Annotated in this window: 55 protein-coding genes and 1 pseudogene (1 of these 56 cut by a window edge); 23 read left to right on the top strand and 33 right to left on the bottom strand. The window is 62.3% G+C overall.

The window, feature by feature from the left end:
• Positions 1–459: the 3' portion of an IclR family transcriptional regulator gene (locus tag QN413_RS19640; RefSeq protein WP_323498261.1), read on the top strand. 399 nt of this gene lie to the left of the window's left edge; 459 of the gene's 858 nt are visible here — the last part of the coding sequence; its start codon lies beyond the left edge, outside the window; the stop codon is at positions 457–459.
• Positions 460–502: 43 nt separating this feature from the next.
• Here the strand turns inward: QN413_RS19640 and QN413_RS19635 are convergent, their stop codons facing one another.
• Both QN413_RS19635 and QN413_RS19630 read right to left on the bottom strand, forming a co-directional pair.
• The gene (locus QN413_RS19635; protein ID WP_323498260.1) at positions 503–1378 is read right to left on the bottom strand and encodes an isocitrate lyase/PEP mutase family protein; all 876 of its coding nucleotides are present in this window, start codon (positions 1376–1378) and stop codon (positions 503–505) included.
• Between the two features lie 198 nt (positions 1379–1576).
• A complete protein-coding gene (locus QN413_RS19630) occupies positions 1577–2650 on the bottom strand; it encodes an SDR family oxidoreductase (RefSeq protein WP_323498259.1) in 1074 nt (357 codons plus the stop codon).
• Between the two features lie 83 nt (positions 2651–2733).
• On the opposite strand from QN413_RS19630, the gene QN413_RS19625 reads away from it, so the two are divergent.
• From QN413_RS19625 to QN413_RS19615, 3 genes are all read left to right on the top strand, one after another.
• A complete protein-coding gene (locus QN413_RS19625; protein WP_323498282.1) occupies positions 2734–3087 on the top strand; it encodes a DOPA 4,5-dioxygenase family protein in 354 nt (117 codons plus the stop codon).
• Between the two features lie 157 nt (positions 3088–3244).
• Positions 3245–3412 carry a DUF2256 domain-containing protein gene (locus QN413_RS19620; RefSeq protein WP_323498258.1) on the top strand — a complete coding sequence of 56 codons (168 nt, stop codon included), beginning with the start codon at positions 3245–3247 and terminating at the stop codon, positions 3410–3412.
• A gap of 59 nt (positions 3413–3471) precedes the next feature.
• Complete coding sequence (locus QN413_RS19615; protein ID WP_323498257.1) at positions 3472–4203, top strand: SDR family NAD(P)-dependent oxidoreductase; 732 nt, start codon at positions 3472–3474, stop codon at positions 4201–4203.
• A 73-nt stretch (positions 4204–4276) separates the two neighbouring features.
• Here the strand turns inward: QN413_RS19615 and cadR are convergent, their stop codons facing one another.
• Positions 4277–4723 carry a Cd(II)/Pb(II)-responsive transcriptional regulator gene (gene cadR, locus QN413_RS19610; protein ID WP_323498256.1) on the bottom strand — a complete coding sequence of 149 codons (447 nt, stop codon included), beginning with the start codon at positions 4721–4723 and terminating at the stop codon, positions 4277–4279.
• A gap of 98 nt (positions 4724–4821) precedes the next feature.
• Here cadR and QN413_RS19605 point away from each other — a divergent pair, with 98 nt between their 5' ends.
• The gene (locus QN413_RS19605; protein ID WP_323498280.1) at positions 4822–7092 is read left to right on the top strand and encodes a heavy metal translocating P-type ATPase; all 2271 of its coding nucleotides are present in this window, start codon (positions 4822–4824) and stop codon (positions 7090–7092) included.
• A gap of 15 nt (positions 7093–7107) precedes the next feature.
• On the opposite strand, the gene QN413_RS19600 is transcribed toward QN413_RS19605, so the two are convergent.
• Together QN413_RS19600 and QN413_RS19595 are read right to left on the bottom strand one after the other, a co-directional pair.
• A complete protein-coding gene (locus tag QN413_RS19600; protein ID WP_323498255.1) occupies positions 7108–8022 on the bottom strand; it encodes a hypothetical protein in 915 nt (304 codons plus the stop codon).
• Positions 8019–8330: a high-potential iron-sulfur protein gene (locus QN413_RS19595; protein ID WP_323498254.1), complete on the bottom strand. Its 312-nt coding sequence runs from the start codon at positions 8328–8330 to the stop codon at positions 8019–8021. The genes QN413_RS19600 and QN413_RS19595 overlap by 4 nt, the downstream gene beginning before the upstream one ends.
• A 274-nt stretch (positions 8331–8604) precedes the next feature.
• On the opposite strand from QN413_RS19595, the gene QN413_RS19590 reads away from it, so the two are divergent.
• On the top strand, positions 8605–9909 hold the full coding sequence (locus tag QN413_RS19590) for an ArgE/DapE family deacylase (RefSeq protein ID WP_323498253.1): 1305 nt from the start codon (positions 8605–8607) through the stop codon (positions 9907–9909).
• Positions 9910–9975: 66 nt separating this feature from the next.
• Here QN413_RS19590 and QN413_RS19585 read toward each other — a convergent pair whose 3' ends face one another.
• The 3 genes from QN413_RS19585 to QN413_RS19575 form a co-directional block, all read right to left on the bottom strand.
• Entirely contained in the window at positions 9976–10617 is a 642-nt protein-coding gene (locus QN413_RS19585) for a phosphatase PAP2 family protein (protein ID WP_323498252.1), read from the bottom strand.
• 125 nt (positions 10618–10742) lie between these two features.
• The gene (locus QN413_RS19580) at positions 10743–11945 is read right to left on the bottom strand and encodes an MFS transporter (RefSeq protein WP_323498251.1); all 1203 of its coding nucleotides are present in this window, start codon (positions 11943–11945) and stop codon (positions 10743–10745) included.
• 334 nt (positions 11946–12279) lie between these two features.
• Entirely contained in the window at positions 12280–13053 is a 774-nt protein-coding gene (locus QN413_RS19575; RefSeq protein WP_323498249.1) for a tRNA-uridine aminocarboxypropyltransferase, read from the bottom strand.
• A gap of 133 nt (positions 13054–13186) precedes the next feature.
• On the opposite strand from QN413_RS19575, the gene QN413_RS19570 reads away from it, so the two are divergent.
• The 6 genes from QN413_RS19570 to QN413_RS19540 all read left to right on the top strand — a co-directional run bounded on the left by QN413_RS19570 (position 13187) and on the right by QN413_RS19540 (position 17329).
• A complete protein-coding gene (locus QN413_RS19570) occupies positions 13187–13687 on the top strand; it encodes a peptidoglycan DD-metalloendopeptidase family protein (RefSeq protein WP_323498248.1) in 501 nt (166 codons plus the stop codon).
• A gap of 204 nt (positions 13688–13891) precedes the next feature.
• Entirely contained in the window at positions 13892–14230 is a 339-nt protein-coding gene (locus tag QN413_RS19560; RefSeq protein WP_323498247.1) for a hypothetical protein, read from the top strand.
• 480 nt (positions 14231–14710) lie between these two features.
• Positions 14711–15352: a glutathione S-transferase family protein gene (locus QN413_RS19555; RefSeq protein ID WP_323498246.1), complete on the top strand. Its 642-nt coding sequence runs from the start codon at positions 14711–14713 to the stop codon at positions 15350–15352.
• Between the two features lie 270 nt (positions 15353–15622).
• Positions 15623–15814 carry a hypothetical protein gene (locus QN413_RS19550; RefSeq protein WP_323498245.1) on the top strand — a complete coding sequence of 64 codons (192 nt, stop codon included), beginning with the start codon at positions 15623–15625 and terminating at the stop codon, positions 15812–15814.
• Between the two features lie 123 nt (positions 15815–15937).
• Positions 15938–16876, top strand: a complete 939-nt coding sequence (locus QN413_RS19545; protein WP_323498244.1) for a hypothetical protein — start codon at positions 15938–15940, stop codon at positions 16874–16876.
• 111 nt (positions 16877–16987) lie between these two features.
• Positions 16988–17329 carry a hypothetical protein gene (locus QN413_RS19540; RefSeq protein WP_323498243.1) on the top strand — a complete coding sequence of 114 codons (342 nt, stop codon included), beginning with the start codon at positions 16988–16990 and terminating at the stop codon, positions 17327–17329.
• Positions 17330–17428: 99 nt separating this feature from the next.
• On the opposite strand, the gene QN413_RS19535 is transcribed toward QN413_RS19540, so the two are convergent.
• Positions 17429–17704, bottom strand: coding sequence for a metal/formaldehyde-sensitive transcriptional repressor (locus QN413_RS19535; protein ID WP_323498242.1), 276 nt, complete (start codon positions 17702–17704; stop codon positions 17429–17431).
• 47 nt (positions 17705–17751) lie between these two features.
• Here QN413_RS19535 and dmeF point away from each other — a divergent pair, with 47 nt between their 5' ends.
• On the top strand, positions 17752–18738 hold the full coding sequence (gene dmeF, locus QN413_RS19530) for a CDF family Co(II)/Ni(II) efflux transporter DmeF (protein WP_323498241.1): 987 nt from the start codon (positions 17752–17754) through the stop codon (positions 18736–18738).
• Between the two features lie 21 nt (positions 18739–18759).
• On the opposite strand, the pseudogene QN413_RS19525 reads toward dmeF, so the two are convergent.
• Both QN413_RS19525 and QN413_RS19520 read right to left on the bottom strand, forming a co-directional pair.
• Positions 18760–19008, bottom strand: a pseudogene (locus QN413_RS19525) (ABC transporter substrate-binding protein); the annotation flags it as partial.
• A gap of 42 nt (positions 19009–19050) precedes the next feature.
• A complete protein-coding gene (locus tag QN413_RS19520; protein WP_323498279.1) occupies positions 19051–19950 on the bottom strand; it encodes a TauD/TfdA family dioxygenase in 900 nt (299 codons plus the stop codon).
• A 354-nt stretch (positions 19951–20304) separates the two neighbouring features.
• On the opposite strand from QN413_RS19520, the gene QN413_RS19515 reads away from it, so the two are divergent.
• On the top strand, positions 20305–20880 hold the full coding sequence (locus tag QN413_RS19515; RefSeq protein WP_323498240.1) for a lipocalin family protein: 576 nt from the start codon (positions 20305–20307) through the stop codon (positions 20878–20880).
• Between the two features lie 34 nt (positions 20881–20914).
• Here the strand turns inward: QN413_RS19515 and QN413_RS19510 are convergent, their stop codons facing one another.
• Positions 20915–21112 (bottom strand): hypothetical protein, encoded by a 198-nt coding sequence (locus QN413_RS19510; RefSeq protein WP_323498239.1) that lies wholly within the window; start codon positions 21110–21112, stop codon positions 20915–20917.
• A gap of 236 nt (positions 21113–21348) precedes the next feature.
• Here QN413_RS19510 and QN413_RS19505 point away from each other — a divergent pair, with 236 nt between their 5' ends.
• Complete coding sequence (locus QN413_RS19505) at positions 21349–21801, top strand: hypothetical protein (protein ID WP_323498238.1); 453 nt, start codon at positions 21349–21351, stop codon at positions 21799–21801.
• A gap of 238 nt (positions 21802–22039) precedes the next feature.
• Complete coding sequence (gene mdlC, locus QN413_RS19500; RefSeq protein WP_323498237.1) at positions 22040–23719, top strand: benzoylformate decarboxylase; 1680 nt, start codon at positions 22040–22042, stop codon at positions 23717–23719.
• Between the two features lie 28 nt (positions 23720–23747).
• Here mdlC and QN413_RS19495 read toward each other — a convergent pair whose 3' ends face one another.
• The 4 genes from QN413_RS19495 to QN413_RS19480 all read right to left on the bottom strand — a co-directional run bounded on the left by QN413_RS19495 (position 23748) and on the right by QN413_RS19480 (position 27627).
• Positions 23748–25925 carry an ATP-binding protein gene (locus QN413_RS19495; protein WP_323498236.1) on the bottom strand — a complete coding sequence of 726 codons (2178 nt, stop codon included), beginning with the start codon at positions 25923–25925 and terminating at the stop codon, positions 23748–23750.
• Between the two features lie 197 nt (positions 25926–26122).
• Positions 26123–26503, bottom strand: coding sequence for a response regulator (locus QN413_RS19490; protein ID WP_323498235.1), 381 nt, complete (start codon positions 26501–26503; stop codon positions 26123–26125).
• Between the two features lie 355 nt (positions 26504–26858).
• Positions 26859–27149 (bottom strand): DUF1330 domain-containing protein, encoded by a 291-nt coding sequence (locus tag QN413_RS19485; protein WP_187052019.1) that lies wholly within the window; start codon positions 27147–27149, stop codon positions 26859–26861.
• A 91-nt stretch (positions 27150–27240) separates the two neighbouring features.
• Positions 27241–27627, bottom strand: a complete 387-nt coding sequence (locus QN413_RS19480; RefSeq protein WP_323498234.1) for a DUF1161 domain-containing protein — start codon at positions 27625–27627, stop codon at positions 27241–27243.
• A gap of 202 nt (positions 27628–27829) precedes the next feature.
• On the opposite strand from QN413_RS19480, the gene QN413_RS19475 reads away from it, so the two are divergent.
• From QN413_RS19475 to QN413_RS19465, 3 genes are all read left to right on the top strand, one after another.
• Positions 27830–28774, top strand: a complete 945-nt coding sequence (locus tag QN413_RS19475; protein WP_323498233.1) for an ornithine cyclodeaminase family protein — start codon at positions 27830–27832, stop codon at positions 28772–28774.
• 102 nt (positions 28775–28876) lie between these two features.
• Entirely contained in the window at positions 28877–29968 is a 1092-nt protein-coding gene (locus tag QN413_RS19470) for an ornithine cyclodeaminase (protein WP_323498232.1), read from the top strand.
• Positions 29968–30138, top strand: coding sequence for a hypothetical protein (locus tag QN413_RS19465; protein ID WP_323498231.1), 171 nt, complete (start codon positions 29968–29970; stop codon positions 30136–30138). The genes QN413_RS19470 and QN413_RS19465 overlap by 1 nt, the downstream gene beginning before the upstream one ends.
• A gap of 46 nt (positions 30139–30184) precedes the next feature.
• Here QN413_RS19465 and QN413_RS19460 read toward each other — a convergent pair whose 3' ends face one another.
• The 6 genes from QN413_RS19460 to QN413_RS19435 all read right to left on the bottom strand — a co-directional run bounded on the left by QN413_RS19460 (position 30185) and on the right by QN413_RS19435 (position 36190).
• On the bottom strand, positions 30185–30610 hold the full coding sequence (locus QN413_RS19460; RefSeq protein WP_323498230.1) for a GlcG/HbpS family heme-binding protein: 426 nt from the start codon (positions 30608–30610) through the stop codon (positions 30185–30187).
• A gap of 194 nt (positions 30611–30804) precedes the next feature.
• Positions 30805–31791 (bottom strand): tripartite tricarboxylate transporter substrate binding protein, encoded by a 987-nt coding sequence (locus QN413_RS19455; protein WP_323498229.1) that lies wholly within the window; start codon positions 31789–31791, stop codon positions 30805–30807.
• A complete protein-coding gene (locus tag QN413_RS19450) occupies positions 31788–33386 on the bottom strand; it encodes a bifunctional 3-(3-hydroxy-phenyl)propionate/3-hydroxycinnamic acid hydroxylase (protein ID WP_323498228.1) in 1599 nt (532 codons plus the stop codon). The genes QN413_RS19455 and QN413_RS19450 overlap by 4 nt, the downstream gene beginning before the upstream one ends.
• A gap of 4 nt (positions 33387–33390) precedes the next feature.
• Complete coding sequence (locus tag QN413_RS19445) at positions 33391–34254, bottom strand: fumarylacetoacetate hydrolase family protein (RefSeq protein WP_323498278.1); 864 nt, start codon at positions 34252–34254, stop codon at positions 33391–33393.
• A gap of 14 nt (positions 34255–34268) precedes the next feature.
• On the bottom strand, positions 34269–35168 hold the full coding sequence (locus QN413_RS19440; RefSeq protein WP_323498227.1) for a VOC family protein: 900 nt from the start codon (positions 35166–35168) through the stop codon (positions 34269–34271).
• The gene (locus QN413_RS19435; protein ID WP_323498277.1) at positions 35165–36190 is read right to left on the bottom strand and encodes an amidohydrolase family protein; all 1026 of its coding nucleotides are present in this window, start codon (positions 36188–36190) and stop codon (positions 35165–35167) included. Before QN413_RS19435 ends, QN413_RS19440 begins: the two co-directional genes overlap by 4 nt.
• Before the next feature lie 184 nt (positions 36191–36374).
• Here QN413_RS19435 and QN413_RS19430 point away from each other — a divergent pair, with 184 nt between their 5' ends.
• The gene (locus QN413_RS19430) at positions 36375–37277 is read left to right on the top strand and encodes a LysR family transcriptional regulator (RefSeq protein WP_323498226.1); all 903 of its coding nucleotides are present in this window, start codon (positions 36375–36377) and stop codon (positions 37275–37277) included.
• Positions 37278–37669: 392 nt separating this feature from the next.
• Here QN413_RS19430 and QN413_RS19425 read toward each other — a convergent pair whose 3' ends face one another.
• Together QN413_RS19425 and QN413_RS19420 are read right to left on the bottom strand one after the other, a co-directional pair.
• Complete coding sequence (locus QN413_RS19425; protein ID WP_323498224.1) at positions 37670–39691, bottom strand: diguanylate cyclase domain-containing protein; 2022 nt, start codon at positions 39689–39691, stop codon at positions 37670–37672.
• A 267-nt stretch (positions 39692–39958) separates the two neighbouring features.
• Positions 39959–40447 (bottom strand): MarR family transcriptional regulator, encoded by a 489-nt coding sequence (locus tag QN413_RS19420; protein WP_323498223.1) that lies wholly within the window; start codon positions 40445–40447, stop codon positions 39959–39961.
• Between the two features lie 133 nt (positions 40448–40580).
• Here QN413_RS19420 and QN413_RS19415 point away from each other — a divergent pair, with 133 nt between their 5' ends.
• The gene (locus QN413_RS19415) at positions 40581–42479 is read left to right on the top strand and encodes an FAD-binding monooxygenase (protein ID WP_323498222.1); all 1899 of its coding nucleotides are present in this window, start codon (positions 40581–40583) and stop codon (positions 42477–42479) included.
• A gap of 89 nt (positions 42480–42568) precedes the next feature.
• Complete coding sequence (locus QN413_RS19410; protein WP_323498221.1) at positions 42569–43873, top strand: MFS transporter; 1305 nt, start codon at positions 42569–42571, stop codon at positions 43871–43873.
• Positions 43874–44107: 234 nt separating this feature from the next.
• On the opposite strand, the gene QN413_RS19405 is transcribed toward QN413_RS19410, so the two are convergent.
• Positions 44108–44728 (bottom strand): carboxymuconolactone decarboxylase family protein, encoded by a 621-nt coding sequence (locus tag QN413_RS19405; RefSeq protein ID WP_323498220.1) that lies wholly within the window; start codon positions 44726–44728, stop codon positions 44108–44110.
• A 163-nt stretch (positions 44729–44891) separates the two neighbouring features.
• Positions 44892–45761, bottom strand: a complete 870-nt coding sequence (locus QN413_RS19400) for a LysR substrate-binding domain-containing protein (protein ID WP_323498219.1) — start codon at positions 45759–45761, stop codon at positions 44892–44894.
• Positions 45762–45857: 96 nt separating this feature from the next.
• Between QN413_RS19400 and QN413_RS19395 the strand changes: the two genes are divergently transcribed.
• Positions 45858–47159 carry an aspartate aminotransferase family protein gene (locus tag QN413_RS19395; RefSeq protein WP_323498218.1) on the top strand — a complete coding sequence of 434 codons (1302 nt, stop codon included), beginning with the start codon at positions 45858–45860 and terminating at the stop codon, positions 47157–47159.
• A gap of 94 nt (positions 47160–47253) precedes the next feature.
• Here the strand turns inward: QN413_RS19395 and QN413_RS19390 are convergent, their stop codons facing one another.
• From QN413_RS19390 to QN413_RS19360, 7 genes are all read right to left on the bottom strand, one after another.
• Entirely contained in the window at positions 47254–47625 is a 372-nt protein-coding gene (locus QN413_RS19390) for a (2Fe-2S) ferredoxin domain-containing protein (RefSeq protein WP_323498217.1), read from the bottom strand.
• 13 nt (positions 47626–47638) lie between these two features.
• On the bottom strand, positions 47639–49720 hold the full coding sequence (locus QN413_RS19385) for a TonB-dependent receptor (protein ID WP_323498216.1): 2082 nt from the start codon (positions 49718–49720) through the stop codon (positions 47639–47641).
• A gap of 46 nt (positions 49721–49766) precedes the next feature.
• Positions 49767–50606, bottom strand: a complete 840-nt coding sequence (locus tag QN413_RS19380) for a hypothetical protein (protein WP_323498215.1) — start codon at positions 50604–50606, stop codon at positions 49767–49769.
• A 45-nt stretch (positions 50607–50651) separates the two neighbouring features.
• Positions 50652–51635 carry a GTP-binding protein gene (locus tag QN413_RS19375; RefSeq protein WP_323498214.1) on the bottom strand — a complete coding sequence of 328 codons (984 nt, stop codon included), beginning with the start codon at positions 51633–51635 and terminating at the stop codon, positions 50652–50654.
• A gap of 129 nt (positions 51636–51764) precedes the next feature.
• Positions 51765–53483, bottom strand: a complete 1719-nt coding sequence (locus tag QN413_RS19370; RefSeq protein ID WP_323498213.1) for a hypothetical protein — start codon at positions 53481–53483, stop codon at positions 51765–51767.
• 123 nt (positions 53484–53606) lie between these two features.
• The gene (locus tag QN413_RS19365) at positions 53607–53933 is read right to left on the bottom strand and encodes a hypothetical protein (protein ID WP_323498212.1); all 327 of its coding nucleotides are present in this window, start codon (positions 53931–53933) and stop codon (positions 53607–53609) included.
• On the bottom strand, positions 53923–55512 hold the full coding sequence (locus QN413_RS19360) for a tubulin-like doman-containing protein (RefSeq protein WP_323498211.1): 1590 nt from the start codon (positions 55510–55512) through the stop codon (positions 53923–53925). Before QN413_RS19360 ends, QN413_RS19365 begins: the two co-directional genes overlap by 11 nt.
• Between the last annotated feature and the right edge of the window lie 838 nt (positions 55513–56350).

Raw genomic sequence — 56350 nt, 5'->3', positions numbered from 1 at the left:
TGCGCCAACCGTGCACTCGGCGACTTCCCGATCAAGTCGCTGTCGCTGGACATCGGGGTGAGAAGACCGTTGGGCGTCGGTGCCGGCGGACTGGCGATCCTCTGTGCATTGCCCGCGTCCGAAGCCCACGCACTGGTCGAGGCGAACGCCCATCGCTATGAAAAGTTCGCGTCGTTCACAGCCGATTTTCTGTATGGCGCCATCGCGGAAGGCCGAAAGCGCGGCTACTCTTTTCTGGAGGGCGCCGTCACGCCCGGCACTGCATCGATCGGCGTGGCATTTCCGCCCGACAACCCGGTCGCGGCCATCAGCGTGGCAGCGATCGCTGGGCGCCTGCTGCCGGAACGCAGGCAGGAGATTGCGCGGCAGATGCACCGGGAGGTCGAGAAGCTTGTGGTTGCCTTGGCGGCTGCCAAGGTATCCGGCGACATGGCAGCAACGGACGCTACGCAGAAGTGACAGCGCTACCTTGCGCTTGACCTCGACTTTTTCGTATCCGTCTTCAGGTCATCATTTCGTAGTGCGTCTGCCGTTCCTCGATGGCCTTCCAGCCGATGACATCCTTGAATGCCGGCATGGACGTCTGACCGCAGGGAAGACTGCCGATGTCTCCGCCCCGGCGACTCGCCATCACCCGCAGGTTTTCCTGCAGCGCATGGACCGTGCTCATCAGCGTGATCAGCGGATAGCTCGCGAAGGCCGCGACGGACTCGATCTGTTCCCGCGTGAGATCGGCCATCCATAGGCCCTGCATCAACTGCAATGACAGCCGACGCCCCGTCACCTCTTTCAGCTTGACCAGATCCTCGTAGCGACTGAAGGTGCGCGAGATCGGCTGGATCAGATCGGCGCCCGCCTCCGCATACTGTGCGCATCGGTCGATGGCCTCGGACGGATCGAGCACGTCGGTGCGCGCAACGATCAAAAAGTCGGGGTCGGTTCGCGCGTCGACTGCTGCCTTGATCTTTGCGACAGCATCGCGCACCGGAATCACCGGCATGTTCGATGCCGCTGCGGGACAGCGCTTGGGACTGAACTGGTCTTCGAGTTGAATGGCGACCGCCCCCGTCTTCTCGAACTCGCGCACCGTGCGAGCCATGTTTATCACGTTGCCATAGCCGGTATCGGCATCGGCGAACACGGGCTTGTTCACCAGATTGACGATGCGATCCACGACAGCCACGTTCTCCGTGAGCGTGTAGATCTCCACGTCGGGCTGGCCCAACAGCGCCGCTGAGATTCCGAATCCGGTGGTGAAGATGCCGTCGAAATCCGACTGGTCGACGAGCAGTGCAGACAGTGCGTCTTGCGCTCCCGCCATCCAGAGAGTGGGTCCTGACTGGATGCGCTGGCGCACCGCCTTGCGATGGTTTTTCATGGGGGCTCCTTGCGAATTGAATGGACATCGGCACGTCAGCTTGTCCCCACAATGTGGCGACAACCGGGATGCCATCGAGGCATTAATTACATTGCCCGCACGACCGGTGCTCTACAAGGTTTACCCTCAAGTCTCCACATCGTGAACAAGATCTACAGGCAGTTCCGTCGAAGAGCTACGGTGTTCATCTAGCACCCGTCAAGGAATCACGCGCTCAGCCCTCAGCTTGTCGAACAAATCCGTGAACGCATCCGGCGTGCTCTGGAAATCCAGGAACCCCGCCTTGCGACTCTTGGTCATGTCGGCCAGCACCTCCATCGGCCGGCCGAGGTCTGCGTCGGTGTGCCACCACGACACGAGGTTGTCGACATTCGCCTCTTTCAAGGCATGACGTTCGGCGATCTCCTTCCATTGCCCTGCGCAGCCTTGCATCCGCTCGGCCAACGGGCGCATGGTGCCGTCGAAGTCAGCTGCTTCGATGCCGAAGTATTCGGCCAGCCGGGGCCACAACCATTTCCAGCGAAACACATCGCCATCGACGACGTTGAAGTCCTGATTGCGTGCTGCCGCGGTGTCTGAGGCCCACGTGAGATGACGGGCGAGCAGCCGCGCATCGGTCATGTCGGTGAGACCTTCCCACTGCGCCGCAGACCCCGGGAATACGAACAGTTGGCCCGTCTGCTTGCAGAGCGTGGCATAGACGGCGAGCGTCACACCCATGTTCATCGCGTTGCCGATGGCGAACCCGATGATGGTGTGCGGCCGATGCACGCTCCAGCTGAAGCCATGGCGCTCGGCGGCCGCGAAGAGCCTGTCTTCTTGTTCGTAATAGAAGTTGTCGACCGGCTGCCGCCCTTGCTCTTCGCGGAACGGCGTCATGGGCACGTTGCCGGTGCCGTACGCCTCGAAGGGGCCGAGGTAATGCTTGAGCCCGGTGACCAGTGCCGCATGGCCGCCGCGCAAGCCGGGGCCGACGGCATCGAGCACGTTGCTCACCATGGCGCCGTTGACGCGGATGTTCTCTTTCTCGTTCGCCTGTCGCGCCCAGGCAGTAAAGAACACTTTGGAAAACTCGATGCCATCGAGTGAGCCTAGAACTTCAGCCAGCGCGACAGGATCGGTCAGGTCTGCCGTGAGGGGCTTCACGCCGGCAGCGACGGGCGTTCTGCCGCGGGAGAGACCATAGACCGATGCGCCATCGGCGAGCAAATGCACTGCAAGTGCACTTCCAATGACACCGCTGACCCCGACGATGAGCGCGTTTTTCTTCATTCCGACAATCCTGTTCATAGTTCGCCATGGACAATAGACGACTGGCCTCGCAATGGCGACCTCAAGGTCTTCCGGCAATGAACATGACCCTGTTGAATCCTTCGACCATCGGCAGCTGGCACGCCCACGTGTACTTCGACGCCGCGACAGGAGCGGCGGCCTGGACGCTGCGCGAAACCATCGAGATCGAATTGGCCGGCCGCATCGCCATGGGCCGCTTCCACGAGAAGCCGGTGGGACCACACCCGATGTGGAGCTACCAGCTGGCCATCTCGCCTGACGACTTTCCGCACGTACTGGGGTGGCTCGCACTCAACCACGGCACGCTCGACGTGTTCGTTCATCCGAACACCGGCGATGCGCTGCGCGATCACCGGGACTGTGCTGTCTGGCTGGGCAAGTCCCATGTCTTGAATCTGGCGGGGTTCACTGGCTGAGTTCACTGGCTGAATATTTTTCAGCCCGAGTGCATCCAACCGCACATGGGCTAAGTCTGAAGGTTTGACCCGGATTTGACTCGCCTAAAGTGCGACAGCCACCGAGTTTGCCTCGATGTTGACCTCAAATCGACCCGGAAACTCGTAGCATTGCGACATGGCAAAGAGCAAAGAAAGCTTTAAAGGCAACAAGGCAGCGCTGCCCAGCAAACCCTGCGTGAGTTGTGGCCTGACCATGACCTGGCGGCGTCGATGGGCGAAGAACTGGGCCGAGGTGAAGTACTGCTCGGATGCCTGCCGCCAAAAGCCACGTCCGGCCCAATAAATCCGGCAGCACACAGCCCGCTGATCTCACCCAACTCAATCACCGTCGCAATACATCCCATGACTTCGATCGTTCTCATCACGGGCGCCAGCGGTGGCATCGGCCGCGCCTTGGCACACCAACTGCACGCACAGGGCTTCCGCGTCGCCGCGGCAGGGCGCGACCTCGACCGCCTGGCCGATGTGGAAGCCGCCGTGCGGATCGCCGCCGACACCACCACGCCCGAAGGCGCAGCCCAGGCCATTGCCGCCTGCCAGGAGGCGCTCGGCGCCGCGCCCACCTTGCTGGCGCACTGCGTGGGCAGCACCCTGATCGCACCGCTGCACCGCACCCGAGAGGATGCCTACCGCGAGGTGATGCGCGTCAACCTCGACAGCGCCGTATTCATGCTGCAGGCCTGGATTGGCGCTTTGCAGGGCGGGCCCGGTGCGGCAGTATTCGCGAGCTCGGTGGTGGCGCGAATCGGCGTTGCCAATCACGAGGCGATCGCTGCGGCCAAAGGTGGCATCGAAGCCCTGGTGCGCAGCGCCGCAGCCACCTACGCCGCGCAGCGTCTACGCATCAACGCCGTGGCACCGGGCATGACCGAAACGCCGATGACGGCCAGCATGCTGAAGCTGCCCGCCATGCGTGACGGCGCCGCGCGCCAGTACCCTTTGGGCGGCGTGCAGACTGCAGAACAGGTGGCTGACGTCATGGCCTGGCTGCTCAGTGACGGCGCAGCCCGCCTCACGGGGCAGGTGATTGCGGTGGACGGCGGCTTCACTACCGTGCGGCCTCTCGTAAGGTAGCAGTCGGGCACTCCGGAGCGACATCCGTCACCGAGTCGTCGACCGGACCGACGCCGCTCACGCGCACTGAGCTTCAGTGCGTGCCGTGCACGTGCTTCGTGACTGCGCGCTTGAAAGCCCGGGCCGGCCCCTCGCTCGACAGCTCTTTCAGAATGCCGCAATCGCCCGAAGCGGCGGTCGTCGAACACTGCTCCAGAAGGCCCTTCAGCTGCTTCTCCAAAGCACGCAATTCGCGGATGCGCTGGGCGACGTGCCCGAGATGGTCTTCCAGCAGCTCGCCGACCCCGCCACAGTTTTCCTGCGGCGATTCCTTGAAGCGAAGCAGCGCACGAATCTCGTCCAGCGCCATATCCAGCGAGCGGCACCGACGGATGAACATCAGCCGTTCGACGTGCTCCAAGCCGTAGATGCGGTAGTTGCTCTCGGTCCGCGCCGGGGTCGGCAACAGCCCTTCCTTTTCGTAGAAGCGGATGGTCTCTACGGGTGTGTCCGTGGCTTGCGCCAGTTCACCGATCTTCATCGAAATCCCTCCAAAAAACCGTTTGGAAATTTGCGCTTGACTCTAAACCCGCTACAGGGTTTCCAATCGAGCCAATGACAAAAACCGCAATGCCTGAAATGAAAGAGAAGCCGCCCGCCATCGCGGCCAAGACAACCGTTCCCGCCGGCGCAACGGTGTTCCGCATTCCGGCTATGGACTGTGCGGTGGAAGAAAGCGACATCCGCCGCGCGCTCGACAAGGTCGTCGGCATCAAGAGCCTCAACTTCCAGCTGGGCGCACGAACGGTGGCCATCAACGCGCCTGCCGAGGTGATTCCGCTGGCTGTCAAGGCTATTCAAAGCGCAGGTTACGAACCAATGCCGGTGAGCGCGTCTCGAAGCGACGCAGGCCAAGCCGCGACCCACACAGCCGAGGACGGCCACCACGGCCACGACCATGCGGGGCATGACCACGACCACGACCACGATCACGGCCACGCTCATGTCGAGCAATCGTCCAGTGTGATTCGCCTCGGCGCCGCGCTCGCACTGGCCATCGGCGCCGAGACGCTGCATTTCTTCGCCAGCGATGTCCCCGCGATGAAGTACGTCGGCCTCGGCATGGCCGCAATCGCAATCTGGCTGTCGGGCGTCGAGACCTATTCGAAGGGCATCAAGGCGCTGAGCCGCGGCCGGCTGAACATCAACGCGCTGATGAGCGTGGCCGTCACCGGCGCCTTTGTCATTGGCCAGTGGCCGGAAGCCGCGATGGTCATGGCGCTCTACGCCATCGCCGAGTTGATCGAAGCGCGTGCCGCCGATCGCGCCCGCAACGCGATCAAAGGCCTTGTCGCTCTTGCGCCGGAAGGAGCCGACGTACAGCAGGCGGACCGCAGCTGGAAGACGGTGCCATCGGCCGGCGTGGTGCTCGATGCCATCGTGCGCATCCGTCCTGGCGAGCGCGTGCCGCTCGACGGCGTGGTCACCGAAGGCCGCAGCGCGGTGAACCAGGCGCCGGTCACGGGCGAGAGCCTGCCGGTCGATCGCAGCGTCGGAGACACGGTCTACGCCGGCACCATCAACGAGACGGGCGAACTCCAGTTTCGCGTGACCGGCATTGCGTCCAACACGACGCTGGCCCGCATCATTCACGCGGTCGAGGAAGCGCAGGGAACGCGCGCACCGACTCAGCGCTTCGTCGACCGCTTCGCGGCCATCTACACGCCATCGGTCTTCGTGCTGGCGCTGGCCGTGGCCCTGCTCATGCCGTGGCTGACGGACGCCACCTGGCTCGAAGCCATCTACAAGGCACTGGTGCTGCTGGTGGTTGCCTGCCCGTGCGCGCTGGTGATCTCGACGCCCGTGACGATCGTCAGCGCGCTGGCGGCGGGCGCGCGGCGTGGCATCCTGATCAAGGGCGGCACCTATCTGGAAGAGGCACGCAACCTCAAGGCCATCGCGCTCGACAAGACCGGCACCATCACAGAGGGCAAGCCGAAGCTGGTCGACTGGATGGTGCTTCGCCCTGACGCGGACAAAGAGCAGGTCGGCCGCATCGCGACGAGCCTGGCGGAGCGCTCCGACCACCCTGTGTCGAAAGCCATCGCGCAAGGGCTCGGCTCGCCTGCCGCGCGTGCAGAGGCCGACACGGTTGAAGGCTTCATCGCCCTCCCCGGCCGCGGCACGCAGGGCACGGTAGGCGGACGCGACCACGCGCTCGGCAACCATCGCCTGATGCAAGAGCGCAACCACAGCAATGCAGAGATCGCGGCCCAGCTTGCCGCGCACGAGCAGCAGGGCCGTACGGTCACGCTGCTGGCAGACGATCGCGGCGTTATCGCCCTCTTCGCCGTGGCGGACACCATCAAGGAATCATCGCGCCAGGCCATCGCCGAGCTCAAGGCACTCGGCGTGACGCCCGTCATGCTGACCGGCGACAACACCGCGACCGCGAAGACCATCGCGGCCGAGGCCGGCATCGACGAGTCTCAAGGCAACCTGTTGCCCGAAGACAAACTTGCCGAGATCAAGGCGTTGCAAAAGCGCTTCGGCGCCACCGCGATGACTGGCGACGGCATCAACGACGCACCGGCGCTGGCGCAGGCCGACATCGGCTTTGCGATGGGCGCCATGGGCACCGACATCGCCATGGAAGCCGCAGACGTGGTGGTCATGAACGACGACCTGCGCCGCATTCCGGAAACCATCCGACTGTCGCGCAAGACGCACGCGGTGCTGGTGCAGAACATCTCGCTGGCGCTCGGCATCAAGGCCGTTTTCATGGTGCTCGCTCTGGTCGGCACGGCCACCATGTGGATGGCGGTGTTCGCCGATATGGGTGCGACGCTGCTGGTCGTCGCCAACGGGTTGCGGCTGATGCGGGCCCGGACGACTGCGGATCGGGCTTGAGGCGCGGCTTTGCAACTACACCGGCGTTGCAGCCGCCGCGGCCGCGCCTGTGAACGCGGGCCCGCTCACCTCCCTGGCCTCGTATCCCCGGTTCACATCGAGCCCGGTGATGCGCCAATCGTGAGCCGGCAATGCGATGGGATGCACGATCCGCTCGAACGACCGCATCGGCCACGTCACGCCAAAGCGGCGCTCATGCTCGAAGGTGTCGACCTCTGCCACCGCCCCTTGCGTGTTGGCGAAGCCTTCCAGCGTGAAGCGCATTCGATGTACGAGCCCGTCGCCGCGGTCGATGCACAGGGCGACGCGGTCGGTGGCGACTCGGCCCAAGCCTGGCGATAACCAAACGTCGACGACATCGCAGACGCGGCCATCGACGCGCTCGGTGCCGCCCGACTGCATGCGCAGCCCGCGGTCGTTCAACCAGAGCGGTCCGAGCAGAAAGAGCCCATAGCCTTCGGCCACGAGAGCCGCCGCCTGCTGCGCAGCGTCATCGGCGCTGCGCACGCCGTTGAACCACACCGCAACCTCGCCTGCGTCGTCCGGCGCCGTGCCACCCCTGCGCCACCAGACGTGCTTGTTGCCCTTCGCCCCGGTGTAGGCCTGTGCCACGACAGCGGTCGAAGGCAGCAGCCTTTCCTGCGAACTGCCGCGATAGCCTTCGTCGACGACTTCGGGCTGGATGCGACCCACCAGCGGCCGCCACTTGCCGCTGTAGCTGACATTGATATCGGTCATCTGCCGGTATGCGGCAAGGCCGTGCGCCTCTGCGCTGTCACGCAGCCGCGATACGGCACCTGCATCGTTCGCTGGTGGTTGCACGAGCGGCAGCGGCGTGGTGCAACCGCCCACGAGCCATGGCAGTGTCAGCGCGCCGAGCAACGTCCTGCGGCTGATCGCGCGCGAGGCCATTGCGTGCGAGTTCGTCATCCCTTTTTCGCCCAGGCGCTGCACCATCCCTTGGCGCTCACCTGTTTGCCGGCGAAGAGCGGGCAAGCACCGTTCGCGTCGGCGGGCTTGCCCTGGTACAACGCGCAACTGCTGCACATCTGGCCGGCGGCGTACTTCGGAAATTTCTTCGCGTCGACTCGGCTGGCGTCTGCCACATAGCCAAGCGCTGCAGCCTGCGGATCTTTTTCATCGACGGCGGCTTGCGCCATGGCGTCGAGCCCGAAGCCAGTGGCTCCAGCGGAAATGGTCAGCAGAAAGATGCGGCGTGTGGTCTCGGTCTTGTTCATCGTGGTCTTTCATGGTTGTGGGGAACTGGCACTGGCGGCTAGTAGCGCGCTCTCTGCTTTATTATTCATTTTCGTGAAACGATAATGAAGCGTTAAATGCGATTTTTCATATCGAATAACGATTCAATACCGCGTCATTCGAATTAGCGCCACAACGCATCGGCGGTCGAGCACGTTTTGGCGGCAACCCTACTTCGCCAGCGCCGCACCCCGCCACAACCGCACTGCCCGTTTCCAACGACACTGCCAATCCTTCGATAGCAGAATAGTCCCCATGCAAGAAGTCATTGAAGTCCTGGTGGACGAATCCGCCATCGTCGCCGCTGCCCATGCCCTGCGTGATGAAAGCGTCGCCATGCTGAGCGCGCTGGTCAAGCACCCTTCCCTGCTCGGCCACGAGAAGAGCGCGCAAAGCTTCATGGCCGAGCGCTTCGGCGAACTCGGCCTGCAAGTGGACGAGTTCGAGATCGACGAAGAAAAGCTGAAGGCGCACCCCGGCTATTCCCCTTCGATCGTCTCTTACGACGGCCGCACGAACGTGGTGGGCATCCACCGGCCGAGCGGCCGGTTCAAGGGCAACTCGCTGATCTTCAACGGCCACATCGACGTAGTGCCGACGGGCGCCGAGGTGCTGTGGGAGGGCTCTCCGTTCTCCGGCCGGGTCGAAGGCGATCGCGTCTATGGCCGCGGCGCATCGGACATGAAGGCCGGCATCATCGCGTACACGATGGCGTTCAAGGCGCTCAAGTCGATCGGCCTGGAGCCGGCGTCTCCCGTGTACTTTCAGTCGGTGATCGAAGAAGAATGCACCGGTAACGGCGCCCTCGCGTGCCTGGTGGCCGGCTACCGCGCCGACGCCGCCGTCATCACCGAACCGATCTCCGAGAACGGCATCATGACCTGCCAGATGGGCGTGTTGTGGCTCGCCATCGAAGTGCTGGGCAAGCCGGTGCACGCCTCCGTCGCGCAAACCGGCGTGGGCGCCATCGACTTCACTCACTACCTTTTCGGCGAACTGAAAAAGCTCGAAGACAGATGGAACGCACCGAGCGCGCGCTACCGCTCCTTCGCCCACCACGACCATCCGGTCAACTTCAACCTCGGCAAGATCAACGGCGGCGAATGGGCATCGTCCGTGCCTTCAGCCTGTCGCGCAGACGTGCGGATCGGCTTCTATCCGGACATGAAGGTCGGCAAGGTCAAGGCCGAAGTCGAGGCGGTGCTCGCCGCCGCCTACGAGGCGCATCCCGCCCACGCTGCACTGAGCTACAAGATCGTCTACGAAGGCTTCCAGGCCGACGGCTGCCACGTGCCGGACGACGCACCGATCGTTGTCGCCATCGCCAAGGCCCACAGAGACATCGTCGGCAAGGAAGCGACTTCAACGTCGTTCACCGGAACGACCGATGCCAAGTTTTTCAACCTCTACGGCGAGACGCCCGCCATCTGCTACGGCCCTTCGGGCGGCGCAAACATCCACGGCATCGACGAGTGGGTGTCGATCGACAGCATGATGCAAACGGTCGCGGTGCTGGCGGTGTTCATGGCACGGTGGTGTGGGGTGAATCGGTTGGGGTGAGCGAACGCAACACCACCGTCCTGAGCGGCGCGCGCACACGGCATAAAAGCGCCCGTTGGTGGACCCCTAGTGCGGTTGCGCACTCCGGCGAAGAGCGGTTCGTCGCCGGAGTTCGCGCACCAGCACTGAGCACAGAACCAGCCAAGCCGTGCCCCAGGCCGCTGCGGCGACCACGTCGCTGAAATAGTGGGCGCCGAGGTAGATGCGCGTCGTTGCCACCAACAGAACTGCCAGGCAGGCCGTCGCGTAAAGCGTCACCTGCCAGCCTAGCTTGGGCGTTCGCGTCGCGAGAAAGACGGCCAGCACGCCGTAGAGCAACGTTGCTGCCGTCACATGGCCGCTTGGAAAGCTATAGCTGGAAAGGCCCAGCAATGGCTCTTCGAGAATGGGGCGCCCGCGTTGAAAGATCTGCTTGAGCACCAGGTTTAACAACATGCCACCCGGCAGCACCAGAAGCAAGGTGAGGAGCCAGTACCCCTCTCGTCGCCACCCTAAGTAAACCGCGAACGCAAGGCCGATAGCGCTGATGGGAATGGCGTTATGGGCGTCAGTGACAAGCAACATCCAGCGCGTGACGCCGGCTGCCGAGTGCCGCTGAAACCAGTGCGTGATCATTTGATCGACCTTGACGAGCGGATCGCCGGTGACGACGTCTTCGGCCACCCCTGCGAAGAGCCACGTCGCGCCGATGAACAGCAGAACGCTCAAGGTCAGCCTCAGCCCCACTTCGCTGCTCGGGGACAGGCGGGCACGAGCGAAATCCAGTTGCGGCGCGAAACGCCGTATGGCGGCGGCGACATGCGGCGACGCGAGTCGGTGTTTGATCCAGTCAATCACCGCAAACGAAGCGGGGCGAACCGCAGGCCGAGCAGCGTCAACACGCAGAACGCCGCTCCGGCGATGAATGTTGCTGGAGCACCCAAACCGTCCCACAGCAAGCCGGCGAGAACGCTGGCTACAAGCACAGCCAACCCGCTCATCAGGTTAAAGAAGCCAAACGCCGTGCCGCGCAGATGATCCGGTGCCGCGTCGGCAACCATCGTCGCGAGCAGGCCCTGCGTCATGCCCATGTGCAGGCCCCAAAGCGACACGCCCAACAGGACACTGACCCAGTGCGAGTTCGACGCAAGCACCAGGTCGGCAGCAATGAGTATCAACAGACCCATCGAAAGTAACGCTCGGTGGCTCATACGGTCGGAGAGCTTGCCGAACGGATAGGCCGATAGCGAGTAGACCAGGCTCATCACAACCATGACGAGCGGCACCCAGGCCATCCGGATCCCGCTCTGTTGCGCCCGTAGGACCAGAAATGCCTCGCTAAAGCGGGCAAGAGTGAAGACTGCGCCCACTGCAACGACCCACCAGTAAGCGCGGTCGAGCTGGCGCAGGTTGTCTCGACGCAGAGGATTCGTCCGTTTCAAGCCGGCTTCACGCGCAGGCTCCCGGACGCCGACGCCCAGCAATGCGACGGACGCTATCGCAGGTATGACGGCGACCCAGAACACCGCCCGGAAGTCGTTTGACCAGGCGATCATCAGCCCCACTGCTACAAGGGGCCCGATGAATGCACCGACCGTATCGAGTGATTGGCGCAGGCCGAAGGCCGCGCCTCGAAGTTGTGGCGGCGCGATATCGGCGACCAAGGCATCTCGCGGGGCGCCTCGCACCCCCTTGCCAACCCGGTCCACTAGTCGCGCCGTCAGGACCATGCCTGTGGTCTGGGCTATCGCAAATAAAGGCTTAGAACAAGCGCCCAACGCGTAGCCGGCAATGGCGAAAGGCTTGCGCCGGCCGAAGTAGTCGCAAAGCACGCCCGAAAAGACCTTCACCATCAAGGCTGTCGCCTCGCCCACGCCCTCCACCAAGCCGACCATGAAGGCACTTGCACCAAGTGCAGACACCATGAATAACGGCAGCAGGCTGTGCACCATTTCCGAAGAGATGTCAGCCAAGAGGCTGACGAAACCGAGCGCCCAAATGCCTGCAGGCAGTCGCGTGGTGTTGATCGTCTCCGACGGATCTTCGTCTGTCGTCATCCTGGATGGCCTCTGGAGCCTTGTAAGGTGTTTCAGCGCGTGGTGGCCGACGCCGAACGATAACCCCGATAGGCGCCCTCAACTAAAGAGCTCCAAGGAAGGCGACCCCTCGTGCTGGCGCTCCGGCGCTCCCGCAATACCTGTGTATCCGCCGTCAACAGCGCCTGTCAGCAGCACTTACCTCTTTGCGACGCCTGGACGCGAGCCTGAAGCCGCCCTTCGCTTGCGTCGGCAACTGGCCGTTCAGCAATTTTGACGAAGGTCGGCTTCTCTTATTAATGCTGAAGGAACGCAACGGGCCCTGCTGCCGGCCACATTGATGGACGTACGACGGCTATCCGGCTTGAACCGGAAGTTCAACGCATATTGGCTGGCCAACAGACGCCTCGCGCAACCGCAGATGCGCGACCCCATCCCACGCGACAGGCAACTGATTCTTCGCCTGAAGATAGTGGTGCGTGAAGACCGCGAGGTACGCGTCCAGCGTTCGCTGCGCAATGTGCTCTCCCGCCAGATTCATGCAGAGCGCAGCCACTTCGCTGGTGCAGAAATGATCGTCGCGGCCGGAGCGGCGCAGCTTGTAGTGCGGTACCCGATCGGGCTGCAGACTGAGCACGGGCAATGGGTCGAGGTACCGGCTTTTCCCAAACATCTTGCGTGCCTCGGCCCAGGTGCCATCGAGCAGGATGAACAGCGGGCGCTTGACCGGTTCACCGTCGGCGGCGCTGGACGGCGCCACTGCATGCACCACCCGCTCCGGCGCTGCGTACTGGCCTGGGAACACGACGTAGGGTTGCCACTGCGGGTCGCTCAGCAAGGCCAGAAGTTCGGGGTCGGTTTCAGTGCGCGACCATCCGAATGCGAAGGTGTCGACCACCACATCGGCGATCAACCAGCCCGTGTTGCTCGGCTTGAGCGGCTCGATATCGGCCATGAGCAGGCACACGCCTGCACGCGTGACGACGGACGGACGCAATGCGCACATGCAGTGGCTGGTAACGAGACGGCAACCCGTGCAACGCTCACGCTTGAAACCACCACGGGCGAGGAAGGGTTTGGCACTGCGGGCCAGGCGCGCGGCGCGCAAGCGGGAGACGGCGTGAGGCATGCGGGGATTCTCAGGCGTCTTCGGCCCGTCAGAGAGCGCCATGTAGCATGAGCGATTGGAAAAAAGTCAGGGAAGTCAGAGACATATGGTGCAGAGAATTTGGGTGCGCGCAGCATTCGTCTTGGTTGCCGCAGTGAGTGCGATCGTGTTGGCAGGTTGCGCGAAGGATCAGCCAGCGAGCGTCAAGAGCGCCGCAAGCAAACAGAGCGGACCTCGGCAGGCGCCCGCAAAGCCGGGACCGTCGGAACAAGCCTCGCCGGCAACAGGCAACAGCAGCTTCGTGCGCCCCGCGGCGGGCAACACGATTGCAGGCTATGACGGGGTGCGCAACAAGGGCATCGACATCGACGGCAGCCGCGGTGATCCGGTTATCGCGGCTGCATCGGGGCGCGTCATGCTGGTCAGCAATTCGCTGCGGTCATACGGCACGATGATTATCATCAAGCACAACGCCAAGCTGATCACGGCCTATGCGCATCTGGATCGCGTGCTTGTGCGTGAAGACGAACAAGTCAAGCAAGGCCAGAAGATCGGCGACATGGGCAGTACGGGTACCGACCGCGTCAAGCTGCATTTCGAAGTCCGGAAGGATGGCGTTGCCACGAATCCAGCGCCGTATCTGCAAGGGAGATAAGCGACATCGATGTTGACGATGTCGCCCCACTTCAGAATCTTGGCCGGAGACGGGATGACACAACACATGGTTGACTGAGGTGAGGATGGTTTTAGGATCCTCCTGATACCCAGATACACCGCGCTGGTTGGCATGGCGCCGCACGTTCTCGATGTGGTCGTGGCAGATCCGTTCGAGCGTGTCCGTGCAGCGTTAAGCTGAAGCATGCCTCGCAGCCGCGCCGACCTTCATTTTCAGACGTCAGACAAGCGACTCACTGCCGTTTGCGAGTTGCGCGCTCTCGACACGGTGTGTCATCCCTACGCAGCCTTGACCCAGCTTGCTGGAGACTCCGCACAGACCTTTGCGGAGCAGGCCTCCGACGGCTGGCAGCGATGGGACGGCGAACTCAGGCGGACCGCACCCGATGCGCCCACGTCCCACGCGGTCATCGGTCGCTGCACTGTCTACTGCTTTCCATCGGACATGGAGCGCGACGAGTTCTGTCGCATGACCGGATCGAGGGCCGCGACGCTGGTACGGGTGTCGGCGGCACGGGGCTGATCAACGTCGGCGTTAGCGTCGAGTCGGCGAGTTCATTTGGGTGGTCCCCGCAGGCAGGCCCTGGATCGAAGAGCCCTGGGCTCGCGAACTGGAGGGCGGCGGCGTGCTGGGCGGAAATGCCGGGGCCACCTGCGGCTGCACAGGCGTCGAGCCCGCCCCACCCTGCGACTGCACACCTTTGCGTCCGACGCATGGCCGCCTCGGGTCGGAGCTGAAGGTGCCATCGGCACACTGCGCGGTCGTACCGGCGGGCGCGCCGCGGGTCGCTTGCGCGGACGCTTCGTTCACAGCACCCACGCAGAAAGCAGTTACTGCGTAGAACAACAAAAATCGACTCATGCCTCACTGTATGGCAGCCACCGAATCACTTGCGTCGGCGTGGGCAAACGCATCCCCGCAAGCACACCAGGATGTTCCGACCGCGTGCGCGGGCGGTGTCGGGGCAAGATCGAGCATCTCCAACCCTCCTGAAAATCAACTGTGCTCACCATCCATCACCTCGGCAAATCTCAGTCGGAGCGCATTCTCTGGCTCTGCGAAGAACTCGGCCTCGACTACGACCTCGTACACCACGTCCGTGACCCAGTCACCGGCCTTGCCCCGCCCTCGCTCGTGGCGCTACATCCCATGGGCACGGCACCCGTCATCGAAGACGGCGAAATCGTCCTCGCGGAATCGGGCGCCATCATGGAATACATCATCGGCAAACATGGCGGCGGGCGCTTGATGCTCGCGCCCACGCACCCCGACTACGCGCAATATGTTTTCTGGTGGCACTACGCAAACGGCAATTTCCAGCCTGCGATGGGCCGCAACATGGTGATGAGTCGACTGAACCTGCCCGTAGACAACCCGATCGCCGCGCGCATCCGGAGTCGACTGCTCGATGCTTTCACGATGATGGAAATGCGGCTCGGCAAGACCCCTTTTCTGGCCGGCGAGAGCCTGACCGCCGCGGACATCATGATGGTTTTCTCGTTGACCACCATGCGTTACTTCTTCCCGTTCGATCTCGCGCCGTACCCCAATGTGCGCGCCTATCTGCAACGCGTGGCGGCCCGCCCGGCGTACCAGCGGGCGATGCAAAAAGGCGACCCCGGAATGAAGCTGCTGCTCGAATGACCAAGCAACTGACAAAGTGAAGGGCACAGCAAAAGTTCCGCCACTTTTGCCAACTAGTTCCGAAAAAGTACGACAACGTGTACCTTTGACCGACTTGGCGTGTTGCAGCCGCGTGACTACGCTCGGGGCTTGGTTCTCCAAGGTGGTTTCAAGGGCCACACTTCCAAAGGCCCGCCTCGCGCGGGCCTTTTTTTGTCCTCCACGAGCGGGGTGGTTCGTCGACAGCAACCCCGCGTACATTTACGGACCATGAAAAACGCTCTGCTCCTGATGTTGCTGCTTGGCACAGGCGCGATCGTCTTGCTGCTGGCAGGCCGCCTGATTGACGCACGCAAGCCGAAGGGCGGCCACTGGGACATCGCCATATCGGCGATCGTCATTGCAGCGATTGCGGCCGTCGGCATTTTCCTGTCGACAGATCACGACGACTGGCTCCGCTCTATCGCGAGCAGCAAACGCTGAAGGTCCGCGGCGAGACATCGGTAAGACCTCGGCGCCCAGCCTGCCAGGACTCTTTTCTTTAAGCGTGCCCTAAGCCACGCGTGATTTAGTCGCTTGGACAATTTCGGAAGGAAAGAGGCTCCCATGTTCAAACGTCTGGTCATTCATCTCAGTCATCTCGCTCTGGCGCTCGCGCTGACCGTTCCGGTTCTTGCGCTGGCACAGGCCGAAACCGCCGCGACCCGCGCTCGTGAGCCTTCCATCGACGAGATCTACAAGGCGGCGGAGAGCGGAAAACTCTCCGAAGCCGACAGCATGATCGCCACGGTGCTAACGGCGCATCCGGGCAGCGCCAAAGCTCATTTCGTACACGCGGAACTGCTCGCCAAAGAAGGCAAGCTCGGGGCGGCGAAGACAGCCTACGCCAGGGCCGAGGCGCTGGCGCCAGGCCTGCCTTTTGCCAAGCCAGAAGCGGTTGCAGGCTTACTCCAGCGGATCGATGGACCAGCGTCCGCAGCGCGGCCCGCGTCCACAAAGGTGGTCGAATCACAGAGCGTCGCGTCGTCCGGTCTCGGCGCACCGGCCAAGACAGGCATCGTGGTGCTGCTGATCGCGGCAGGCTTCTTCATGTTCAAGCGAATTTCGGGTGCAAGGCCTGGTGCAAGCGGTGCACCCGGTGCGCCGGGCAGTGCGCCGGTCACTGCGCAAACGGGCTACCCGAATCCTTCGTATGGCGGCGTTCCGGTTGGCTACGCACCGGGATCGACGGCACAACCCAATTACCCCTATGCCCCACCGGCGCCCGCCGCGCCATCGGCAACTTCCGGCCTGGGTGGCGCGTTGATGACGGGCGCCGCCGTTGGCTTGGGCGCGGTCGCAGTCGAGCAAGCCGTGCGGCACTTCAGCCAACGCGACAGGTCTGACGACATAGCCGAAAAACGTCGCGATCAGCCTGCTTTCGACAACAATCTCGGACCGGATACCAATGCAGACATGGGCGGCTCCGACTTCGGAATTTCCGATGCCGGCTCATGGGACAGTGGCGGTGGCGGCGGCGGCGGCGATTCCAGCAGCGATTGGTGAGTCGCTTACGTCGCTTAACAGCGAAACAGCACCAGCGCATCATCTTCTTTGAGGACGTCTTGAGCCGACGAACGGGCACCACGAAAGCCAGGTAAAAAGCATCATTGAACAATGGTGCTGACCCTTCAATTCCTGTCGGTGGACGACAAGATCCAGGCCGATTGCCGCTCTGGCTCACTGAAGACCGACATTTACGAACACGTCGCGATCTTCGTCGGCCACCACCTCGATCGAGCACACGCCGCAATGCTCAGAGCGTCGCGCTGCGAGTTGGTGGAAGGCCGGTATGCCCGGTATACGGGCGATGTCTATCGGCCAGCACACGGCGACCCGGTTGAAGTTGGTCAATGCTTGGTCGGCGTCTTTCCGACAGCGGGCGATCGCGATGCCTTCACATTGCTTTCCGGTGCGCACCGTGCCTACTTTGCCCGGGCTATTGCGCAACTCGATTGATTGACTGATTAGTAGCCGAGCAGGCGTCCCAGCGTATCCCCATATACAGCGTTGCCACGTCGGCGTTCATGTGCGGTTCCCTCGACCTCACCTCGACTGTCATTTCATGTAGGAACGAAGCACGGAGACGATGGCCTCGACGTCTTCCATACGGTCATGCGATGCGTCGCTCCCTGGCCCTATGTGCTCGCGGAGATGCCCTTCGAGCACTTGCGACATAAGGCCTTTCACCGCCCCGCGGATCGCCGCGATCTGCTGCAGCACCGCCATGCATTCGGTGCCGGCTTCAAGTGCGCGCTCCAGTGCCTCTGCCTGGCCTTTGATGCGCCTGACGCGTGCGAGCAAGGGCTTTTTGTCGGTGATCGTGTGTGCCATGGTGCATTGTAAAAGGCACCGAACGAATACTGGGGTAGAGTATGTGAATGCAAACAGACGACGCCGCCCAGTCACCTTTGAGCTGGCAGCACTCCCACGCTTTCGACGAAGGCAATCCACTCGCCGAACGCCTGACCAAGTGGGTAGTCGTTTTGACCGCCGTGATGATGGTGGTCGAAATCGCAGGCGGCTGGACCTTCAACTCCATGGCCCTGCTGGCAGATGGATGGCACATGAGCTCGCATACGCTGGCGTTGGGTTTGTCGGTCATCGCATATGCAGCAGCCCGACGCTTTTCTGGCGACAGTCGCTTCGCTTTCGGCACCTGGAAAATCGAAGTGCTCGGCGGCTTCAGCAGCGCGATCCTGCTGACGCTGGTCGCGGCGCTGATGCTCTACCAATCGGTCGAGCGGCTGGCCTCGCCGACCACGATCCATTACGACGAAGCCATCGCGATCGGCGTGATCGGCTTGCTGGTCAACCTCGCTTGCGCGTGGCTGCTACGCGGCGGTCATCAGCACGAACACCACGGTCACGGTCACGACGACGCCCATGGTCATGCGCATCACCAGGACCTGAACCTTCGCTCCGCCTACGTGCATGTGGTGGCCGATGCCGTGACGTCCGTGCTGGCCATCGTCGCGCTGTTCGGCGGCAAGTTGTGGGGCGCAGCGTGGCTCGACCCCGTCATGGGAATTGTCGGTGCCGGGCTGGTGGCAGTGTGGGCCTACGGGCTGATGCGCGATTCAGGTCGGGTACTGCTGGATGCAGAAATGAACGCGCCTGTGGTGCAGGAGATTCGGGAGGTGATCGATGCCAGTCCGGTCAAGGCGACGTTGTGCGACCTGCATGTCTGGCGCGTCGGCAAAGGCAAGTACGCCTGCATCGTCTCGCTCGCGACGACGGCGGCTGTCGAGCCAGACTTTTTTAAGCAGCAGCTGCGCGTCCATGAAGAGCTGGTTCACATCACAGTCGAAGTCAACCGCGTGGAACACCGTGTTGCTGACGTGGCTCATCGCCCGATCGCGTCCTGAGCTTTCTCCGACGACTCAACGCTGCTGACCCCAGCGCCGAACGGTCAGCCGCTCGAACGTCGCGGCCGGCAATGCGATGCGGTCCTTGTCGGTGAAATCTGCGATGGTCTTGATCGCAGTGTTGTTGCGCACCAGGTAGTACGGAAAGTGGCCTAGCGACGCCATGCGCTTCACGTTTTGCTTGCCCTTGGTCCGGTCCTTGTTGCCTGACAGCAAGGCGTCGTTGATGGCCGCACCAACCGACAGCTTGATCCACTCGACCTTGGCGTCGAACTCGCGAGACGAAGTGCGCAGCGACCTGGGGGCGAGCAGCTACCTTGGCGTGTCGCCAATGACCGTTGTGCGATAGAGCTTCCGACGAAGGTTGCCCGCCGTACCAGCCGCCAGATGCATCAACGAACGGTTGTCCCAGAACACCAGGTCGTGCGGCTTCCACGCGTGGCGATAGACGAACTCGGGCTTCACGCTGTGAGCGAACAGCTCGCCCAGCAGTGCGTCGCTTTCATCTTGCGGGAGGCCGACGATGCGGGTCGTGAAATGCTCGCTTACGAACAGCGCCTTGCGGCCCGTTTCGGGGTGGGTGCGAACCACCGGCTGCACCGCAGGTGCGACCTGATCGATCTGTGCCTGCGACAGCTTCGGCCGCCAGGGATTCTTCGCACGCAGGTCTTCGTACTTGGCGAGGTAGCTGTGCTCGGCCTTCAAATGCAAGACCTTTTGCTGGAGCTTCGGGCTCAATGCTTCCCACGCCAGATGTTGATCGGCGAACAGCGTGTCTCCCCCTTCCGCTGGCAATTCCTGCGCATGCAACAGCGAACCCAGGCTCGGCTTCGGCTTGTATGAAATGTCGGAGTGCCAGTACACACCGGCGTCGCCAAGCCCGATCGGCTCGTCGTTTTCCTTGATGTTCGAAACGATCAGGATCTCGGGATGATTCTTCAGATGGAACTGGTGCAGCACATGAATCTCGAGAGGGCCGAATCGGCGGCTGAACTCGATTTGCGCTTCAGGTGAAACGTTCTGGTCGCGAAACACCACCACGTGATGATCCAGGTGCGCGCGATGGATGCGCGCAAAGTCCACCGCGTCAATCGGTTTGGAAATATCGAGCCCGACGATCTCGGCGCCGACAGGTGCGTCGAAGCGCCGGACTTCGAAAGCTTGCGATGAGATCGAGTCGGCCGCCGAATCGGTCGATGTTGCCGTTGGCATAGTTGATGGGACTGTAGCAATGGCGGTCATGCGAGTCTTGTTCTTCAAACGAGACCCTTACTTTAGGTTTGCACCCGGCAAACACGAACGATTGATTTCTTGGTTGCTTATGACAAATCGGTCGATTGAAAACCGATCGGCCGCCCTGGGGCGCAACCGTTGTTCGAGCCGAAGAGCGCCTCGGAAGCAGCGCGCCAACCGGTGGTGTCCGGGCTGTCGTTCCAACGCAGTCCATCCGACCGTGTGCCGACTCGATGTGCGCCATGTCTGACGCAGGGTTTCTGCGGGCGCCTTCACGCGTCTGCGCCGCTCCGGCAATGATCGGCTTAACGAAATATTTGGCCTCGAAATTCCATGAAGTTGCGCACGTCGAAGACCCTCCGCACCACACTCCCGGTTGCCGCGCTGGCCCTCGCAGCGATCGCGCTGCTTGCCGCATGCGCCACATCCCCTTCTGCGGGCCGAAGCCCTGTCGCGCTGGCACCCATGGTGGACTTGCCGCGGTTCATGGGCGACTGGTATGTCATCGCGAACATTCCGACATTCCTGGAAAAGGGCGCGCACAACGCCAAAGACAGCTACCGGCTCGATGCCGACGGCACCATTCCGACCACCTTCAGCTTCAACGCCGATGCGCCAGACGGGCCGCGCAAAAGCTACGGCTCGCGTGGCTTCGTGATGGATGGTGGAGCGAACGCGGTGTGGGGCCAGCAGTACGTGTGGCCGATCAAGGCGGACTACCGAATCTCTTACGTTTCGCCGGATTACACCCAGACGGTGATCACCCGCGACAAGCGAGACTACGTGTGGATCATGGCGCGCACGCCGACGATCCCAGAAGCTGACCTGGCGCGCCTGACCGCATTCGTCGGAAGCCAGGGCTACGACGTCGACAAGCTGCAGCGCGTGCCGCAGGTCGCGATCAAGTGAGGCGCACCGCGTTTGCCGATGCCGTACCGGTGATTCAGTTCGGGTAGAACGCCTGCTGGCGGTCGTTTCGCGCCGGCGATTTTCCCGCCGAGTGCTCCGGCGAACGGCCCCAGAAGCGTGGTGTCATCACAGCTGCAAAAGGCGCAATGCGCGGATCCCGGGCACGGCCTCCAGTGGCGGCCATCTCTATCAGGGCGGCGTATTCGGACGTATCGGTGTCAGGAATCTGCATGCCCCGATGCTAGGCCGTTCTTCTCACCAATCCTCTCCTCCGACTGCCGGGGCGTACGCATAGCGCGTTTTACGTCACACATTTGCCGGAATGTTGGTCGCCGGCGCTCGACGAACCATAGGTCAAAGCCCTACGGATCCACCCCGTGCGGGCCGACACGTCGTGAGGTCGTCTCGCCGCCAAACTGACATCCACGGGCGACAAGGTGTCTCCCTGTCATTCAATAGAGGTGTTTCATGAATCCAGACAACGTCAAATCCCCATCGCAACTAGCCGATGAAGCTCGTGGAACTGCAGGCGACGCGCTCGACACCGCAAAGAATTTTGCGCAAGCCTCCCGCGCTGTCAGTGACGACGCACTGAGTTCGGTAAAGGACTCTCTGCAGGACAGCGCCGATGACGCAAAGGTGCTCGGCCACGATGCAGCCAGCGCGGCCCGCAGTTATGTGCGCGATGCAAGGCAAACCGGGAAGGATGCGATCGAAACAGGCCGCGCCTACGCGAAGGACGCCGTTAACGCCGCCGGAAAAAAAGTTGCCGACATCAAGGATCAGTTGTCGACCGCGCGCAAGCAAAGCGAGCAATACATCATGGACCAGCCCGTGCGCGCGACCTTGATCGCAGCGGCAGGCGGTGCGGTGCTGACAGCGCTGCTCGTGTCGTTCATGCGAAAGAGCGACCGTCGGTAGTCGTTAGCTTCCGGGAAGCCGCGCGCGCGAGTGCCGCGGCGACCCGATTTCGTCGGCCGACGGTATCGGAACGCATTGAACCGAGCGTCGTGCTACCCACGATGAGCGACTTTCTGGTCCTGTGGTTTGCAGACGCGGGAAATCGCGCGTGAGGGACACTGCCCGTGCCGACGCGCCGCAAGGTCCGAACACGAGGCAAGATACGGGCGAAACCAAGCCTGGATCACAGAAGACTTCGATGACAAAAAACCCTGCAGCCGACATCGCACTGAATGACGGAGCCGATGCTGTCGCCGCCACAGCAACCGCCGCAAGCACCCATGTCACCGTCCGCACCGCCGTGCTGGACTTGCTCCGCGCGTTCCACATGACCACGATGTTCGGTAACCCGGGCTCTACGGAGCTGGGCCTGTTCCGCAACTTCCCCTCAGACTTTCGCTACGTGCTGGGCCTGCAGGAAGCCGTGGTCGTGGCCATGGCCGATGGTTATGCGCAGGCCACGCGAAACGCCAGCTTCGTCAACCTGCATTCGGCGGCCGGCGTCGGTCATGCGATGGGCAACATCTTTACCGCGTACAAAAACCAGACGCCGATGGTGATCACCGCCGGCCAGCAGGCAAGGTCGATCCTGCCATTCGACCCCTTCCTTTTCTCCGGTCAGGCGACCGAGCTGCCCAAGCCCTATGTCAAGTGGAGCGTGGAACCGGCGCGCGCCCAAGACGTGCCGCTGGCGATGGCCCGCGCGTACTACATCGCCATGCAGGAGCCGCGCGGTCCAGTGCTGGTATCGATTCCAGCCGATGACTGGGACTGCCTGACCGAGCCGGTGTTGCCCCGCGTGGTGAGCACCGAGTCCCGTCCCGAACCGATGGTGCTCGGTCTCATCGGCGATGCACTGGACGCGAGCCGACGCCCTGCTTTTGTCGTGGGCACCGCGGTCGACCGCTGCCAGGCCTGGGATGCGGTAGTGGCGCTGGCCGAGCGGCATAACGCCAGCGTGTGGGTGGCGCCGATGTCGGGCCGCTGCGGCTTCCCGGAAGACCATCGCCTGTTCGCCGGCTTTCTGCCCGCCATGCGCGAGAAGATCGTGCAGTTGCTCGGCGGTCACGACTACATCTTCGCGGTCGGTGCGCCTGCCTTCATCTATCACGTGGAAGGCCACGGCCCGCACGTGCCCGCCGGCGCCACGCTGGGTCAGTTGATCGACGACCCGACGATGGCGGCATGGACTCCGGTCGGCACCACGGCGGTTGGAAATATCCGGCTCGGCGTACAGGACTTGCTTGAGCGCCCCCTCGCCCCGCAACTCGCGCGACGCGCCCTCCCCGCGCCACGTGCCGCCCGACCGCTGGCGACACCACCGCAGGAAGGCGAACTGATGTCCGTCGCCTATGTCCTGCAGACCCTCGCCGGCCTCCGTGCACGCGACAGCATCGTGGTCGAGGAAGCGCCCACGGCGCGTTCGGTCATGCACGCGTACCTGCCGATGCTGGAAAGCGGCGGCTTCTACACGATGGTCAGCGGCGGGCTGGGCCACAGCATGCCGGCCGCCGTGGGCGTGGCGCTGGCCGAGGCGCAGGCGAACAGCGGGCGCAAGGTGATCGGCCTGATCGGCGACGGCTCCAGCATGTACTCGATCCAGGCCTTGTGGAGCGCAGCACAACTGAACCTGCCCATCACCTTCGTGATCCTGAAAAACCGCCGCTACGCCGCTTTGCAGGACTTCGCGCCGGTGTTCGGTTTCGAGCCCGGGGAAGCACTACAAGGAACCGACTTGCCCGGCATGGATTTCGTCGCGCTGGCGAGGGGTCAGGGATGCGATGCGGTGACGGTACGCGATGCCGGCCAGCTCGCCGAGGTGCTGCGAGCAGCGCTGTCCGGGGCCCGGCCCACGCTGGTCGAAGTCGACGTGGCCTAGCGCCTACCGTGGCGGCTACCGCCGACGACTAACGCCGCTTGGGCACCGACACGGTGAAGGTCACGCGGGTCCCGTCGTGGCTGTACTCCAGCTTGCCGCCATGCCCCTTCGCGATTTCGCTCGCGATGTACAGCCCCAGCCCGAGACCGCCGGGGTTCCGCACGTTGCCGATGGAGCGCGGCTTGAACGGATCGAATAGCGTGCTGATCGACGTCTCCTCGATCGGCGGCGCCATGTTGGCGACGCGGAGCACCACCATCGTGTCTTCGTCGGCCAAACGAACCCAGATCGACTCTCCAGCCACGCCGTGGTTGCGCGCGTTGCTGATCAGGTTGTTGACCACCTGCGACATGCGATCGGCATCGAAATCGGCATGCAGGAACGGCGGCAGCTCAGTGACTATCGCCACCTCCGGATGCGCAAGATGCGCATCCTCGACCAGGCCGCGAACGAGCGCCGACACATCGCCCGGCACGCAGTTGAGTCCGAGCCCCAGTCCGGCCCGCAAGCGGCTCATCTCGAACACTTCACCGATCAGCCGCTGCATGCGGCCGATGGACGTAGAGATGCGTTTGCCATAGCCCGCGTGCCGATCGGGACTGCCCTGTTCCAGCATCAACCCCATCATGCTGATGGTCTGCAGCGGATCACGCAGGTCGTGTCCGAGCACCGCAAGCAATTGCGCCCGCGCCATTTCCATGCGCGCGGCGCGTGCCGCACCGGCGCGCGCCAGCGACTCCATGAGGTCGTGCGCGATGACGCGGTCGGCGTCGTCCCAAGCCACGGAAGTGCCTTCGACCGTCTGCCGCCATTCAGCCAGCGAGCCTTGTGGCGTAAGACGTGCGCCGAGCGGGCCGATACGTTCGAGCTTGGCCGGAATGCCGCTCCACACGATGGTTTCGATTTGTTCGCGTCGCAGTAGAACGATCCAGCCGCGGTTCACCCGGTCGATGCACAGCGCCATGAATCCGCAGAACGGTTGCAGTGCCAGACGCAGCGCTTCGGGCAGCTTGGCGGATTCGTGCAGCGCGATCAGGTCCTGCTCTGCGGTGTCGAGCCAGTGCAGCAGTTGGGCTGCGCTTTCCTTGGGCAGCGCGTCGCACGACATCAGTCCGCCATAGCTGCACAAGGTGGCGTCAAACGACATCACGCTGCCGAGCGCGTCGGTCATGTCCGGAAAGGCGGTCGCGAAGTCGTCGCTGCCAAGCAAGAGTTCGGTCAGATTTTTGCGAACCTCGACTGCAGCCAGCCGTCGCTTGGCGGCCAGCCGTTCGACCGCGCTTTGCACCGAGGACGACAGCACGTGCGACAGTACATCGCACGTCATGCGCACCGCATACGGCACGCGGTGTGCCACGCCGTGATGACAGGCGATCAAGCCCCAAAGCCGTCCATTCACCACGATAGACAAGCTCATCGAGGCACCGACCTGAATGTTCTTCAGGTACTCGATGTGGATCGGCGAGACGCTGCGCAAGACCGAGTAACTCAGATCGAGGGCGCGATCGGTCGGATCGTGCGCATCGATGGGCACCTGCTCGTCGTGCACGTCGGCAATCAAGCGCAGCGGATTGCGCACGTACAGCGCGCGCGCCTGCACTGGAATGTCGGAGGCCGGAAAGCGGCGACCCAGAAACGGCTCGAGCGCCGGGACGCGCACTTCTTCCACAACCTCGCCGCTGTCGTCCTGATGAAAGCGATAGGCCATCACGCGGTCGAAGCCGGTGAGCTTGCGCACCGTTTCGACCGCTTCCGAAAGCATGGTGGAGATGTCGCGCCGACTGCGCATCTGACCCATGCTGCGATGGGCCAGCAATGCGAATGCGGCAAGATCCTGGTCGCGTGCCGCACGCCGTTCGAGCTCCACGATCACGCGGCCATCGTAGGTGTGGAGCACGACGTCGAAGACGCGCTCTTCGGATGCCAATTCCATGATGAGCGGCGCGCTCTCCCGTCCGGTCTCGGCGTCTCGCAGCGCGGCAGTTATCGCAGCCCAGAAGGCGGCTTCGGAATCAGGAAACGTGATCGGCAAACCCTGGCCAGGCTTCGGCAGGCTGGTGATTACATTGCCTGCATTGCGGCTCGCATGGGTGAGTCGGCCCCGCAGATCGAATGCAATGAGCGCCCCGTGCGGCTGGATGTGCCCCGGCACATGGATCGGCTCGCGATCGCAGTTGTCCAGGTCGATGGTTGAGAGATCGACCACCACCCGCGTCACGACACCTCTAACGACGCCGGACAGAGCGCTCGGGAAAAGTGAGTCGGACCGCAGCCGCAGCGACGTGCCCGCCTGCGGGGCAATGAGAGCGGGTGACGAGCAGTTAACATTTGAAGGGAGGGTACTCTCATTTGCTTACTGACGAACCTGCCGTCGCGCACGCCGTATGCACGCAGCCGAAATAACTAGGCCGCCCCGCTTTCGACGATGCGCACGTAATCAAGAAAAGAGTCGAGTTCCGTCGACTTGTCGAACACCGCATCGGCTCCGAGCGCCGCGCAACGCGCACGAAGATTCGGCGTGGCGTAATTGCTCAGCACCACCACCCGCTGCAGCGGACTGCGCTCGCGAATTGCGCCCAAAACCGCGAGCCCGTTGCCCTCTGCAAGAAACAGATCGACGACAGCCAGATCCCAGGCGTCGCGGTTGGCCTGCAACCAGCGATTGGATTCGAGTGCCCCATTCGAAAAGCTGACGACCTCGATGGCGGCCAGCTCGACCAGTGTTTCGATCAGGTTGGTCCTGATTAAAGGGTTGTCCTCGACAATGAAAACGCGAAGCGCCATCTGATTTTTTGGTCCCGCAGGATGGTTGCAACGCTCGACGCCCGGGTGGGCGACGCGCCCTGATTTTCAGCTTCAGGCGACGCCCGACGCTGTCGGACTGCGCGCCGTTCAGACCAGCGCACTTTGCAGCGCGCTCACGGCCGCGAGCGTGAGCCCGATGGCGCTTTCTATCTGCGTTGACGATAGACGCTGTCGGGATTGGCTGGTCGATCTCGCGATGCCCAGCATGGATGCGGATGGTGCTGCGCTTCGACAAGGCACGGGTCGCCCACGTTGCCTATCCCTGCGGCAATCAGTCGGTCATCGAGCCGTCGAAAGCAAGTAACTGCATGACGGGAGCGGGACTCGAAGTGACTCAGACGCCTTCGATGATCCGAATGTCGCGCTCGGCGCCATCGCCCAGTGCTGCCAGCGCCTCCTGATAGGCCGCACTGTCATGCGCAGCCATCGCCTGCGCGACGCTGTCGAACTCGATCAGCACGGTGCGCGTCATCAGGCCGTGTTCGTAGACCTTGGCCGGGTCGCCGCGCGCCAGGAAGCGGGCGCCGTTGGCGGTGAGCGCGGGGCCGGCCAGCTTGGCATAGGCGGCCAGCTTGTCGGAATCTTTGACCGCGCGGTAGGTGCTTACCCAATAGGCTTTCGGCATGGTGTTCTTGTGTCCTTGTTTTCAGAGCAATTAGAACCCGCGACTGTGCCGCGGGTCTTGGAGCGCGGCAAGTCCCGCCGCGACTTGACGTTCACTTCTTGCAGTCGCCACCGGCCGAGACGGAGCCATCCTTGCACTCCGTCAGGATGACATCTTTCTTGGCCCGCGGAACCGCAGCGGGAGTGCCGGCTGTTGCGCTGGCCGAACCGCTCATAGTCGATGAGGACGGCGCATCCATCTGCTGGTACACGATCGACTTGGCGCCCATCTCGCAACTCCCCACCACCTTGCCGCGTGTGCCGGAAGCGGCGCCTGCGTCCACTATGGTCACGGCGAAATTGGCCACGCCGGACGTTGCGATCTTGGCTTCGATCTGCGAGCGCAATGCATCACAGTTGCCGGCGGCGCTCGCGGTGCCGACCGTACCGGCCGCAGCGGCAAACGCGAGGACCAGTGGAATCAACGGGAGTTTCATCATCGGTGCTTGCCTCGAAAAGGAGTGCATGGGCAAAACAGTCTAGCGCTCAGACCGAAAGCGGCCTGCACTTGCAAGTGCTCGCGCCGAAGGCGCTGTCGAAGGCGCTGTCGATGTCGATCTCGGTGTCTTGCCTCCGTGGTTGAATTCACGAGATGCCGAACGCTCAGCACCACCGCTCACCCTGCCCGCACGCAAGCACGCCATGTTGATCATCGATGCGCCGACGACGCAGCAGGCGTTGCCCTTTCCCACGTTGATCGTGGCGTTACGTCGCATGTTTCTCACAGGCTGCGAGGTACCGCGGCGCCATGTCCACCAGGTGGCGGCGATCGCACCCGAGCGACCGTCGGGCGTCACTTCGCTGGTCATGCCGGCATGGAACGCGCGCTACTACGGCGTCAAGATCGTCAACATCGCGGCGGGCAATGCAGCGCTTGGATTGGCCGGGCTTCACTCCAGCTACCTGCTGCACGACGCGACGACAGGCGTGCCCCTGGCATTGATCGATGGCGATGCAATCACCGCACGGCGCACGGCAGCCGCCTCCGCCCTCGCGGCCTCCTGGCTGGCGCGTGATGACGCACGGCATCTGCTGGTGGTCGGTGCGGGAAAGGTCGCTCGCCTGCTTCCCGAAGCATATCGCGCGGTGCGTGCAATCGATCGCGTCAGCGTCTGGGCGCGGTCGCCGTTGCAAGCAACGACGCTGGTTCAAGAGCTTTGCGGTGAAGGCATGGACGCGGCGGTATCGACCGACCTCGCCGCATCCGCCGCCGAAGCCGATATCGTGAGTTGCGCCACACTGGCCACGTCGCCGGTGGTGTTCGGCCAGTGGCTCGCAGCCGGCAGTCATCTGGATCTGATCGGCGGCTTCACCCCGGCGATGCGCGAGGCCGACGATGCCTGTTTCATGGGCGCGAGCATCTTCGTGGACACCGAAGAGGCGCTGCAAAAGAGCGGCGACTTGCTGGGGCCGATAGAACGCGGCGTGTTCGAGGCGACCGACGTCAAGGCCACGCTGGCGCAACTGATGGCGGGCGAAAGATCGGGCCGGAGCAATGCATCGGAGCGAACCGTGTTCAAGTCTGTGGGCACAGCACTCGAGGACCTCGCTGCAGCGGTGCTGGTCTACGAATCGCAACGCGTGTAGTTGCCCAAGTGCCAGCCGGTGCTGCCACTTCGCCAGCGAACGCCGCATAACGCTACACCTCTTCCGCTTCCGCTTGACTCGTCCTTTCCAGACACTGGAAGCATGACTTCCAGCCGCTACCCCACCACCCTCTACCTCAGCGCCCCCGAGATGATCCGGCTCGTGCAGCGCAAGGGTCTGTCGGCCTGCATCGCAGGTATCGCCGCCCGCATCGAGCGCGAATTCTTGCGCTGGAACGACTTCGACAAGAGCGCACGCGTAGCAGCTTATTCGGATGTCGGCGTCATAGAGCTGATGCCCATCGCCGACGCTTCGCAGTTCGCCTTCAAGTACGTGAACGGGCACCCGACCAATCATCGCCACGGCCTGCCAACCGTGATGGCCTTCGGCGTGCTCGCTGACGTCGCGACCGGCGCACCGCGCCTGCTTTCGGAGCTGACCCTCACCACCGCGATCCGCACGGCCGCGATGTCGACCGTCGCCGCACGCGCACTCGCCCGCCCGCAAAGCCGCGTGATGGCGCTCATCGGCAACGGCGCGCAAAGCGAGTTCCAGGCGATCGCGTTTCGCGACCTAGTCGGTATTCGCGAGCTGCGGCTGTTCGACATCGACGCTGCGGCCAGCGCCAGGCTCGCGAACAACCTCGTGGGCCAGAGGCTTCAAGTACGCATCTGCGGCAGCACAGCCGACGCAGTGCGTGGCGCCGACATCGTGACCACGGTCACTGCAGACAAGGCCAACGCGGCCATCCTCACGCCCGACATGATCGAGCCGGGCATGCACATCAACGCCGTCGGTGGCGATTGCCCCGGCAAGACGGAACTCGACCATCGCGTGCTCGACAACGCATCGGTGTTCGTCGAGTTCGAGCCGCAGTCGCGCATCGAAGGCGAGATCCAGCAGATGCCTGCGGACTTCGCGGTGACCGAGTTCTGGCGGGTGCTGGCGGGCCAGCGCCCAGGGCGCGCCAGCACGCCTGAAGTGACGGTGTTCGACTCGGTCGGCTTCGCACTGGAGGACTTCGCGGCGTTGCAGTACCTGCGCGAAGTCGCGACTGAATTCGGCATGGGCGAAGTCATCGAGTTGGTGCCGCAACCGGTCGATCCGAAGAACCTGTTCGGGCTGCTGCACGCAACAAACGAATCGATCGACGATTTCGAGTTGGTCGACACGCATTTGCAACCGGTGTGCTGATGGGCGCGCTGGAACCCGAGAAGGATCTGGTTCCGCTCGAGGTCGGCATCCCGGGTAAAGTGACTGCGCCCACGCAGGAACTGGCCAACGCCATCTGCAGCAACGCGCGCATCGCGGTGCGTGTCCGAAGCCGTATTCCCCGGCAGATTAAAAGCCTGCGCCGCGCGTGAGTCCGAGTGCCGCATAGTGCGTAGCGGACCGGACGCCCACGGACACTCAGCCCACTCGCAGCCCGGCGGCTTTCACCCCCGCAATGCAGATACTTTCATCCTCGTCGCCGGTCCCGCCACTGGCGCCGACGGCACCCAGCGTTGCGCCATTGGCATCCAGAATCAGTACGGCACCGGTCTGCGGCAAAAAGCGACCGTCGGCCGTCGCGGCAAGCGCCACGAAAAAGTTCGGATTGCCTTTGGCACGTTCATGCAGCACGCGGCTTGAACTTCCCATTCCCACCGAGCCCCAAGCCTTTGCCCGGGCCACATCAAACCGGAACATGCTTGCGCCGTCTTCGCGAGCGAAGGCGGTCAAATTACCCCCCTCGTCCAGGACAGCAATGCCCATGGGCTTGTAGCCCATTTGCCGGGCATGCGACAGGGCAGCCTCGATGATCTGATTGGCGTGAACGAGTGTCAGAGATGTCATTGCAACGGGACGGTAGATCGTGAAGAGCCAGATGCTCGGGGCTGCCAAGTTTGCCAGCGTTGCGCGCCGGCGCTCAAGGTCCCCCTGGGCGCAACATCAGCAGGTGCTGCAAGTGCACTGCGGGCCAACACAAGAACGGCTGCAGTGACAACAGATTTGAAGAGGGTTGTAGTGACCGAAAAGCTTGTGCCGCGTTATTCAGGGAGCAGGCCGATTTCTGCGACCACCTGACCGAGTCGTTTGTGCTCTTCCAGCAGATAGGCCTGGAACTGTTTCGGCGAGCCGCCTGGCGTTGCGATAGGACCGACGGTGAGCATCCGCTCGGCCAGCGCCGGATCCGAAAGCAACTTGTTGACCTCGGCATTCAGACGCGACGCAACGGCAGTCGGCGTGCCCGCCGGCGCGACGATGGCCATCCACCCAGTCATGTCGATGCCCGGGAGAAACTCTGCCACCGTGGGCACTTGGTCCCAGCCGGCGATCCGCTTCGCAGAGGTGACTGCCAGCAGTCGCATGCGACCTTCCCGCACGAACTGAGAACTGGAGGCCAGGTCCGCAACGGCCACGTCGGCATGGCCCCCAACGATGTCCGTCAGCGCGACACTCACCGAGCTGTAGCCCACCAGGTTGGCCTGCGCCTTGCCGCGCGCGTTGATCAGGCGCGCAATCATGCCGCCAAAGGTGCGGGGCCCTTCGTTGGCAATCGACACCTTGCCCGGCTCTCGCGCGCTGCGCGCAAGCAGGTCCGGAAATGATTTGATGGGCGACTCCGCTCTGACCAGAATTGCAAACGGGCTGTTGGCTACGAAGGCGATCGGATCGAAATCTTTCAGTGGGTCATAAGGCAGGCTCTTGAAGAGGTAGCTGTTCGTGACGAGCGCGGCGGTTGTTGCGAAGTACAGCGTGTAGCCATCGGCCGGCGCCCGTGTCACGGTCTGCGCGCCAATGATGTTCTGGCCGCCGGGTTTGTTTTCGATGATGACCGGTTGTCCCAGGCTGCGGGCCAGTCCGTCGCCCAACATGCGCGCGATGTTGTCCGGCCCCGACCCGGCCGGCTGCGACAAAACCAGCCTGATGGGCTTGGTGGGCCATTTGTCTTCCGCACTGGCGGAAAGGCACCAGCCAGAGGCAGCCAAAGCGACGGCAGCCAGACTGCCGACCTGGAAATTTCTTCTGTTCATCTTTTTGTCTCCGTTGTAGTTCGAGGAAGGGGGGTCCACTGCAGCCGAGACGCCAGCGTCTGCAGCATCGCGATCAGGTCGACTTGGTCGGCAGCCACCCCGTACACATAGCGGTCGGGACGCACCAGGGCTGCCTTGCAGTTGTGACACTGGAACCAGGCCGCCGCGATGCCTTCTGTCTCCTGCAACGATTCACCCAGGCGCATGAAAGAAAGCGCAGGCAGGGAAAAGTCCGCAGTCGCTGGCAGGCCGCCATCGAAGTCGCTGGCCAGCACAAGCCACCAGCCGTCGCCAGCCACACTGTCAAAGCGAACGCGGTCCCCATCGTGCGCAATCCAGGGCTGCGGGAAGATGGTGCCGTTCGCTGCATGCGGGTCGGGCGAAAGAAGGCCGACCTCGAGTCGGGGAATGACGTCCTGACGCGGTGTATCGCGCACTACGCCGCCGCACTCGGCCAGCATCCGCGCATCCCGCTCGATCGCCTTCGCTTCGTCGCGTTCGCCGATCACGGATCCGATCTCCTTGATCCGTGCTGTGAGATCGCGCACGTGCCGCTGGCGCTCGATGCCATAGCTGTCGAGCAGAGCGTCGGCCCCTGCACCACGCATCTCGCCCCTGATCACGCTGGACAGCTTCCACGCGAGATTCGAAACATCGCGGATACCCTGGCACATCCCCTGGCCGAGGAAAGGCGGCTGCTGGTGCGCTGCGTCGCCGGCAATGAAGACGCGTCCCTCGCGCCACCGCTCGGCCACCAGGGCATGAAAGCGGTAGCTTGCCTGCCGCCACAGTTCGCCATCGCTCGGTTCGAGCCAGCGCGCCAGCAGCTTCCAGGTTTCTGCGGGCTCGGTCACCTTGCGCGGATCTTCGCCCTCGTTCAGCGAGATCTCCCACCGCCTGTGATTGCCCGGTCCGATCACCAAGGTGCATGGCCGGACGGGCTCGCAATATTGAACACTTGTCGTAGGCAGCTTTGCGAGCCCTCCAGCGTTGGCAAGCACGTCGACCACCAGCCAGGCCTCATCGAACGCCAGATCCTCCAGCTGGATGCCAACCAGATCGCGTACCGTGCTGGAAGCGCCGTCACATCCGATGACGTAACGGGATCGCACCTCGGATTGCGCGCCTGTGTCGTCACGCAACGTCAGGCGAACGCATTCTTCGTTCTGTTCGATGCCGAGCAGCGCCATCCCCAACTCGACGTGACCGTGCACGGACTGTTGAACATGCTCGCGCAGCAGCGCCTCGACGGGTGGTTGCGTGAACACATTCGATGGTGTGTAGCCGAGCGGGAATGGCGGCTCGACCATCGTGAGCCGCTTGATCAGCTGACCGTTGGCTCCGAAGTATTCAGAGGGCGTGAACGGCTCGACGTGGCACAAGACTTTATCGACCACGCCCAATTGTTGAAACACGCGCAGCACTTCATGGTCGATGGCGATCGCACGTGGTTTGTCGTAGATCTCCCGCTGACGGTCGCATACATAGACGTTCAGGCCCATGCCTGTCAGCAATCCGGCAGCCACGGCGCCGGACGGGCCGAAGCCGACCACCGCGACGTCGTAGAGCATGTCGCGTTGCGGTTGAGAGCGCATCGCGTCAGTCCTCCGCGCGGATCGGATTGACGAGCGTGCCAATGCGCTCGATCTCGACTTCGAAGCTGTCGCCCGCCTTCATCCAGACCGGCGGGGTGCGCGCCTGGCCCACGCCGGCGGGGGTGCCCATCACGATCACATCACCGGGCTCGAGCGTAAGAACGTCGCTCAGCAGCGCGATGGTCTCGGCCACGCCCCAGATCATGTCGCTCGTGTTCGCGCTCTGCATGACCTCCCCGTTCAGCCGACCCTGAATCTTCAGGCCGGTCGCGGCGTATGGCAGTTCGTCGGCCGTGACCAAGACGGGACCAAAACCACCCGAAGCATCGAAGTTCTTGCCGATGGTCCATTGCGGCGTGCGTTTCTGATAATCACGAACAGACATGTCGTTGAAACACGTGTAGCCGAAAACGTACCCGGGCGCGTCGTCCTGGGACACATGGCGCGGCACGCGGCGGCCGATCACCAGTGCCATTTCGGCTTCGTAGTCGAACTTGACCGACACCCTGGGCGCGATGCCCGCAGCGCCGTGCGCAAGCAGCGAGGTCGCGCCACGAAAGAAGAACCACGGGTACTCCGGCTTTTCGCGGCCCCCCTCCTTTGCGTGGTCGAAATAGTTCAGCCCCAGGCAGATGATCTTTCCCGGCTCCGGAACCAACGGCGCGAGCATCAGGCTCGACATCGGCAGTCGTGGCGCGTTCGAGGCCAGCGCCGCATCGGCAGCCGCAGCCAGATCAACTCCCTGTGCCAGCGCGGCACGCAGACTTGGCGGGACCTGTGTCTGCGCGGCGTGCAAGTCGATGACACTGTCTCCGTCCAAGAGACCAAGCCGCGTCTGTCCGCCCTGAAGAAAGGTGGTGAATTTCATGAATGCTCCAAAGCTCAGGAAGGAATGAAAAAGACTTGCCGCTGTGCGTCTTTCAGGCGCGACGAAGGCGGTTGCGAGATACCCCACTGGTCCACGCGGCCAGCCGGCCACTTCCAGTCGTCCGGCCCGCCGGCCTTGTAGCTGTCGTCGATCTGTTGAACGTCGGCCGTGTACTCGATGACCTCGCCGAACGGACCGATGAAATAGTTGAAGGCGTTGTCGCCAGGCCCGTGGCGGCCTGGTCCCCACTCGATTTCGTGGCCTGCATCGCGCATTCGGCCACCGCCGCGCATCACCGATTCGAGATCGGGCATGACGAAGGCGATGTGGTTGAGTGCGTCGTTGTCGGTATCACCCAGAGCGACGCTGTGGTGATCGGCATTGCAATTGAGAAATGCCATGATCCGCGTGCGATCGGCCAACCGAAATCCCAATGCCTGCTCGAAGAAGTCTTGCGTTGCCGCGACGTCATGGCTGTTGAGCACAACATGCGCAAGGCGCAGGGGCCGGTCCCTGGCTGCGTATGCGTCCCGGTGCGTTTCATCCCCATGAACCACCTGTAAAAGACGGCCGTGAGGATCGCGCACCGTGACGACCTCTCCCTTACCAGGTTCGGAATTAGACGCAAGAGGCGTGTGAATACTGCCACCTGCCCGCAGCGATGCCTCAGCCACGGCCTGCAATGCCGATCGATCACGAGCACGCAAGGTCACATGGCGGATTTCACAGGCTTCGCCGCCGAGGTGCAGGGAAAGCAAGTGATGGTCTGCACCGGTTCCACGCAGGTAAATCGCGCCTGCGGTGCGTGCGACCACGTCCAGGTTCCACACGCGGGTGTAGAAATCTTCGGCACGCGCGAGGTCCGGCACATTGAGCGCAACGCTGCGCAACCCGGCGATCCAAGGCGAACTCATGGCGATTCCTTTGCACCGGCAGCCACCGGAAATGCTCGACTCAGGAAGCGCCGCGCATTGCCGCTCGTCAACTGTTCGCGTACGGCCGCAGACAGACCGGTGGCATCGATCTGCGCGATGGGCGCGCGTTCATGGAAATTGAATGGATAGTCGGTCCCGACCATGAGCTGGGTGCCGCCGAAGGTCGCGACGAGATGCGCCAGCGTGGGTGGATCGAACACGACCGTGTCGAAGAAAAGCCGCCTTGCTTGTTCGACAGGCGACTGTGGCACTTGCTCTTGAAGGGCGGGGAATACGCCCCATCCCTTCTGCAGGCGCGGTAGAAGCAGCGCAAGCGTTCCGCCGCCGTGGCTGAAAGCGATGCGCAGTTTCGGATGGCGTGTCAACAGATTGCCGGTGATCACGGAAGCGGCGGCAAGCCCTACATCGGAGGGGTACGCCAGCACCTGTTGCAGGGGTGCAGGGCCGACGAGTCTGTCCATCCCGGTGGGCTTGAGCGCATGCACAAAAACAGCCGCGTCCAGAGCCTCGCACGCTTCGAAAAAGGGGTCGAAACGCGCGTCGCCGATTGGCGTGCCGTTGACGTTGCTACCGATTTCCACGCCAGCGAAGCCCAGCGTTTCGGTGACATACCTCAGTTCGGCAATGGCAAGGTCGATGCTTTGCAACGGCACCGCACCCATTCCGATCAGCGCACCGCCGCCTTCCGCCACCATCATCGCGATCTGCTCATTGAGAAACCGCACAAGCTGATGCGCATCAGCGGCTTCCATCCAGTAAGACAAGAGCTCAGGCATCGGCGAAATCGCTTGATGCGACAAACCCATGTCTGGCAGATCAGAAAGCCGACGCGTCACGCTCCAGCATTTTTCCGAGATCGTGCGGTAATTTTTTCCTGCAATCATCACGTGCCGGTGACACAGGCCTCCGGCATCCGGCGCTGCAGCGGTCGACGGCCACTGAGCCGGAAGCTTGTTGCCGATATACGCGGGAAGGCGCTCGGGCACCACATGTGCGTGCACATCGATGCCACACGCGCAGCGATAGCGATGGGCGTTCTCAGCCACGTGGCGCCTGACAAACCAGTCTGCTCATTTTTGTCTCCTACGCCCGTGTGTGTTCTTCGCCAGGGCTTTGTTGCGCCAGAGTCTAGGGATTCGCTTGATATCGACAAAGCGGATTTTGCGTATACATACAATCCACGCCATGGATATTCGACGAGTCGATCTCAACCTGCTGGTTGCTTTTCATTCCATGTTGGAGCACCGCAGCGTCACGCAGTCAGCGGAGGCCATTGGACTGAGCCAGCCAGCGATGAGCGCCGCGCTGGCTCGCCTTCGCATCCTGTTCAACGATGCGCTGTTTGTGCGAACGGGCTCAGGCATGCAACCGACATCGCGCGCCGCCGAATTGGAAGGAGCTGTGCGCCGGGTGATCGACACCGTAAAGGCTGAGATCCTGCCAGCGCCATCCTTCGAGCCCCGCAAGGACAGCAAGGTCTTTACGCTGGTGACGCCAGACATCGCCGAGGTCCATTTCCTGCCGAAGATCCTTGCCTGCTTGGTGCAAGAGGCGCCCCATTGCGATGTGCGCACGCTCTCCATGCCAAGACAGGCAGCCGCCGCGGCATTGGAAGTGGGAGCCGCAGAGCTGGCAATCGGCTATTTGCCGGACTTACAAAAGGCTGGCTTCTTCTTGCAAAAGCTATTTCGCAATGACTATGTGTGCATCGTGCGTGGCGACCATCCCCTCGTTGGCGAAAAGATCTCTTTGAAAACTTACCTTGCTGCGTCCCATGCGGTGGTGAGTCCAGATGGGCGCGAGCATTTGCTCGATCAATTTCTGAGTCGCCGAAATCTGAAACGCCGGGTCTTGGTGGGCCTCTCGCATTTCATGAGTTTGCTGCCGATCATCGAATCCTCCGATCTGATCGCCACGGTCCCACGCGACCTTGCGAATATTTGTGCACAGCACGCCAACATTCGCATCGTCGATCCACCGTTTAAAGCCCCCGTTGTCGAAGTCCATCAGTTCTGGCACCGGCGCTTTCACCAGGATGCGGCCAACGTCTGGCTGCGTGCCCAAGTGCTTCGACTCTTTCGGGGATGAGGCTGTTCTTTCACTGCGGCCCGACCGCGGGTTGGCGCCTTGACATTCGCATATCAGCGCAATCGCTTTCAAGCGGGCTCGCGGCTTGCTGACCTTGGCTAAGACGGCCGGCGGTCGAAATCAAAGTTCTTTTAGTGCACCGCCAGGCTCGCGCTGTGATGACGAGTTTGCGTAGTCGACCCGTCTCTGAATTTGCACACGTTCAGCGGTGCCGGTCCGGAAGGCTGATGATCGAATCGTGGTCGCGCGCTCAAGCGACGCAGCGCCACTGGCGCAAGGCGAAAGCAAACACCTCGAAGTACCGCATTTGATGGTTGCGCCCTTGGCCAACTCTTGCGCGACGACGTCGTTGCCTCATCAACCTCCGATCGCGCCCATCAATGCCGCGACCTTCAGTGCGACGTGCCCGTCGCAAAACGCACCGCATCACGCCCCGATGCCTTGGCCGCGTAGCAGGCTGCGTCGGCAGCATCCATCCATCCCGCAAGCGATTGGTGCGTTGCATTCAGTTCGGCAATGCCCAGACTCGCGCCCACTTGCAGGACGCCCTGTCCCCATGGCAGCCGAACGTCGCGAACTGCCCCGCGCACGGCCTCTGCGATGCGCAGAGCGTCTTCATGCGAGCACCCGTCCAGCAGCAGCGCGAACTCATCTCCTCCGATGCGCGCGACCAGATCGCCGCAACGCACCTGACCGGATATGGCCTTCGCCACCGTCAGCAGCATCAGGTCACCCATCAGATGCCCAGCGGTGTCATTTACAGGTTTGAAGCGGTCCAGATCGATGAACACCATGGACGCCGGCTGGGACGATTGAAAGGTGTCTATCAAGCGACTTGCGCGCGATTCAAATGCTTTGCGGTTGGCCAGTCCGGTCAGGGGATCATGTGTTGCCGCCCACTCCAGGAGCTCACGCGAAGCGCGCAACTCTTCGACATCACTGAACGTCCAGACCGTGCCACGCGATGTGTTGCGAATATCCACCGGACTGCATCGCAATGCCGCCCAGAAACTGCTGCCGTCACGCCGGCGCATCTGCCACTCGCCCCCATAGGCCTCCCCCGAAACGAAAGCTGCATCCTGCTGGATCAGGAATGCCTCGAAGTCCGCGTGTGCCCAGAAACGAGCGGCCAGGTCCTCGACCAGCAGGTCATGTTCCGTGCCCGCAAAGAGCCGGCAGAACTCCTTGTTCAGCAACTCGAACTTCAGGCCCTGCGCAAAGGCGATGCCCATGGGCGCCGCCGACATGACCGAGGTGAGCTGACCCATGGTCCGCGCCTTCTCGCGCTCCAGCCGTGTCCGGTCGATCCCCACTCGCCGAAGGACCTTGCTCAGATTGGCAATCTCGCCGCTGGCCCGCGGCCATCCGGTCTCCGGCGGATAGGCTGCGTCGAACATGTGCCGCGCACGATCCTCCAAAAGAGCCAGCGGCCTGAGCAGCCACCACAGGGTGCCCAGCACCAGCGGCAGGAGAACCAGCACCAGTGCGGCGGCGGTAGACAGCGCCCGGACACGGGCGGCGTGGAGGGGCGCCAGCAGATCCGCTTCGCTTCGCACCCGCCAGATCATCCAATCAGGGCCCGGCACGCCCGCTGCGCTGACGACCTCATGCGGTTGATCCAGCGCCAGTCCGGTCGGCTCCACGGGCGCACCCTTGGCTTGCCATGAAGCAAAGGCAACGGCCAGGCGGGGTTCCTCGGACAGAGGCTGCAACAGCCGCGCGCGATTGGGGTGTGCCAGGATCTGCCCCAGCGCGTCGGTCACCACCACCATCGCCGTGGCGTCCTCGCTCTGAGAGTCCACCAACCCCTCCAGCAGGTCACGGTTGTCCAGGCGCATCGCGCCACCGAGCACAGCGAAAACCCCCTGTTCATCGCGCACGGGTTGCGCAAAGACAATCACCGGCGCGCCGCTGAGCTTGCCCGGAAGTGCGTGCGAAATCACGCTTCGAACCTGCATCAGAGTTTGCTGAAAGTAAGGGCGCTGCGAGAGATTGACTGTGGGTCGGCTGGTGCCGGTCGCATCCATCGAAATCCGAACGCTGCCATCCGGTGCTGCCACGAAGACATTGGAGAACAACTGCTGGAGTACGGACTGGCTCAAGGCAAAGCGGTGCAGCGCTTCGGTATCGTCCAACGCCAGCCGTTCCAGCCGGCTCGACGCGGACCCGAGCGCGCGTTGAAGGGCAACCACGTGACCAGACAGGCGAGATGCCGTGCTGGCGGCTTCATCGATTTCGCGTCGGCGCTCAGCTGACAACGTATGGGTCTCCGCGCTTTGCAGGAAGACCAGCGTGATGAGCGTCACGCTCATCACCATGACAACCATGCCGCCCAGCAGCAGGCGAACTTTGAGGAAGCCGAGCCAACGCAAGGCAACCGACCCAGCCTGTTTGATCCCGATTTCCGATCGCATACCCTAAGTGTGACGGCTCAAGCCGGGAAAGCGCGTGAAGTCGTACACGGTCACCGTATAAAGGTGCGCCATCCCTCGCTCAGACGGCCGCAGCTGACGTCATGCTGAATCGTTTGACTGAAAAAGAGGTCAACAGTGATTGCTGTGGGCGCAGGTTGAGATGCGTGCCCTGCGATCGCCCGTCTCAGTGGCTGCGGATGTCGATGCGCTGCCGAGGCGCCTGCACTCCACCCCACACTTCGCAACAGGGCTCCGCCGTCTTCATTGTTAAAGACCTTGTGCCGGCGCCCCGCCAGGTGCTCGGCTCCTGTCATTGTTGGTCGACACCAGCACGCGCAGCATGCGCATGAACTCCTTGCGATCGGCCTTGGGCAGCGGCTCGAGCATGCGCACTTGCGCCCGCAACATCGAGGGAACCACCGCGACGAGCACCTCCCGGCCCTCGTCGGTCAGGGTGAGCAGACGCACCCGTTTGTCTGTCGGCGAGGCACTGCGAAGAACCAGCACGCGGGATTCAAGCCGGTCAATGACGCTGGCAATTGTCGAAGTGTCGAACCCGATGGTCCTCGCCAGTGTCCGCTGGTCGATGCCGGGACTGTTTGCGATTCCCTGCAAAGCGGAGTACTGGACCGGCGTCAGGCCATGCGGCTCAGTCTCCTGCAGGAAGACCGACACCGCAATCTGTTGCAGCCGCCGGATGTAGTGACCTGGCAAGGTTTCAAGATCAAGGGTCGAGGTGCTTGCTTTCGCTTTCATGTCGTCCTGGTTGGTCGAGGGTGAACCCTGATGTCTACAACTGATTTTATCACTACACTAACAATCAGTATACTGACGATCAGTATGCTTTTCATGTGAGAAAAAGAATTCCAATGAATGCAATGGACACTCCGTGCAGTTCTATCTGAATGGTTACGCGCCCGACGATCCCGACGTCGCCGGGAAGGCGTTTCCGGACACGGTCGACGTCCTTGTGATCGGCAGTGGCCCGGCTGGTGCCTTGTTGGCTGCCCAGCTGTCGACCTTCCCGAAGATCACCACGCGGTTGATCGAACGTCGCCCCGCTGCGCTACAGGTTGGACAGGCCGACGGCATCGCCTGCCGCACGGTCGAAATGTTCGAGGCGTTCGGTCTGGGCCAGAGGCTCATGCGTGAAGCGTATTGGGTCAATGAGACCGTGTTCTGGCGCCCATCGAAGCATGACCGCACACGCATCGAACGTACCGGGCGCGTCCAGGACACCGAGGATGGCCTGTCGGAGTTTCCGCACCTCATCGTCAACCAGGCACGACTGCAGCAGTACCTGCTCGACTACATGCGCATGTCGCCCTCGCGGCTCGTACCGGACTACGGACTCGACTTCGTCGGACTCCAGGTCGAACCCGAAGGCGAGCATCCTGTGGTGGTGACGTTGCGTGACGTCGCCACGGGGCGGCAAAACACCGTGCGTGCCAAATATGTCGTCGGCTGCGACGGTGCGCACAGCAAGGTACGCGATGCGATCGGTGCGGTGCCCCGCGGGGACTTTGCCAATCATGCTTGGGGCGTTGTCGACATGCTGGCGGTCACCGACTTTCCGGACATCCGGCTCAAGGCCGCCATCCAGTCGGCGGACGACGGCAACATCCTGCTCATTCCGCGCGAGGGCGGCTATATGGTGCGGCTCTATGTCGACCTCGGCGAAATCGACCCGGCCAGGCGCGACGCGTTCCGCTCCGTCACCCAGGAGCAGGTCATCGAGACCGCGCGGCGCGTGCTGCACCCGTACACGCTGGACGTCAAAAGCGTGGTGTGGTTCGCCGTGTACCAGGTCGGGCAGCGCGTCACGGACCGCTTCGACGACGTACCCGTCGATCAGCTCGCCTCTCGCCTTCCGCGTGTCTTCATTGCGGGCGACGCCTGCCACACGCACAGCGCGAAGGCTGGCCAAGGCATGAACGTCTCGATGCAGGACGCGTTCAACCTCGGCTGGAAGCTCGCCTCGGTTCTCGATGGCCGCGCCGCGCCGGAGCTGCTGCGCACCTACTCTGTCGAGCGCCAGGCAATCGCGCAGGGCCTTATCGACTTCGACAAGGAGTGGTCGAAGATCATGGGATCGGCACCGCAAGACCCAGACCATCCCGAACTTGGCGGTGTCGACCCGCAGGAACTCCAGGCTTACTTCGTGAAGTCGGGTCGGTACACCGCCGGCGTCGCGACGCACTACGCACCGACGACCGTACTGACAGCCGACGCGACCCACCAGGCTCTGGCCAAAGGCTTCACGATCGGCATGCGCTTCCATTCAGCGCCCGTCGTGAGGCTTGCCGACGCGAAGCCGATGCAGCTTGGCCATGCCGCGCGTGCCGACGGCGCCTGGCGTGTCTACGCGTTCGCCGATGCAATCGGCGCGCGGCTGCGCGACCTAGCCGCTTTCCTGGCGGAATCTCCTGATTCGCCAGTGGGCCGCTTCACGCCAGCAGGATCGGACATCGACAGTGTCATCGACTTTCGCGCCATCTTCCAGCAGAGGCACCTCGACCTCCGGGTGGACGAGCTGCCCGCGCTTTTACTGCCGCGCAAAGGGTGCTTCGGCCTCATCGACTACGAGAAGACCTTTTGCGCCGACCCCAGCGCCGGTTCAAATATCTTCGAACTCCGGGGCATCGACCGCGAGCACGGCGCCATGATCGTGGTGCGTCCCGACCAGTACGTTTCGAACGTGTTGCCGCTGGATGCTCACGCTGATCTCGCTGAATTCTTCGACCGCTTTCTGCTGGTCCGCCATCACGCCAAGGAAACACGAACATGACCACCACAACCAGAACAACAACATCGTCAACGACATCCGGCTCTGACGCCGCGCAGCAAGCCCGGCGTCTGCGCACGGTGCTCTGGGTGGTGTCGCTGGCGACCGTGGGGCTCGTCTTCGACGGCTATGACCTCGTCGTCTACGGCACGGTGGTCTCGACGTTCCTGCGCGATGCATCGCACATCGGCACCGTGACCCCGGCGATTGCCGGCGTGCTTGGCAGCTATGCCCTGTTCGGCGTGCTGGTTGGCGCGCTGCTGGCGGGCAGCGTGGGCGACATTGTCGGGCGGCGCAAGGTGATGCTGTTCGCCTATGCCTGGTTTTCCGTGGGGATGGCACTGACGGCCTTGTCGACAACGTCGGCCGCCTTTGGCTGGCTGCGCTTCGCCACCGGCCTGGGTGTCGGCGCACTCGTTGCGACGACAGGCGCGCTCGTGTCCGAGTACGCGCCCAAAGGGAGGAAGAACCTGTGCAATGCCATTGTCTATGGCGGCATCCCTCTGGGTAGCCTGCTCGCCGCCCTCCTCGCCATCCTGCTGCTGCAGCACATTGGCTGGCGCGGCATGTTCAACATTGGTGCCTTGCCGCTGTTCACCCTGCTGCCTCTGGCGTACTTCAAGATGCCCGAATCCGTCGCCTGGCTGGCTTCGCGCGGCAGGATGGCTGAGGCTCGGGTCCTTTCCGAGAAAACTGGTGTCGAGCTCCCAAGCGAGGTGGTCGAGCTGGCCGGGCAGCACGGAATTGCCGACGAAGGCAAGGCGGGCTTTGCTGGCCTCTTCGGCGGCCACTACCTTTTCCCCACCATCGTGCTCGGCCTGATGAGTGCCACCGGCCTGGTGCTGGTGTATTCGCTCAACACCTGGTTGCCAGAACTCATGCTTCGCGCCGGCTTCAATGCCAAGGGTTCGTTGTCGTTTCTCCTAGTGCTCAATGGCGGCGCACTGCTCGGCGCCCTGCTCGCCTCGGGCGCGGCGGACCGCTTCGGTCCAAAGCCGGTCGTTGCGACCTGTTTCGCCACCGGCACCATCGCGCTGATCTTGCTGACACTGGGCTTCCCGCTGGCGGCCTTGTTGCTGATCGTCGCCATTGTCGGGCTGGGAACAAGCGGTACGCAAACTCTGATCTACGGCTTCGTTGCTAACTACTACCGGACCAACGTGCGCGGCGCAGGCGTCGCATGGTGCGCAGGCTTTGGCCGGCTCGGTGGCGTCGGCGGCCCAATGCTCGGAGGTCTGCTTATCGGCGCTGGATTTGCGCTGAATTCCATCTTCTACGTGCTGGCGGCGCTGGGTGTCGTCGGTGTGATTCTGACCCTGCTTATCCCCGTCAGCGGCGCCTCGCTCGGCACCCATGCGGCGCCTGAACCGACGGGCGATGCGCTAACGGTCGGATAGAAGCAGTAGCCCTCACCCTGAGACCCTGGCTCGGAGCCTCGCGCCCCGTGCTGGACTGTGGAGCTGGCGCCATGCCCTCACAGTCCATGAAAAGCATCGTTACCACGCTTCGACGCACCCGCGAAACGCCGTGACGAAATCACGGTAATTGAAAACGAGCAGTTCTTCGGCGCCGGGATCAGCTATGTGAACCTTCATCTTATTGCCGCAACTCGCATTGCCACGACAGAACCGCTATTGCGGCAGTCTCCTGAGCCCTACCTGGCCCTTTGGAAGCTTGTATTGCGCTGAATTCAGTTGCATTGCCAGTAATGTGTAGTAGCCGGCGATCCCGGTCAGATCCACCACACCTTTGGTTCCAAAGCGGGTTTTGACCCGCTCGAATGTGACATCGGACACTTGCTTGTTCTTTGCCAGCTCGGTGGTATAGCTGTAAATCATGTCTTCGTCCGAACTCATGCCGACAGGACGACGTCCTTCTGCAATAGCATCCGCGACCTCTTTGGAGATGCCGGACTTCAGGGCCAACGGATAGTGATACCACCACTCGAAGTCCTGTGTCCACTCGCGGGCGATGATGAGGATGACCAGTTCGCTCATCGTGTTGCCGATCGCCGATTTGTAGCGCAAGTAATCACCCATCGATCGCGAGAGTGTCATGACCTGCGGGCTGTGCATCAGGGGCTCGAAGGGTCCGAAAACCGGGCCCTTGCGTGCCACTTCGAAATCAGCGGCAGCCTGGGCCTGCTCGGGCGTGTAGGCTGCCGGAGGAATGGTCGGCAGCCGGTCTTCTGCATGAACCTGAACTTGGAGCAACAGGACGCTGGCGGCGAATAAATGAAAGAAGCGGGGCATCAGGTTCCAATGGTGCGTGAATCAAATTCGAATCGTCCGACGATGAGCGGCTGAAGCAGGAAGACGACAATATCCCTGCAACTCATTCCTTGGCTGAACGATACGATCATGGCTCAATCCTCTCAGAGTGTTCAGCCTTCTCAAAAGCTGGGGCGATTCAGCTTCAAAACGTCGGCACGATCTTCTCCAGGTGCTCGGCGAATTGCACCACCAACGGCGGTGGCCGCAGCAGGTCGAATTTCACCGTCAGCCCGACGGTCGGCAAGCTCGGCAACAGGTCGCCCGGTGCGAGGATCTGCAGATCCGGGGGCACCGCCGATTGCGTCAGCACCGCGATGGCCTGGCCGGAGCGCACCACGGCGAGCAAGCCGGACATGCTGCCGCTGGCGTAGGCCACGCGGTACGGGCGATGTGTCGCGTCCAAACGCTCGACGGCCGCACGGTGATCGAGCGTGTCCGGGTCGGAGAGCGCGAGTTTCAAAGGCTCGTGCGTCGCGGCGAGATCATGCCGGCTGCCGACCCATACGAGAGGCTCGCGACGCATGATCGACGTTGTGCCGTTTGACTCGGTGTTGGTGTCGGTGGTGGAGACAAGCGCCAGATCGAGTGCGTGCTTCGCAAGCTGTTCCAGCAGCCTGGGCGTCGGCGCGCAGATCACCTCGACGAATACCTGAGGATGCTGGCCTGCAAAGCTGCGCAAGATGTCCGGCAAAAACGCCGCAGCGTAGTCGTCGGGGCAACCGAAGCGCAGTGTGCCTACAAGCCCCGTGCCCGAGATGTCCGCGACCGCGGCATCGTGCTGCCGCAGGATGGTTCGCGCGTGGCCGAGCAGCCGTTCGCCATGCAATGTAAGCACCACGCCGCGGCCAGTGCGATTGAGCAACGGCTGGGCCAGCATCTCTTCGAGCTTTTTCACCTGCATGCTCACTGCAGCCTGCGTGCGGCCGATCTTGTTGGCAGCACGCCCCAATGTGCGCGTCTCTGCGATGGCCACGAAGGTGCGCAGTAGATCGAAGTCGAGTTGGCGTCTCATGAAATAAGTGGGGCTGATAGCTGCATTCAGAAATATTAGCTTTCCTTGAGGTTGGCGGGTTCGTACGCTGGGTCACCAATTCACCTGGAGCACCCGATGTCCCGCAACGACGACCCCGATTTCTGGCAAGCCGCGCGTCGGCACCTGATCCGCTACGGCGGCGCCTTTGAACCGATGATCATCGAGCGGGCGCAAGGCAGCTTCGTGTATGACGCGGACGGCCGCGCGATCCTGGACTTCACGTCGGGCCAGATGAGTTCGCTGCTGGGCCACGGGCACCCTGAAGTCGCCGCTGTCGTGGCCGAGCACGCACGCAACCTCGACCATCTGTTCAGCGGCATGCTCAGCCGGCCCGTAGTGGAACTTGCGACCCAACTTGCCGCCATCACGCCGCCCGGACTCGACCGCGTCATGCTGCTGACCACCGGCGCAGAAGCCAACGAGGCCGCCATCAAGATGGCCAAGCTCTACACCGGCAAGTTCGAGATCGTGAGTTTTGCGCAGTCGTGGCACGGCATGACCAGCGGCGCCGCATCGGCCACCTACAGCGCGGGTCGCAAGGGCTACGGGCCGGCCGCGGTGGGTTCGTACGCCATCCCTGCGCCGTATCCGTATCGCCTGCGCTTCGAGCGCGATGGCAAGTTCGACTGGCAAGCCGAACTCGACTACGCCTTCGACCTGATCGACCGGCAATCGAGCGGCAACCTCGCAGCCTTTATCGCCGAGCCGATCTTGAGTTCAGGTGGCCTTATCGACCTGCCGCTCGGCTACCTCGCAGCATTGAAGAAGAAGTGCAGCGAGCGCGGCATGCTGCTGATCCTGGACGAAGCGCAAACCGGCGTGGGCCGAACCGGAACGATGTTCGCCTTCGAGCGCGACGGCGTGGTGCCGGACATCCTGACTTTGTCGAAGACGCTCGGCGCCGGCTTGCCACTGGCGGCAGTGATGACATCGGAGGCGATCGAAGACGAGTGCCACGCGCGCGGCTTTCTTTTCTATACGACCCATGTATCCGACCCGCTCCCGGCTGCGGTCGGCCTCAAGGTGTTGGAAGTGGTGCAGCGAGACCGACTGGTCGAACGCGCATGCGTTGCCGGTCAACGCCTGGAGAGCGGATTGCGCGCGCTGCAGGAAAGCGTCGACTGCATCGGCGATGTGCGCGGACGCGGCCTGCTGCTGGGCATCGAGATCGTCAAGAGCCGAGCCGGCAAAGAATCCGCCCCCGACCTGGGCGTCGCCATCACGCGTGAGTGCATGAAGCTGGGCCTGAGCATGAACATCGTGCAGTTGCCCGGCATGGGTGGTGTCTTTCGCATCGCCCCGCCGTTGACGGTGAGTGACAGGGAGATCGATCTGGGGCTCGATCTGTTGAAGCGGGCGATCGGGGCTGTGGCTTAGCCAGCTCTGGTTGCCAACGGGCCAGAAGCAAGCCCCAATCTGGCACTGCCCGCGGCGCATTGCAAGTTGCAGTAGCGAGCCGCCCAGCGTTGCCCTAACTCGACAGAACCGTCATCTCGGCATCGGGGCTTGGCCCGCGATGAAAGACCAAGTCTTCCACTACGCGACCGTGCCCGAGGTGGTCTTCAATGATGCGATCCATGGCATCCGGTGTGACAGCGTAGTACCACACACCATCCGGTTGCACACACACGACTGGTCCGCTGCGACAAGCGCCCAGGCAATCGACCCGGGTAGCCTTCACACAATTTGGACCTGGCGCAAGTGCGCCGGAGAGCTTCAGCTTCGCCGCGACCTTCTCTAATTCTTCGGCCGTCATGCCATCGGCGACGCAATTGCGGCCAATGCATATCAGCAAGTGACGGCGGTAGTCGACGATCACTGGTTTGAAAGGCTGCTTGCTCATCGGCTCGCTCCCATCAGAAGCTCGCCCGCATGCTGACACGAATTGTTCGCGGTTCAAGCGGATGCAGCAGCCGACCCTCGAACCCTTCACCGCCATTGCAACCGGCCCCTTCACGCCGCGTGCACGACGTGCCCCAATACTCGATGTCGTTGGCTTTGCTGCCGAGCAAGTTCAATATGTCCAGCGAAACCTGCACTTTAGGACTGACTCGGTATCCGATCTTGAGATTGGCCGTGAGGAATGCGGTAGATTTCTGAACGCCGGTTTCTTCCAGCGGATACGACCCTATATAGCGCAACCGAAGCCCGCCAAACCATTGGCCCTTGGAATCAGCGGACACGCCAATCGAAGAAGACAACGGAATAGCGTTGGGCACGTATGTGCCACCATTTGTAGCCTGTGCGAAGCGTGCGCGTGAAACTGCTACGTCAGCGTCCACATGCAGCCAGTCGTTGACGGCAATGTCGTTTGAAAGCTCGATGCCATAACGCCGGGACGCGCCCCTGGGCTCTGTCGCGCCCTCGTCTCCGATGAAGACCAATTCGGAATCCAGATTCGTCCTCCACAACGAAAGCGCAGCATTCCAATCGGGCAGCGGGGTAAAGCGCATACCGAGCTCTTCACTTCTAGCCTTGGCCAGCAGTGGTAACCGGTTGTTCTGGCTGCCGTCGCGGGGGTTCTCGATCGACGTTGCGCCTCGAAGATCGTTGCTGTGAAATCCCGCGCCCCAGTTGATATAAAACTCGGTTCCCGCAAACGGGCCAAAGGCCAGCGACAGTTTTGGACTCACTTGCGAGGCGCGCGCCGAGCCGCCGTTTTCCATGTTCAACGCACCGCCAAGCGACCTGGTATGACCCCTAACCTCGTCGAAGCGCGCGCCGACGGTGCTGCGAAACCACGGCACCCACTGAGTGCGGAGTTCGCCGTAAAGGCCAATGGCGGTTTCGTCGAGCTTGTCTTCGCGAACAGTGTCAGTGCGCACCCGGTTCACCGTGTCGAACAAGCCAACCTGCGGAAGACGATCCTGCCGAAGTTGCAAGCCCACGATGGCATCTGTATCGGGCCATGAAGAACCCAGTGCCCAACTGTGGGAGACGGCACCGCCGAAAATGTGGCGACGATCTTCCTGTTCGTGCTCTGGTTCCTGCACTCCCGACGGCGACGAGTAAAGGTTCAGACCGTAGCTAACGGCATAGACGCTGGCACGTGTGCTGCCGCCCTGATTGCTGGCGGCCCATTCGCCCGACAGACTGTTGCGGAAGGTGCGACCACCGTCTGCCGGGGCCAGCGTGCCGTAACGGCCGATCTCCCCGTTCGTGATTGCGCGCTCGGGCACGTGTTCGGTCGCGGTCCAGTTCGCCGCATAGCTCATCGCCGTGATCGCGAATCCGTTGTCGGCCGTGCCTGAGGACAACCGCAGCAACCCGTTTGTCTTGTGCAGGTGCTCCGGCTGGTCCCATGGGCCATTGGCGCCGCCTAATTCAATGGCGCCAAGTAGGGTCAGGCCATCGCCAAACGTGGTACTGCCCGCAACCAGCGAGCGGCGGTACTGGTGCTGCCCAAAGCTGACGTCAACGAACGGTGCAGGCAGGCTGCGTACATAGTCGATGCGCGCCGAGCCGGTGACGGCGAAATCGCCATCATCAACGCCATAAGTGCCCTTGCGATAACGAACGGTGTCGATCAGCTCAGGCATCAGGAAATTCAAATCCATGTAGCCCTGTCCGTGGGCGTGCGACACGTTGTTGATCGGCATGCTGTTGACGTAGCTCGCAAAGTCGCTGCCATGGTCAAGGTTGAAGCCGCGCAGGAAATACTGGTTGGCCTTGCCGTCGCCTGAATGCTGGGTGACAGTGAGTCCGGGTACCGACTCCAGCACTTCGGCCGGCCGCAGCAGGGGTCGCGTGGCCAGCTGTTTCGCCGTGATCGTGCCCTCGGTCGCGGAGTCGGCCACGCCAACCAGATCGGCGGAACGACTGGTTACGGTCACGGGCGCAAGTTCGGCCGGAGCCTGCGCCTTGGCGACCGAAGCCGACACAACAGCGACGACATAACCGGTGCGCCGCAAGAGGTCGACGACATCACTGGGTTTCACGGGATTTTCCTGTCTGTGGGGTTAGTGGCTCAGCACGCAGGTTGCGCTACGGTGCAGATGGCGTTATGGGGCCTGCGGCAACGACGTGGTCGCGCCGACGACTCCGTGAGCGCCCAACCCAGATCAGCAGCATCAATACGATGAGCGCAAAGCCGGTCAGCGAAAACGCCACATCGTCAAGCTCGATCGCAGGAATGAACTCCTTGAGGATGTTGTAAAGCGCCACGCCATAAGAGATGGCTACGATGAGCCATCCCAGCGCCCGCCTGAAACGCCGGCCAGCCGCCTGCCCATCGGCACTGCGGCCGATTCGACAAATGAGGCGCCCGTCGAGCGTGTCTGTGATGACCATGCCTGCCGTAAAAATCAGACCGGCAACTGACGCAGCCAGCAGGCCGCCACCCTTGTTGCTGGCCACGTAGCCCCACGCCGAGGCCTGGGTCGCTGTGTCGAACACCGTCGCGAACAGCACGCCGATGGCAATCACGGCCCATGGGCTGGAGTGGTTGCGCAAGCGCTCGGGAATCAGCTTGAGCTTCCATCCGGTCGGTGCATACGCCGGATCGCGCCGCAACAACAAACGCAGGTTTAAGGTGCCGACGAGCAACAGCAGCAACGTCGGTATCCAGCCGAAGATCAGGACGACGGCGTCCGGCACCGAGAGCGTGTGCGTGAGCTTGCTGACGCCAACGGCAATCGCCGTCACGAGCAAGCCATGTCCGATCGCGAACAACGTTCCGATCCAATGTGCGTGCTGGTGGTCATGACTCAAGGCGCGCCAAGTCAGGCCGTCAATGCATGCGATGTGGTCCGGGTCCAGTCCATGACGCAAGCCAAGCACGAACATCAGTACCAGCCCCGACACGGAAAGCATTTCTGCATTCATCGAAAACTCCTTGATCTGCGTTACCTTAGGAAAGGAGCGTCGCCGTCAGACGGCAATGCACGAGGCAAAGCCGGCAGCGAATAACGCGGCGTCCAGGTCACGACCAATCACCACGTACTCACTCCGGCGCATCTCTCCGGGCTCCCACGCACTGAAACGACTCATGGTGGTCAGCATCCGCACGCTCTGGAACACGACGCGCTCGTTGAAACTGTGGGCGTTGAACACCCCCTTTGTGCGCAACACCTGATCGCCCTGCTCTTGCAGCAAAGGTGTGATCCAGGACATGAAGCGGTTCATGTCGATCGGACGCGACTCACGTAGAACGAATGAGGCAATTGCCGGGTCGTGCTCGTGTTCGTGGTCGCCCAGAAATTCGGGGTCGACCTGCAGCTTTGCATCCAGCTGGAAGGCGTTCGAGTTCAGGATCAAGGCCAGATCGACGACGCCCTGTTGGCTGCGATGAATCTTTGCCAGCGGATTCAAGCTGCGCACCCGACGTTCAATGCGCGTCACAGCTTCTTCGGAGGCCAAGTCGGTCTTGTTGACCAGCACGATGTCGGCGAAGGCCACCTGCTCCTGCGCCTCGATGCTTTGCTCGAGGTTCTTTTCGAGGTTTACCGCATCCACTACGGTCACGAACGAGTCGAGCCGCGTCGAGGCCCGAATCTCCTCGGAAATAAAAAAGGTCGAAGCCACGGGCGCCGGGTCGGCCAGCCCGGTGGTTTCGATCAGGATGGCGTCGAGTTCGCCATTTCGCTCCTGCAGACGGCTGATGGTCTCGATCAGGTCACCTCGGACGGTACAACACAAGCAGCCATTGTTGAACTCGATCAACTGCTCGTCGCTCTCCTGCACGATTAACTGACCGTCAATGCCAACTTCGCCGAACTCGTTCACGATCACGGCTACCTTGCGCCCATGCTGGCCTTTCAGGATGTGGTTCAGCAGGGTCGTCTTGCCCGACCCCAAGTAACCGGTGATGACTGTGACCGGAATTTTTCGGGTGAGTGCGGTTTGCAGATTCATGTCGGGCGGTCCGGAGGTTGTCAAAATTTGCGATGGCGCGAAGCGAGAGGAATCGATCTGGCGTGAGGCGGGACGCCGCTGTGACGACCCGCCTCGTTCAAGCCACTTGGAAGCTTATGCAGCGCCGGCTCAAGCGTGTGCGTCGATAAGCTTCTTGATCGCCTTTTCAGTCGGCTGCTTCATGACTGCATCGCCACCCGGTGTTTTCACAACCGTCTTGGTCATCATCGCAATGCCCTCTTCCATGATCACCTTGCGGTTCGGCGGCGGCAGCTTGTCGCCGCGCAACTGGTCGTAAGGCACCACCACCCAGCAGGCACAACCCCAAATGCACTCACCGGCCATGCCCTCGAAACGAATAGCCGGCTCCGACAGCATCGGTCCGATGTCAATCAGCCAGGCATGTTCGTTGAGCTTGGTTTCCCAATCGAGCCGGTCGTAGTTCTTTTGGCTGGCCCAGAATGCCTCGAGGTCGGTCTTGGCTACACCGGGGGTAATGATGTTGGCGTACGCGGTGAGCGTGTCGAAGAACTCGTGGTTGTACATCTGGATGGTCGACTCCGAGTCCATCAGATAGCTCTTGGTGACCTCGTCCTTGAACGCTTTGTGCAGCTTTTCGACGCCCATGTCACGCGAAGCGTGGATGTGGACTTCAGCATAGTCCGTCTCGAACTCCGCGCGAAGGCCGTCGTACTTGGGCAGAAACTCGATCCATTGCGCCATTACCGAGTCCCACTTCGAACCGGCTTCGCCCGGAAGGACCTGAACACCAGGGTGCGTCAGTTTGGCGACATTGAAGAGTGTCCAGTTGCGCGACTTGCCTGACAGTGTTTCGTGCGGTGCACCGGTGAAGCCTGCTGGCCGCATGGCACGGAACAGCACCCGCCCACTGTCGAGCACCGCGAAGCGCATGAACGAATCGGCCACGAACCGATTGGTCACCATCTGCTTGAAGCCGTGTCGGATTTCCTTTTCGCCCGTAGTGGTGTAGGCAGTCAACCGTTGCCAACTCTGCTCGGGATTCACTACAAAGAAGCCGCCAGTGAACGGGCTGCGATACAGGTCACCCCAGACGGCGGTGACGCCTGCGTTCTTGTCATCGTCGAGCATGCAATCGAGATCGTTGAGCGTGGTGTACTGCGTCGCGTTGTTCTGATAGTGCTCTGGGTCACCACCATGGCTGAGCTGGCCGACCCCGATCACCGGAATACGCCGGCCGAGCTTGACGTTCGACAGATGACGAGCCAAATCAACCACCATGCCGCTACCGACCCCACCGGCCATACCGAAGCACACCATCACCATGGAAGGCAGCCCTGCAGCCTCGATATGGTCTACGAACTTGCGCAATGCCTGGTCCATTGGACGCTCGCCGGCGTAGTAGGCGTTGGCATAGATACCCTTTGCGACAGCGCGTGGGAAGTGCTCCCCGGCTTGAGGCAATTCGTACTTGTGCGGAACGTAAGACTCGAAATTCGGATTCCAGTAATAGCGCGGATATTCCAGTTTGAGGAACTCGCGCGTGCGGTTCATGCCTTCGAAGAACTCCGCCTTGTCGGGCACCGGCAGTGCGATCGACTGGAACTGAAAGCGTTCTGCCGGAATGCCGCGCGACTCCAGACGCTTCCTGAAGGCAGCAGCGTAGTCGGTGACGATACCCATGTCCTGCTCGCCGATGTCGACGACCATCGCCGCAAACGTAGCGCGCGGGTCCACCAGCAGATCCTCGATCTCGCCGGTGCGCAACAGCGCCTCGATGTAGGCCATGCCGGTGCGGCCAATGCCAATGGCATGAAGGCAGTGCGGGGACTGAACGCCAGTCGAACTGTGATACATAGATGCAGACATTGCTTTAACTCCGATTGCTAGGTGAAAAATGCCAAGTAAGAAATCCGGTTTCCCGGTTGCGATGCAGGGTTCAATGCGGTACGGTCACCCTGTGTCCTCAATTGCTGCTGCGCCCTATGGCGTTCAGCAACGAATAGAGAAAGTCTCGGTTCTGTCCAGAAATTCCAGGTCGCGCAAAATGTGCGCGACCGATGTCGCACGCTCGTTGGCGACATACAGCATGTAGTCCTCGACAAACAATCCTGGATCGCGCGATATCGTCCCGTCGTCGATCAGCGCCACGCCTTTTTCGAGGTTGGATCTATGCAGTGCTGCACGCCAGATCGGCGATTCGATGTAGATCGCGACGTCGTCAACGCCGGACACTTTCAGAAACTTGCCGCCTGCACACGTTGGAACCAGGAATCCTTGGCCGTATTTCTTCTTCACGGCAGACCAATCAAGCGGCATGACGAATCTCCATTTCGGGTAGGGCAACTCCCGGCTGACTTCGTGCGGGGCCGCGCATCTCTTCGAACGGAATCGCAACCCAGCCGCCGCCCCCGCCGAGTCCAGCACCCGCCATGCCGTCGATCCGCGTCGATGGCTCGCACAGCACGACGCCACGTTCCAACAGCAGCGCATGGGCCGAGATACGCTGGGCCGAAGACAAGTCGTCATAGGCATCGCGGACTTCGAAAAAGATGCTCAGATCGGACTTGCCTACGCGTGGCAAAACGAATTGCACCGACCCGTCGAGTCCTCCCTCGGCCAAACTAGCCGCCGCCTCGGGTGCAAATGCAAGATCCAAAGCGGTGGCCCATCCGGTGGCTTCAGCATTCTTCTCCGCTACCCGCACCTCGATGAATTCGGGTGCGTAGCCCGGCAGAATTCCCAACTGGTCCAGCAGTTGCCGTGCGCCTTCGGCAGGGGAATGACTGGCATCGGCGAAGCCAAGCACATGCATCCACTTGGCGCCCCACGGCGTGCGTGCGGCCGAGTGCTGGGTCGACGGCGCCGCGACCCAGTTCAACAAGCGCAACACTTCCCAAAGGTTGGCGCCGTGCCGGGCCGTGAGCAGTGCCGCAATCTCGCGGTCGACATGTCGGTGTGTCAGCGCAAGGTCACCTGCCCGTGCAAACGCCGGTTGCTGCGGCACCATGAGAAACCCCGCAGTAAACGGATTTTTGTATAGCTCACCGCACGCCTGAACCATGCCCCGGTTTTGATCCTCGTTGCACAAGCCATCAAGCTCGTTCAATGCGGCAAATACCTGACCACCCCGATGCACCGGCGTGTCGCCTTCGCAGGGCGCGATGCCGATGCCCATCACCAGCACACGCCGCCCGAACAACCCAGTCGACAGATGGCGCGCCAGGTCGAGCGCCATGCCGCTTCCGGTGCCGCCACCCAAGCCAAATACGATGCACACCACCGCGTCGCCTTGCGTTGCGTTGGTGCTTGCCGCAAAGCGCCTGAGTGCCGCAGCCATCGGGCGTTCGCCCTCGTAGTAAGCCCTGCTGTAAACCGCTTTTGCCAACGCACGCGTTACCGGTTCGTTGACGTCCGGATGTATCGTGGATTCCGAAAGCCACGGCTCGAAGCCGGCACTACCCTGGAGCATCGGGTATTCGAGCTCAAGATGGCCCCGAAGATTCTTCATGCTTTCTGCAAGAACTTCTGGCGCCGGGACGGCGAGCGACAGCGTCTCGACATGCGCGCGCTCTGCGCCGAATTTCGATGCCAACGACACTACGTCAGAAAGTGCTGACTGACCATGGTCGATGTCGACCGCAAGCACGCTGAAACGGGATCCCGATGTGGCCAGCAGATCCGGTGGCGCATCTCGCAGCATCTGTCTGACGATTTCGACACCCGCGCCTCCCACGCCAATCACGTGAACACCGAATGGAAGCGAATCGGCATCGACGACCCGGTGTACGCCGCGGCGCAGCGCATCGAGCTTGCGTTGCTGCAGCTTGGCTTCGGTGGCGCCGATAGCGGGCGTCGGGCGCCCTCGCATCAGATCGATTCCCGGAGTGGATGCCATAGCTTTTTTTGTCAAAAAAAAAGCTCATCCTGAGTGTTAAACACCCGGGATGAGCTGAGTTGCTCTCTTCACTATCGGCGATGCTGCCGATAGTGAACCATATGTACTTCAGTCCAAGTTTTTAAGATTTGGCGCTAAATTGAAGTCGAAGTTATTCGCTTCCATGAAGTCTGTCAATGTATTTTCCGAGGAAACTTAGCTTCGTAGTCATTACATGTCGTCGTGCGACTCGACATGATCTACTTTTGTATGACTCGATCTCGGTGAAGGCAGTCCGTCGAGAATCGGGACTCGTCAAACCAGACCAGTCGCGAGCGACGTGGGGCACTTCGGAAAGTACACTCAAGGACCCTGGCGTCAGTCCCTTCGAGAGCATACGAATCACGCGGGATCGAGAGGTTTGACATCTCGACCGGTATCTCGACCGAATCGAATGCAGTGCCCTCGCACTCGGATTTGACTTCGATCGCACCAGCATGACGAGCGCGATCGCGCTTGAATTGGCGCACGCCATTGGAGGTCCAGCGATGGGCACCAGACTCACGTTTGCACACGATCAAAGCTTCACGCTTCGCAGCAACGACCTTCAGCCCCTGCCTGATGGACGAATCGATCTGCTGATTCAAGCAATGCCGCTTCTGATCCCCGGTCCGATGTCCGAACGCAATGCAACTCTGCGCGCTGGCAACGAAGCAATGCAGAAACGCCTTAGGCGACGTGCGCTGGTTGCATCGGCGACATCACCGGTGCACGCTGACCGCGTCTTCGTTGGGGATGCCCTCGATCGGCGCTTCCGATGTGCCGACAGTGGTCCGCGTGAACGACTCGACCATCTCGC

This window comes from Variovorax sp. LG9.2, from assembly GCF_035018885.1.
GTDB lineage: Bacteria > Pseudomonadota > Gammaproteobacteria > Burkholderiales > Burkholderiaceae_C > Variovorax.
Note: the sequence above shows the minus strand (reverse complement) of the source record. Positions and strands in the feature narration are given on the sequence as shown.

Coding starts and splice junctions, on each gene's coding strand:
- QN413_RS19635 (WP_323498260.1), bottom strand. CDS start 1,378: ATGAAAAACCATCGCAAGGCGGTGCGCCAGCGCATCCAGTCAGGACCC.
- QN413_RS19630 (WP_323498259.1), bottom strand. CDS start 2,650: ATGAAGAAAAACGCGCTCATCGTCGGGGTCAGCGGTGTCATTGGAAGT.
- QN413_RS19625 (WP_323498282.1), top strand. CDS start 2,734: ATGACCCTGTTGAATCCTTCGACCATCGGCAGCTGGCACGCCCACGTG.
- QN413_RS19620 (WP_323498258.1), top strand. CDS start 3,245: ATGGCAAAGAGCAAAGAAAGCTTTAAAGGCAACAAGGCAGCGCTGCCC.
- QN413_RS19615 (WP_323498257.1), top strand. CDS start 3,472: ATGACTTCGATCGTTCTCATCACGGGCGCCAGCGGTGGCATCGGCCGC.
- cadR (WP_323498256.1), bottom strand. CDS start 4,723: ATGAAGATCGGTGAACTGGCGCAAGCCACGGACACACCCGTAGAGACC.
- QN413_RS19605 (WP_323498280.1), top strand. CDS start 4,822: ATGAAAGAGAAGCCGCCCGCCATCGCGGCCAAGACAACCGTTCCCGCC.
- QN413_RS19600 (WP_323498255.1), bottom strand. CDS start 8,022: ATGACGAACTCGCACGCAATGGCCTCGCGCGCGATCAGCCGCAGGACG.
- QN413_RS19595 (WP_323498254.1), bottom strand. CDS start 8,330: ATGAACAAGACCGAGACCACACGCCGCATCTTTCTGCTGACCATTTCC.
- QN413_RS19590 (WP_323498253.1), top strand. CDS start 8,605: ATGCAAGAAGTCATTGAAGTCCTGGTGGACGAATCCGCCATCGTCGCC.
- QN413_RS19580 (WP_323498251.1), bottom strand. CDS start 11,945: ATGACGACAGACGAAGATCCGTCGGAGACGATCAACACCACGCGACTG.
- QN413_RS19575 (WP_323498249.1), bottom strand. CDS start 13,053: ATGCCTCACGCCGTCTCCCGCTTGCGCGCCGCGCGCCTGGCCCGCAGT.
- QN413_RS19560 (WP_323498247.1), top strand. CDS start 13,892: ATGCCTCGCAGCCGCGCCGACCTTCATTTTCAGACGTCAGACAAGCGA.
- QN413_RS19550 (WP_323498245.1), top strand. CDS start 15,623: ATGTTGCTGCTTGGCACAGGCGCGATCGTCTTGCTGCTGGCAGGCCGC.
- QN413_RS19545 (WP_323498244.1), top strand. CDS start 15,938: ATGTTCAAACGTCTGGTCATTCATCTCAGTCATCTCGCTCTGGCGCTC.
- QN413_RS19540 (WP_323498243.1), top strand. CDS start 16,988: ATGGTGCTGACCCTTCAATTCCTGTCGGTGGACGACAAGATCCAGGCC.
- QN413_RS19535 (WP_323498242.1), bottom strand. CDS start 17,704: ATGGCACACACGATCACCGACAAAAAGCCCTTGCTCGCACGCGTCAGG.
- dmeF (WP_323498241.1), top strand. CDS start 17,752: ATGCAAACAGACGACGCCGCCCAGTCACCTTTGAGCTGGCAGCACTCC.
- QN413_RS19520 (WP_323498279.1), bottom strand. CDS start 19,950: ATGCCAACGGCAACATCGACCGATTCGGCGGCCGACTCGATCTCATCG.
- QN413_RS19515 (WP_323498240.1), top strand. CDS start 20,305: ATGAAGTTGCGCACGTCGAAGACCCTCCGCACCACACTCCCGGTTGCC.
- QN413_RS19510 (WP_323498239.1), bottom strand. CDS start 21,112: ATGCAGATTCCTGACACCGATACGTCCGAATACGCCGCCCTGATAGAG.
- QN413_RS19505 (WP_323498238.1), top strand. CDS start 21,349: ATGAATCCAGACAACGTCAAATCCCCATCGCAACTAGCCGATGAAGCT.
- mdlC (WP_323498237.1), top strand. CDS start 22,040: ATGACAAAAAACCCTGCAGCCGACATCGCACTGAATGACGGAGCCGAT.
- QN413_RS19490 (WP_323498235.1), bottom strand. CDS start 26,503: ATGGCGCTTCGCGTTTTCATTGTCGAGGACAACCCTTTAATCAGGACC.
- QN413_RS19485 (WP_187052019.1), bottom strand. CDS start 27,149: ATGCCGAAAGCCTATTGGGTAAGCACCTACCGCGCGGTCAAAGATTCC.
- QN413_RS19480 (WP_323498234.1), bottom strand. CDS start 27,627: ATGATGAAACTCCCGTTGATTCCACTGGTCCTCGCGTTTGCCGCTGCG.
- QN413_RS19475 (WP_323498233.1), top strand. CDS start 27,830: ATGTTGATCATCGATGCGCCGACGACGCAGCAGGCGTTGCCCTTTCCC.
- QN413_RS19470 (WP_323498232.1), top strand. CDS start 28,877: ATGACTTCCAGCCGCTACCCCACCACCCTCTACCTCAGCGCCCCCGAG.
- QN413_RS19465 (WP_323498231.1), top strand. CDS start 29,968: ATGGGCGCGCTGGAACCCGAGAAGGATCTGGTTCCGCTCGAGGTCGGC.
- QN413_RS19460 (WP_323498230.1), bottom strand. CDS start 30,610: ATGACATCTCTGACACTCGTTCACGCCAATCAGATCATCGAGGCTGCC.
- QN413_RS19455 (WP_323498229.1), bottom strand. CDS start 31,791: ATGAACAGAAGAAATTTCCAGGTCGGCAGTCTGGCTGCCGTCGCTTTG.
- QN413_RS19450 (WP_323498228.1), bottom strand. CDS start 33,386: ATGCGCTCTCAACCGCAACGCGACATGCTCTACGACGTCGCGGTGGTC.
- QN413_RS19445 (WP_323498278.1), bottom strand. CDS start 34,254: ATGAAATTCACCACCTTTCTTCAGGGCGGACAGACGCGGCTTGGTCTC.
- QN413_RS19440 (WP_323498227.1), bottom strand. CDS start 35,168: ATGAGTTCGCCTTGGATCGCCGGGTTGCGCAGCGTTGCGCTCAATGTG.
- QN413_RS19430 (WP_323498226.1), top strand. CDS start 36,375: ATGGATATTCGACGAGTCGATCTCAACCTGCTGGTTGCTTTTCATTCC.
- QN413_RS19425 (WP_323498224.1), bottom strand. CDS start 39,691: ATGCGATCGGAAATCGGGATCAAACAGGCTGGGTCGGTTGCCTTGCGT.
- QN413_RS19420 (WP_323498223.1), bottom strand. CDS start 40,447: ATGAAAGCGAAAGCAAGCACCTCGACCCTTGATCTTGAAACCTTGCCA.
- QN413_RS19405 (WP_323498220.1), bottom strand. CDS start 44,728: ATGCCCCGCTTCTTTCATTTATTCGCCGCCAGCGTCCTGTTGCTCCAA.
- QN413_RS19400 (WP_323498219.1), bottom strand. CDS start 45,761: ATGAGACGCCAACTCGACTTCGATCTACTGCGCACCTTCGTGGCCATC.
- QN413_RS19395 (WP_323498218.1), top strand. CDS start 45,858: ATGTCCCGCAACGACGACCCCGATTTCTGGCAAGCCGCGCGTCGGCAC.
- QN413_RS19390 (WP_323498217.1), bottom strand. CDS start 47,625: ATGAGCAAGCAGCCTTTCAAACCAGTGATCGTCGACTACCGCCGTCAC.
- QN413_RS19380 (WP_323498215.1), bottom strand. CDS start 50,606: ATGAATGCAGAAATGCTTTCCGTGTCGGGGCTGGTACTGATGTTCGTG.
- QN413_RS19375 (WP_323498214.1), bottom strand. CDS start 51,635: ATGAATCTGCAAACCGCACTCACCCGAAAAATTCCGGTCACAGTCATC.
- QN413_RS19370 (WP_323498213.1), bottom strand. CDS start 53,483: ATGTCTGCATCTATGTATCACAGTTCGACTGGCGTTCAGTCCCCGCAC.
- QN413_RS19365 (WP_323498212.1), bottom strand. CDS start 53,933: ATGCCGCTTGATTGGTCTGCCGTGAAGAAGAAATACGGCCAAGGATTC.
- QN413_RS19360 (WP_323498211.1), bottom strand. CDS start 55,512: ATGGCATCCACTCCGGGAATCGATCTGATGCGAGGGCGCCCGACGCCC.